At 40.0% G+C, this 57671-nt stretch carries 54 protein-coding genes (2 of these 54 only partly in view); 33 read left to right on the top strand and 21 right to left on the bottom strand.

All coding sequences use genetic code 11. The annotated features are described in order from the left end of the window. The 4 genes from R2S10_RS12360 to R2S10_RS12345 form a co-directional block, all read right to left on the bottom strand. Nucleotides 1-739, bottom strand: the 5' portion of a protein-coding gene (locus R2S10_RS12360; protein WP_316840749.1) for a glutamine amidotransferase-related protein. 95 nt of this gene lie to the left of the window's left edge; the window shows 739 of its 834 coding nt (coding positions 1-739); it begins with the start codon at nucleotides 737-739; its stop codon lies off the left edge, out of view. 1 nt (nucleotide 740) lies between these two features. After that, nucleotides 741-1841 carry a carboxylate-amine ligase gene (locus tag R2S10_RS12355; protein WP_316840748.1) on the bottom strand — a complete coding sequence of 367 codons (1101 nt, stop codon included), beginning with the start codon at nucleotides 1839-1841 and terminating at the stop codon, nucleotides 741-743. A 113-nt stretch (nucleotides 1842-1954) separates the two neighbouring features. Continuing rightward, the gene (locus R2S10_RS12350) at nucleotides 1955-2926 is read right to left on the bottom strand and encodes a hypothetical protein (protein ID WP_316840747.1); all 972 of its coding nucleotides are present in this window, start codon (nucleotides 2924-2926) and stop codon (nucleotides 1955-1957) included. 299 nt (nucleotides 2927-3225) lie between these two features. Next, nucleotides 3226-3930 carry an esterase family protein gene (locus R2S10_RS12345; RefSeq protein WP_316840746.1) on the bottom strand — a complete coding sequence of 235 codons (705 nt, stop codon included), beginning with the start codon at nucleotides 3928-3930 and terminating at the stop codon, nucleotides 3226-3228. A gap of 155 nt (nucleotides 3931-4085) precedes the next feature. Here R2S10_RS12345 and R2S10_RS12340 point away from each other — a divergent pair, with 155 nt between their 5' ends. Beyond that, nucleotides 4086-4895, top strand: coding sequence for an alpha/beta hydrolase (locus tag R2S10_RS12340; RefSeq protein WP_316840745.1), 810 nt, complete (start codon nucleotides 4086-4088; stop codon nucleotides 4893-4895). 32 nt (nucleotides 4896-4927) lie between these two features. On the opposite strand, the gene R2S10_RS12335 is transcribed toward R2S10_RS12340, so the two are convergent. Next, a complete protein-coding gene (locus R2S10_RS12335) occupies nucleotides 4928-5602 on the bottom strand; it encodes an oxidoreductase (RefSeq protein ID WP_316840744.1) in 675 nt (224 codons plus the stop codon). 254 nt (nucleotides 5603-5856) lie between these two features. On the opposite strand from R2S10_RS12335, the gene typA reads away from it, so the two are divergent. After that, nucleotides 5857-7656 carry a translational GTPase TypA gene (typA, locus tag R2S10_RS12330; protein ID WP_316840743.1) on the top strand — a complete coding sequence of 600 codons (1800 nt, stop codon included), beginning with the start codon at nucleotides 5857-5859 and terminating at the stop codon, nucleotides 7654-7656. Nucleotides 7657-7808: 152 nt separating this feature from the next. Then, nucleotides 7809-8525: a 3-ketoacyl-ACP reductase gene (locus tag R2S10_RS12325; protein WP_316840742.1), complete on the top strand. Its 717-nt coding sequence runs from the start codon at nucleotides 7809-7811 to the stop codon at nucleotides 8523-8525. A gap of 96 nt (nucleotides 8526-8621) precedes the next feature. Here the strand turns inward: R2S10_RS12325 and R2S10_RS12320 are convergent, their stop codons facing one another. Both R2S10_RS12320 and R2S10_RS12315 read right to left on the bottom strand, forming a co-directional pair. Next, entirely contained in the window at nucleotides 8622-9371 is a 750-nt protein-coding gene (locus R2S10_RS12320; protein WP_316840741.1) for a glycosyltransferase family 2 protein, read from the bottom strand. A 16-nt stretch (nucleotides 9372-9387) separates the two neighbouring features. Continuing rightward, a complete protein-coding gene (locus R2S10_RS12315) occupies nucleotides 9388-10659 on the bottom strand; it encodes a glycosyltransferase (protein ID WP_316840740.1) in 1272 nt (423 codons plus the stop codon). Nucleotides 10660-10880: 221 nt separating this feature from the next. Between R2S10_RS12315 and R2S10_RS12310 the strand changes: the two genes are divergently transcribed. After that, nucleotides 10881-11630 (top strand): class I SAM-dependent methyltransferase, encoded by a 750-nt coding sequence (locus R2S10_RS12310; RefSeq protein WP_316840739.1) that lies wholly within the window; start codon nucleotides 10881-10883, stop codon nucleotides 11628-11630. 7 nt (nucleotides 11631-11637) lie between these two features. Next, nucleotides 11638-13176 (top strand): rhomboid family intramembrane serine protease, encoded by a 1539-nt coding sequence (locus R2S10_RS12305; RefSeq protein ID WP_316840738.1) that lies wholly within the window; start codon nucleotides 11638-11640, stop codon nucleotides 13174-13176. A 376-nt stretch (nucleotides 13177-13552) separates the two neighbouring features. Here the strand turns inward: R2S10_RS12305 and R2S10_RS12300 are convergent, their stop codons facing one another. The 11 genes from R2S10_RS12300 to R2S10_RS12250 form a co-directional block, all read right to left on the bottom strand. Further along, complete coding sequence (locus R2S10_RS12300) at nucleotides 13553-14452, bottom strand: glycosyltransferase (protein ID WP_316840737.1); 900 nt, start codon at nucleotides 14450-14452, stop codon at nucleotides 13553-13555. 1 nt (nucleotide 14453) lies between these two features. Further along, the gene (locus tag R2S10_RS12295) at nucleotides 14454-15221 is read right to left on the bottom strand and encodes a class I SAM-dependent methyltransferase (RefSeq protein ID WP_316840736.1); all 768 of its coding nucleotides are present in this window, start codon (nucleotides 15219-15221) and stop codon (nucleotides 14454-14456) included. Between the two features lie 4 nt (nucleotides 15222-15225). Then, entirely contained in the window at nucleotides 15226-15852 is a 627-nt protein-coding gene (locus R2S10_RS12290; RefSeq protein ID WP_316840735.1) for a hypothetical protein, read from the bottom strand. A gap of 196 nt (nucleotides 15853-16048) precedes the next feature. Continuing rightward, a complete protein-coding gene (locus R2S10_RS12285) occupies nucleotides 16049-17392 on the bottom strand; it encodes a flippase (protein ID WP_316840734.1) in 1344 nt (447 codons plus the stop codon). Nucleotides 17393-17414: 22 nt separating this feature from the next. Beyond that, entirely contained in the window at nucleotides 17415-17801 is a 387-nt protein-coding gene (locus R2S10_RS12280) for a hypothetical protein (RefSeq protein WP_316840733.1), read from the bottom strand. A 65-nt stretch (nucleotides 17802-17866) separates the two neighbouring features. Further along, nucleotides 17867-18385, bottom strand: coding sequence for a DinB family protein (locus R2S10_RS12275; protein WP_316840732.1), 519 nt, complete (start codon nucleotides 18383-18385; stop codon nucleotides 17867-17869). A gap of 5 nt (nucleotides 18386-18390) precedes the next feature. Further along, a complete protein-coding gene (locus R2S10_RS12270) occupies nucleotides 18391-19095 on the bottom strand; it encodes a DUF4476 domain-containing protein (protein WP_316840731.1) in 705 nt (234 codons plus the stop codon). Nucleotides 19096-19146: 51 nt separating this feature from the next. Continuing rightward, a complete protein-coding gene (locus tag R2S10_RS12265) occupies nucleotides 19147-19836 on the bottom strand; it encodes a YjjG family noncanonical pyrimidine nucleotidase (protein ID WP_316840730.1) in 690 nt (229 codons plus the stop codon). Nucleotides 19837-19859: 23 nt separating this feature from the next. Then, entirely contained in the window at nucleotides 19860-20258 is a 399-nt protein-coding gene (locus R2S10_RS12260) for a DUF1648 domain-containing protein (RefSeq protein WP_316840729.1), read from the bottom strand. A gap of 2 nt (nucleotides 20259-20260) precedes the next feature. Continuing rightward, nucleotides 20261-20905 carry a uracil phosphoribosyltransferase gene (gene upp, locus R2S10_RS12255; protein WP_316840728.1) on the bottom strand — a complete coding sequence of 215 codons (645 nt, stop codon included), beginning with the start codon at nucleotides 20903-20905 and terminating at the stop codon, nucleotides 20261-20263. Between the two features lie 108 nt (nucleotides 20906-21013). After that, nucleotides 21014-22057, bottom strand: a complete 1044-nt coding sequence (locus R2S10_RS12250) for a DUF7033 domain-containing protein (RefSeq protein WP_316840727.1) — start codon at nucleotides 22055-22057, stop codon at nucleotides 21014-21016. A gap of 286 nt (nucleotides 22058-22343) precedes the next feature. On the opposite strand from R2S10_RS12250, the gene uvrB reads away from it, so the two are divergent. The 23 genes from uvrB (at nucleotide 22344) to R2S10_RS12135 (ending at nucleotide 47740) form a co-directional block, all read left to right on the top strand. Further along, a complete protein-coding gene (uvrB, locus tag R2S10_RS12245; protein WP_316840726.1) occupies nucleotides 22344-24404 on the top strand; it encodes an excinuclease ABC subunit UvrB in 2061 nt (686 codons plus the stop codon). Between the two features lie 2 nt (nucleotides 24405-24406). Further along, on the top strand, nucleotides 24407-24604 hold the full coding sequence (locus R2S10_RS12240) for a YwbE family protein (protein ID WP_222535497.1): 198 nt from the start codon (nucleotides 24407-24409) through the stop codon (nucleotides 24602-24604). Between the two features lie 93 nt (nucleotides 24605-24697). Beyond that, nucleotides 24698-24967 (top strand): DUF4834 family protein, encoded by a 270-nt coding sequence (locus tag R2S10_RS12235; RefSeq protein WP_182958264.1) that lies wholly within the window; start codon nucleotides 24698-24700, stop codon nucleotides 24965-24967. Between the two features lie 87 nt (nucleotides 24968-25054). Beyond that, nucleotides 25055-27535, top strand: coding sequence for a hypothetical protein (locus R2S10_RS12230; protein WP_316840725.1), 2481 nt, complete (start codon nucleotides 25055-25057; stop codon nucleotides 27533-27535). A 222-nt stretch (nucleotides 27536-27757) separates the two neighbouring features. Beyond that, nucleotides 27758-28609, top strand: a complete 852-nt coding sequence (locus tag R2S10_RS12225) for a UDP-2,3-diacylglucosamine diphosphatase (RefSeq protein ID WP_316841099.1) — start codon at nucleotides 27758-27760, stop codon at nucleotides 28607-28609. A gap of 29 nt (nucleotides 28610-28638) precedes the next feature. Next, a complete protein-coding gene (locus R2S10_RS12220) occupies nucleotides 28639-29625 on the top strand; it encodes a glycosyltransferase family protein (RefSeq protein WP_316840724.1) in 987 nt (328 codons plus the stop codon). Nucleotides 29626-29654: 29 nt separating this feature from the next. Beyond that, a complete protein-coding gene (locus R2S10_RS12215; protein WP_316840723.1) occupies nucleotides 29655-30635 on the top strand; it encodes a DUF6427 family protein in 981 nt (326 codons plus the stop codon). 68 nt (nucleotides 30636-30703) lie between these two features. After that, nucleotides 30704-31459 (top strand): type III pantothenate kinase, encoded by a 756-nt coding sequence (locus R2S10_RS12210; RefSeq protein ID WP_316840722.1) that lies wholly within the window; start codon nucleotides 30704-30706, stop codon nucleotides 31457-31459. Then, nucleotides 31422-32732 (top strand): hypothetical protein, encoded by a 1311-nt coding sequence (locus R2S10_RS12205; RefSeq protein WP_316840721.1) that lies wholly within the window; start codon nucleotides 31422-31424, stop codon nucleotides 32730-32732. The genes R2S10_RS12210 and R2S10_RS12205 overlap by 38 nt, the downstream gene beginning before the upstream one ends. Nucleotides 32733-32739: 7 nt before the next feature. Further along, the gene (locus R2S10_RS12200; RefSeq protein ID WP_316840720.1) at nucleotides 32740-33312 is read left to right on the top strand and encodes a hypothetical protein; all 573 of its coding nucleotides are present in this window, start codon (nucleotides 32740-32742) and stop codon (nucleotides 33310-33312) included. Between the two features lie 128 nt (nucleotides 33313-33440). After that, nucleotides 33441-35537 carry a peptidylprolyl isomerase gene (locus R2S10_RS12195; protein WP_316840719.1) on the top strand — a complete coding sequence of 699 codons (2097 nt, stop codon included), beginning with the start codon at nucleotides 33441-33443 and terminating at the stop codon, nucleotides 35535-35537. A gap of 62 nt (nucleotides 35538-35599) precedes the next feature. Next, nucleotides 35600-36115 carry a DUF2480 family protein gene (locus R2S10_RS12190; RefSeq protein WP_316840718.1) on the top strand — a complete coding sequence of 172 codons (516 nt, stop codon included), beginning with the start codon at nucleotides 35600-35602 and terminating at the stop codon, nucleotides 36113-36115. Between the two features lie 30 nt (nucleotides 36116-36145). Then, on the top strand, nucleotides 36146-36922 hold the full coding sequence (locus R2S10_RS12185) for a DUF3108 domain-containing protein (RefSeq protein ID WP_316840717.1): 777 nt from the start codon (nucleotides 36146-36148) through the stop codon (nucleotides 36920-36922). A gap of 5 nt (nucleotides 36923-36927) precedes the next feature. Beyond that, nucleotides 36928-37500, top strand: coding sequence for a DUF3109 family protein (locus R2S10_RS12180; protein WP_316840716.1), 573 nt, complete (start codon nucleotides 36928-36930; stop codon nucleotides 37498-37500). A 75-nt stretch (nucleotides 37501-37575) separates the two neighbouring features. After that, on the top strand, nucleotides 37576-38436 hold the full coding sequence (gene rfbA / locus R2S10_RS12175) for a glucose-1-phosphate thymidylyltransferase RfbA (RefSeq protein WP_316840715.1): 861 nt from the start codon (nucleotides 37576-37578) through the stop codon (nucleotides 38434-38436). Between the two features lie 267 nt (nucleotides 38437-38703). Next, nucleotides 38704-40875 (top strand): alpha-L-fucosidase, encoded by a 2172-nt coding sequence (locus R2S10_RS12170; RefSeq protein WP_316840714.1) that lies wholly within the window; start codon nucleotides 38704-38706, stop codon nucleotides 40873-40875. 85 nt (nucleotides 40876-40960) lie between these two features. Next, nucleotides 40961-42223: an L-fucose:H+ symporter permease gene (gene fucP / locus R2S10_RS12165; protein ID WP_316840713.1), complete on the top strand. Its 1263-nt coding sequence runs from the start codon at nucleotides 40961-40963 to the stop codon at nucleotides 42221-42223. Between the two features lie 4 nt (nucleotides 42224-42227). Further along, complete coding sequence (locus tag R2S10_RS12160) at nucleotides 42228-42560, top strand: L-rhamnose mutarotase (protein WP_316840712.1); 333 nt, start codon at nucleotides 42228-42230, stop codon at nucleotides 42558-42560. Nucleotides 42561-42566: 6 nt separating this feature from the next. Then, nucleotides 42567-44225: an altronate dehydratase family protein gene (locus tag R2S10_RS12155; RefSeq protein ID WP_316840711.1), complete on the top strand. Its 1659-nt coding sequence runs from the start codon at nucleotides 42567-42569 to the stop codon at nucleotides 44223-44225. 71 nt (nucleotides 44226-44296) lie between these two features. After that, the gene (locus R2S10_RS12150) at nucleotides 44297-45061 is read left to right on the top strand and encodes an SDR family oxidoreductase (protein ID WP_316840709.1); all 765 of its coding nucleotides are present in this window, start codon (nucleotides 44297-44299) and stop codon (nucleotides 45059-45061) included. A gap of 205 nt (nucleotides 45062-45266) precedes the next feature. Beyond that, nucleotides 45267-46124 (top strand): fumarylacetoacetate hydrolase family protein, encoded by an 858-nt coding sequence (locus tag R2S10_RS12145; RefSeq protein WP_316840708.1) that lies wholly within the window; start codon nucleotides 45267-45269, stop codon nucleotides 46122-46124. Then, nucleotides 46111-46944: an amidohydrolase family protein gene (locus R2S10_RS12140; protein WP_316840707.1), complete on the top strand. Its 834-nt coding sequence runs from the start codon at nucleotides 46111-46113 to the stop codon at nucleotides 46942-46944. Before R2S10_RS12145 ends, R2S10_RS12140 begins: the two co-directional genes overlap by 14 nt. A gap of 7 nt (nucleotides 46945-46951) precedes the next feature. Beyond that, nucleotides 46952-47740 (top strand): SDR family oxidoreductase, encoded by a 789-nt coding sequence (locus R2S10_RS12135; RefSeq protein ID WP_316840706.1) that lies wholly within the window; start codon nucleotides 46952-46954, stop codon nucleotides 47738-47740. A gap of 172 nt (nucleotides 47741-47912) precedes the next feature. Here R2S10_RS12135 and R2S10_RS12130 read toward each other — a convergent pair whose 3' ends face one another. Then, a complete protein-coding gene (locus tag R2S10_RS12130) occupies nucleotides 47913-49694 on the bottom strand; it encodes an aminopeptidase P family protein (protein ID WP_316840705.1) in 1782 nt (593 codons plus the stop codon). A gap of 249 nt (nucleotides 49695-49943) precedes the next feature. On the opposite strand from R2S10_RS12130, the gene R2S10_RS12125 reads away from it, so the two are divergent. From R2S10_RS12125 to R2S10_RS12105, 5 genes are all read left to right on the top strand, one after another. After that, the gene (locus R2S10_RS12125; RefSeq protein WP_316840704.1) at nucleotides 49944-50822 is read left to right on the top strand and encodes a helix-turn-helix transcriptional regulator; all 879 of its coding nucleotides are present in this window, start codon (nucleotides 49944-49946) and stop codon (nucleotides 50820-50822) included. 260 nt (nucleotides 50823-51082) lie between these two features. Then, nucleotides 51083-52384 carry a TolC family protein gene (locus tag R2S10_RS12120; RefSeq protein ID WP_316840703.1) on the top strand — a complete coding sequence of 434 codons (1302 nt, stop codon included), beginning with the start codon at nucleotides 51083-51085 and terminating at the stop codon, nucleotides 52382-52384. A 17-nt stretch (nucleotides 52385-52401) separates the two neighbouring features. Then, entirely contained in the window at nucleotides 52402-53451 is a 1050-nt protein-coding gene (locus R2S10_RS12115) for an HlyD family secretion protein (protein ID WP_316840702.1), read from the top strand. Nucleotide 53452: 1 nt separating this feature from the next. After that, on the top strand, nucleotides 53453-55099 hold the full coding sequence (locus tag R2S10_RS12110; protein WP_316840701.1) for a hypothetical protein: 1647 nt from the start codon (nucleotides 53453-53455) through the stop codon (nucleotides 55097-55099). Between the two features lie 422 nt (nucleotides 55100-55521). Next, on the top strand, nucleotides 55522-55953 hold the full coding sequence (locus R2S10_RS12105) for a nuclear transport factor 2 family protein (protein WP_316840700.1): 432 nt from the start codon (nucleotides 55522-55524) through the stop codon (nucleotides 55951-55953). 100 nt (nucleotides 55954-56053) lie between these two features. Here the strand turns inward: R2S10_RS12105 and R2S10_RS12100 are convergent, their stop codons facing one another. Together R2S10_RS12100 and R2S10_RS12095 are read right to left on the bottom strand one after the other, a co-directional pair. Further along, a complete protein-coding gene (locus R2S10_RS12100) occupies nucleotides 56054-56992 on the bottom strand; it encodes a methionyl-tRNA formyltransferase (protein ID WP_316840699.1) in 939 nt (312 codons plus the stop codon). A gap of 638 nt (nucleotides 56993-57630) precedes the next feature. Then, nucleotides 57631-57671: the 3' end of an adenylyl-sulfate kinase gene (locus R2S10_RS12095; protein WP_316840698.1), read on the bottom strand. 523 nt of this gene lie beyond the right edge of the window; the window shows 41 of its 564 coding nt (coding positions 524-564); the start codon falls outside the window, past its right edge — the gene reads right to left on this strand; its stop codon occupies nucleotides 57631-57633.

The following is a 57671-nucleotide window of genomic DNA, read 5'->3' as shown; positions in this document are numbered from 1 at the left end:
TTAGCATATCCAGATATTTTTCTTCTCCATGATTTTCAATAATCGCTTGCTTTTTGTCCTCTTGTAGTAGATATAATTTCATTCCAACAGGGTCTGCTTCCGGGTGAAACTGTGTGCCTACAATTTCCGGGGTAAAGCGTATAGCCATCACACAACGTTCCAGGTCTACATGAGGGCGGTCTTTTTCCAGAGCTAATACCTCGGCTTCATTATTTGAAAAGAAGATGTCTTCCGGATTGATGACCTGCCAGTCTCTGCTGTCTACCGTATAAAAAGGATTTGGCAATCCGTTAAATATGGGGTCATTCTCCCCCTCTTCGGTCAGGTAAATTGGAAAGATACCAAATGCGGTAGAGCGTCTTTTGATTACTTTGCCTACACCAAATTTCCGACAAGCCATTTGAAAAGAATGACAAATTAGGAAAACATGTTTCTTTTGATGTTCATTTTGCAGGTTAAAAGCTTCGAGTTCGTCCATCAAGGCAAAAAAATCATTTTCCCATTGTTCTCCAATCCCATCAAACGGACTTCCTGGACCGCCACTGGAAATATAAATGTCGTATGTTACATCAGGAATTTCTCCTTTCAACCTCAAATCAAAAATATCAAAAGAAAGGTTGGTCGCGGTTTCTTTTTGGTAACGGATCAATACTTCCTGTATGCCGCGCATCCCTTGATTTGCAACGCCATTATTCATATCAATTACGGCAACCCTTATGTTGTTTTTATCCTTATTCATTTTATCTGGCACCTATTAATGTTTGGGTGGTAATATAATCAACCACTGACTCAAAGTTACCATTTTGTTCGTAAACAGCCAATTGGCGGTCTGCACCTGTGCCATTTGCTAGAATCGTATGTACATAATTCAGGTCTTCCCTGCATCCCAGATCGTCTACTACATCGTCTACAAAGTCTAGTAATTCTAATACCAGATTCCTGCAGTTGACCTCCATTTCTTTTCCAAAGTCAATCAAATTCCCATCGATGCCATATCGTGCTGCTCTCCATTTGTTTTCATTAATTAAAGCTCTGGAGTAGCTGATGAATTTCATGTTTTGCAGGCGAAGCTTATATAACTTGGCACATAATGCTTGAAATAAGGCTACAAATGCCATTGTTTCATCAATTAACATTGGACAATCACAAATTCTAAACTCTATTGTCTCAAAAAATGGATGTACCCGAATGTCCCACCATATCTTTTTAGCGTTATCAATGCTATTGGTTTTGATCAATAACTTTACATAGTTATCATAATCTTCAATGCTATTGAAAATGTCCGGAATACCTGTTCTCGGAAACTTATCAAATATTTTCGTTCGAAAAGATTTATAGCCAGTGTTCCTACTTTCCCAGAAAGGGGAATTGGTGGATAAGGCAAATACATGCGGTAAAAAATAGCGCACCTGATTGGCAATATGAATAGCGAGTTCTCTGGATTGGAAGCCGACATGTACATGCAGTCCAAAGATCAGATTGGACCTTGCGGCCTCCTGGAGTTCATTTACAATTTCGCTGTACCTTGGGTGTTCGGTGATCAATTGTTTTTCCCAATGTGAAAAAGGATGTGTTCCGGCGGCGCCAATCCTTAGGCCTTGTTCTCCGGCCAATTGTGAGACCGTATACCGTAACTGAGAGATTTCCGCACGGGCTTCTGCCGTGTTTTTACAGATGCCGGTGCCAACCTCCACTACCGCCTGGTGCATTTCTGCCTTGACCTGGTCTTTGTGTATTTTTTGTGCTGCCTCTACAATCTTTTGATCGTGGGAAGTTAATTCGCGGGTTACAGGATCGATTACCATGTATTCTTCCTCTACACCAAGTGTAAAAATGTTCATCTTTTAGTTTTTAGCTTTTGAGACCTGGTTATTTAAGGCTAAATATTATGGAGGCTGTTATTTAGCATTTTCAATTCATGCAATAATGTTTTCTATTGATACTATCTTTCTTTTTAAACCGCTATGTGCTTAATTAAGGGCTTTCCGGTAGCTGAAGTTCTGATATATTCTCCCCAGGTTAGGTTATCCTGACCTTCTATATGCGCTTTTGCGCGTTCGATGGCATATCTGGCCGATGTTTCGACCACCCATTCAAAGTTTTCCAGGCCTACGCTTAATACATCTGCATCTGGGGCAGGGTTACAAAAGTCTATCGCATAAGGAATCCCATCTCTAACGGCGAATTCTACGGTATTGAAGTCATAACCTAAGTATTGATTCAGCTGAATCACGTAATTATGAATGGTTTTCAGGAGCTGATCACTTGAGGGCGCTTTATCGACCGCGTATCGTAAATGAGCGGGGTTTCTCGGCTCATATTGCATAATTTTCACATACTTCCCCCCTATACAATAACACCTGAAATATTCTTCGAAGACGATTTCTTCCTGGAGCATCATGACAGTTTGTTTGGTTTTACTGTGTTTGTCGAAGAAATCTTCCTTATCCGTTAGCTTGTACACTTCCTTCCATCCACCACCGTCGAAGGGCTTCATATAGGCGGGAAATCCCGTATATTCAAAAATTCCTTCCCAATCCATTGGAAAGGTGAGGTTGCTAAAAGACGCATCAGAAGTGTCCTCAGGTTGATCGTAAGATGGGATTAAAGCAGTTTTTGGGACTGGGATCCCCAGTTTTACAGCCAATGCGTTATTGAAAAACTTCTCATCGGCACTCCACCAAAATGGGTTATTGATCACGGCGGTTCCGGTTATAGCCGCATTTTTCATGGCTGCGCGATAGAAAGGAACGTCCTGAGAGATCCGATCAACGATAACCGCATAATCCAAAGGAGTTGCTTGAAAAATCTTGTCAATACTTACAGATTCTGCGATGATATCTGTTCCTTCTATTTCATTAATACGTTTCACAAAGGCCGCTGGAAAGGATCTTTCCTGCCCGTATAAGATTCCGATTTTTTTCATTCGTTAGAGGTTTTTATAGGTTTTCGCTGGATTCCTAGACGATAATGGTCCTTAATTCATCTTTTTTACTTTGCTAATGTTGAAATGTTACTTGAATTATATGTTAAAAATCCGTTGTCTTTTAAACAATAAAACAAGGTCAATGTTCTGTTTTATAGTGATTTGATAGGTGTTTTTGCTTTTTTAATCATTCCATATTGTTTATTAAGATGGTTAATGCGTTTTCAGGTATTTACTGATGTGATCAGGCTTGATATTGTACAGGACTATTTCATTGGGCTTTATCGCTGAGCTAATCCTTAGAGTTGAGCAATGTAATCTGGAAACATTTCCCGCCAGATGGGCCAGTCATGATCTGCGTTTTCGCGGATATCCAGCCAATGGTCAATTCCTTTTTCAGTTAATATTTTTGATAGTCTTTCATTGTCCGCTTTACAAGGATCCCGATCTGTTGTTCCGAGTACAATTTTCATATTCCATAATTCCCGGTTTTGATCATGAGGTAAGAAGTCGACTGGATTATTGAAATAAACATCATCATTATAGAATCCGTCCAGCTGACCACGAATGTCAAATATGCCGCTCATACTGAACACATGGCTCACCAGCCATGGATGGCGGAAAGCAAAATTGGCCGCATGGTAACCTCCGAAACTACAGCCTGCCGTAATGATTTTCTCGAGTCCGGTTTCTTGTCTGGCAATGGGTGCCAGTTCTTTTAGCAACAGCTGGTCATACCAGATGTGGTTCCGGATTCGATCAGCAGGGCTGATACCTTTATTGTACCAACTTAATTTATCGATACTATCTACGCAATAAATCTTAATTTTTCCTGCTTCTATGAACTGTTGCACCGATTCTACTAGTTTGAAGTCTTTAGGCTCAAAATAGCGACCCATACTTGTTGGAAAAAGGACAATGGGAATGCCTTTTTCTCCGAAGGTTAACAGCTCAAAATCTCCGCTCAGATGTGGACTATGCCACTTTTTATAGGTTTCGACCATAACAAGGAAATTAGCTGCTTTAAGGTATAAAAAACTATTTTCAAACACAAGATAATATTTGCATTTCTTTCTATAAATCTGTCAGTTAAGTAAAAATATGAGCTGTTTTGTCGATGTGTTATAAGGATTGGTACCTTTGCAGATATACTATTGCTATGTTACTTTCCAAAGTTACCCGAAGTCAGAATGCCATTACGTCTACGCTATTAAAAAGAACCGTTGTTATTGAGCTTTTTATCCCTGGAAATTTACTGGGAAATGAAACCTTAAATCTGCTACTTTTCAATGATGGGCAAGATGCGATTGCTTTGGGGATTGAGGATACGTTGAATGCACTTAATGAAAAGAATAAGCTGGAACCTTTAGTGGTGGTGGCGATTCATGCCTCAGAAAACCGTGTTCAGGAGTATGGGATAGCAGGTATCCCGGATTTTTTGGGTAGGGGTTCAATGGCAAGTTTGTATCAGGATTTTGTAATGACTGAGTTGTTACCTTACCTTCAGGAGCAAATTGGAATGCCATTTAATGGTAAAAAGGGTTTCGCAGGATGCTCGCTAGGAGGGATTTCAGCATTCGATATTGCCTGGAACAATTCCAGTTATTTTGATTTGACAGGGGTGTTTTCAGGTGCATTCTGGTGGCGGGACAAAGACCTTAAGGATGGATACACGGATAACGACCGTATTTTACATCGCATGATTCGGGAAAGCGAGGGAAAGCCGGAGCTTAAGTTCTGGCTCATGACCGGTACGGAGGATGAGACTGCTGATAGAAACCACAATAGGATCATCGATTCTATTGATGACACGATTGATGTCATTAAAGAATTGCTAAAAAAAGGATATGAGCGCCCTGAAGACATTACTTATTATGAAATGGTAGGAGGGAAGCACGACGTATTGACCTGGTCTAAAGTTCTACCTGCCTTTTTATGTTGGGCTTTTGGCCGCAAAAGTTATTTGTAATGCAAAGGAAAGAATATTTATAAGCGTTTTTTTTATTCGGAAGGACTAGGGCCAGCAATGGCAAAAATCTCATCTGAAGGATAAATAAACACCCCTTCCTTGTTTTCTAATGAGACTTTCAACATCGCTAAAGCCACATTTTCAATCTTTATGCTTCTATATTTACGGAGGCCTCCAATCAAAAGGGGGTTTAAAACACGCATTACAGCAATCATAAATCCTTCTGCACTACGGTGTTCTTTACGCTCACCATCCAATAAAGAAGGCCTGTAGATGTGAATACTTTGGAATGGAATACTTTGAAGGTCACGTTCAGTTTCTCCTTTTGTACGGGAATAAAAGATTCTGGAATCCGGATTAGCACCCATAGAAGAGACCAAATGATACTGTTTAGCTCCATTTGCCTGCGCAATTGCGGCAGCATCTAAAGGGTACAAGTAATCGATTTTACGGTATTGTTCCAGATTCGGGGTTTTACTCTTGGTGGTCCCCAGACAACAAAATACCACATCCCCCTTTATTTCCTTGGCATAATCATTTAGCCGATCAAAATCCACCAGCAGTTGTTCCAGTTTCGGGTGTTCCTGATTTAGTTTTTTTCTAACCAGGATCAGTACACGTCCATAATCCGGACTATTGAGTAATTGCGTTAATAAACTCGATCCGATCAGGCCGCTGGCACCAAGTATCACTGCTGTTTTCATCATTTTATTTTTTAAGGAATAATTTATTTTTCGGAAAGGGGGAAAGGCTTCAATATTTTTTACAGCAAAATAGCGGCCTTTTATGTAAGCCTTTACAAAGTACGAATTCCCAGTTGTAGGCACAATAAAGCTTTATAATAAAACGGTCATTACGATGGGATTATAAACCAAGGTAATTTTTCATTATTTGGTCTTAACTAATTGATTGATATGTCGATAATAAACTGTATCTTTGCGCAAAAATTTACACGCATTTTATGCAAAAAATAAGAAATATAGCTATCATAGCACACGTTGACCACGGCAAAACTACACTGGTTGATAAGATCTTACACTCTTGTTCAATCTTCCGTGATAACGAACAATCGGGAGATTTAATACTTGACAATAACGATTTGGAGCGTGAACGTGGTATTACCATCGTTTCCAAAAACGTATCTGTTATGTATAAAGATGTAAAAATCAACATTATTGATACCCCTGGTCACGCCGATTTTGGTGGTGAAGTAGAACGTGTATTGAAAATGGCTGATGGAGTATTGTTATTGTGTGATGCGTTTGAAGGTGCAATGCCTCAAACTCGTTTCGTTACACAAAAAGCTTTGGCTCTTGGTCTAAAACCAATCGTTGTTGTAAACAAGGTAGATAAAGAAAACTGTCGTCCTGAAGAGGTTTATGAGCAAATCTTTGAATTGTTCTTCAACCTTGAGGCTACAGAAGATCAATTAGATTTCCCTGTAATCTACGGTTCATCTAAACAAGGATGGATGAGTACAGACTGGCAAAAACCTACTACAGATATCTTCGCTTTATTAGATGCTGTTGTAGCTAACATTCCACCTGCACCAACAAATGAAGGTACATTACAAATGCAAATCACCTCTTTAGATTATTCATCTTTCGTAGGTCGTATTGCAGTTGGACGTGTTCACCGCGGTTCAATCAAAGAAAACCAACCGGTTACTTTGATCAAACGTGATGGTAAAACTGTAAAATCAAGAGTAAAAGAATTATATACTTTCGAAGGTCTTGGAAAAATCCGTGCTACTGAAGTAAAATCTGGTGATATCTGCGCTGTAGTAGGTATTGAAGGATTTGATATCGGTGATACTATCGCTGATTTTGATGCACCAGAGCAATTGCCTGTTATCAAAATTGATGAGCCAACGATGAACATGTTGTTCACTATCAATAACTCACCATTCTTCGGTAAAGAAGGTAAATTTGTAACGTCTCAACGTATCAAAGAACGTCTTTACAAAGAGATGGAGAAAAACTTAGCCCTTAAAGTGGTTGAAACAGAATCTCCAGATGCTTATTTAGTATATGGTAGAGGTATTCTCCATTTATCAGTATTGATCGAGACTATGCGTCGCGAAGGTTATGAGCTTCAGGTAGGTCAGCCACAGGTTATCATTAAAGAAATTGATGGTAAGAAATGTGAGCCTATTGAAACTTTAATCGTTGACGTTCCTGGTGAAGTTGCTGGTAAAGTAATTGAATTGGTAACACAACGTAAAGGTGAATTGTTGATCATGGAGCCTAAAGGAGATTTACAACATTTAGAGTTTGAAATCCCTGCACGTGGTATCATTGGATTGAGAAATAACGTATTAACTGCTACAGGTGGTGAAGCGATTATGGCTCACCGTTTCAAAGCTTATGAGCCTTGGAAAGGTACAATCCCTGGAAGATTAAACGGTGTATTAGTTTCAATGGAAAAAGGTAGTACTACTGCTTATTCAATTGATAAACTACAAGATCGTGGACGTTTCTTCGTTGATCCAGGTGTTGATGTTTACGAAGGTCAGATTATGGGTGAGCACATCCGTGACAATGACTTAGTAGTTAACATTGTTAAAGGTAAAGCTTTAACCAACATGCGTGCTTCAGGTACTGACGATAGCAACCGTATTGCTCCGGCAATTAAGTTCTCTCTTGAAGAAGCTATGGAATACATCCAGGCTGATGAGTACATTGAAGTTACTCCATTGAGCATGCGTTTACGTAAGATTCATTTAACTGAAGCAGCACGTAAAAACAACAAAAACGTATAATTCTTTAGAATTAGCGATATTCAGAAAAAGCCTTTAAGCATATTGCTTAGAGGCTTTTTCTATTTAGAAGTCATAAGTCAGGAGCAAATCTGCCCAGGCAGTTCTTTTTTCTTAATTTTGGGCCATATAAAACATAATAAATACAAGATCACATGGAATCATTGAAAGGAAAAAATGCAATCATTACCGGTGCCGGAAAAGGACTTGGACGTGCTATTGCCATCGCATTAGCACAAGAAGGTGTGAACGTAGGTTTAGCTGCAAGAACGGTTGCTGATTTAGAGAAAGTTGCTGCAGAAATCGCGCAATACGGTGTTAAAACCGCAATTTCGACTATGGATGTTTCCGATATCAATGCAGTAAATACCGCCATTGAATCCTTAAAATCAGACCTGGGCCCTATTGATATTCTGATCAATAATGCCGGTATCGGTGCCTTTGGATCTTTCATGGAATTGGAACCAACGAAATGGGAAGAAATCATTAAAGTGAACCTATTGGGTCCTTATTATGTAACCCGTGCCGTGCTTCCAGAAATGATAGAAAGAAAAACTGGTGATATTATCAACGTATCTTCTACTGCAGGAAAAAATGGTGCAGCAGTAACCAGTGCCTACAGTGCTTCTAAATTCGGATTGATTGGAATGTCTGAATCGCTAATGCAGGAAGGCCGCAAACACAACATTCGTGTAACGACTTTGGTGCCTAGTACAGTGGCTACAGATATGGCAATCGACCTGAAATTAACGGACGGTAACCCTGATCGCGTGATGCAGGCAGAAGATTTTGCAGAACTGGTAGTTTCTCAATTGAAATTAAACCGCAGAGTTTTTGTGAAAGAAGCCGCTTTGTGGTCTACAAATCCTTAGTTTTCTAAGCGGTTAAAATCAAAAGAGGTTCTTTAACAGATCAAAATAAATATATCAAAGGGAAGAGTGTAAAAGCTTTTCCCTTTTTTTATATCCTTAGTCGTTTGTACGACGGTGGCGGATATAATATTGCCCTAAGTTAATCGCAATAAACAGGTGGTTGATAACATTCGGGACGAAACCGTAGTATTTGGTAAAGATCTTGAAACGCTCTTTCAAGCTTGCCATGTGTTTCTTTTTTGAAATTCCGCCAACCAGATATTTGGCCACATAACTGTGTGTATTGACAATGCTGGAAGCATTTTTTGCTGCCCTGATGATCCAGTCGATATCTGCGCTATATTTATATTGCAAATCGAAAGGTCCCGCTAGGCTGCGTTTCACATAAATTGCCTGGTGACTAATACACATGCCATACCTAAAGCTTCTCCAGCTAAACGTTTCCGGCGCCCGATGTCTTCTTTGTCCGAGGCTATGCCAGTTTTCATCATACATCTCCGTTTCGCCATAGTAAATATCGGCCGCAGAAGCACTTTCAAATACTTCGGCCACTGTTACCGGCGCATAAATCTCATCTCCAGAATTCATGAACAGCACATAATCACCGGTAGCCAGTGCAAGACCTTTGTTCATGGCATCATAAATTCCCTTATCAGGCTCGGAAATAAACTGTGCCAGGCGGGATTTATAATTGTAAATCGTGTCTTTGGTACCATCAGTAGAGGCTCCATCGATCAAAATATATTCAATATTCGGATAAGTCTGATTCAACACAGAAAGCATCGTGCGCTCAATATCTTTTACATTATTATAAACGATGGTGATGACACTGAGCTTTGGTTGCATAGAGTAAGGGCTAAAATTAATGGGGCTGTGAATTAATCAGGGATTGATACAATAATAAGTGTTTTTCTGCAATAACTGCTTCCGAGAATTCAGTTAATATCGTTCTTCTGGCTTCTTTTTGAATATCAGGGGCGTTTTCATCGTGGTACAACCACTCAATCCCGGTGGCAAGGTCTTCCGAAGACTTATATTCCGCCAAATATCCATTTTCAAGGTGTTTCACCATGTCGGGGATGCCACCTGTTTTAAAGGCCACCACAGGCGTTGCGCAAGCCAGACTCTCCATTACCGTGTTGGGCAGATTGTCTTCCAGAGAAGCCGTAATAAACACATCTGCGGCAGAGTAACATTTGGCCAGGTGATTGTCGTTGTTGATGGTTCCCAGAAATGTCGTTTTAAATGGGAATTCCGGCATATCGACATTGTCTTTATTACCGAAAATGACCAACTCAATGTTTTCTTTTATAATCCCAGGTCTGCCGGCCAGGTCGTTTAATGCGTCAATCAGGTAGGAAGTTCCTTTATGCTTGTCATTTTTTGAAGGCATAAAGCCACTCATCATGACAAACTTATTCGGGTTAATCTTTAATATTTTCTTTGCTTCTGCTTTCACATAAGGTTTAAAGACCTTCGTTTCAATCGTGTTTGGGATCACGGTAACCGCTCTTGTTCCCAGTAAACTGCTCAATTTCACAGAATCGGCCATCCAATGACTTGGTGCTATAATGTGACAATTTAGCTCAGAATAGGCTTTTTTCTTTTGTAACCAGTTCCTATGGGAGAAATCATCTTTGCCGCTAAATTTTAACAGCGGACAATTTCCACATTCTTTATGGTAATTTTCGCAGGAGTAACGCACATGACAACCACCCGTAAAGGCATTGCTATCATGAAAAGTCCAAACCACTGGTTTGTCCAGTTCATCAAGTTGTGCCAGAAACTTTGGGGATAAAAAGCCATGATTGATCCAATGTAAATGAATCACATCTGCGGCTTTTACTTTTGGGTGATGAATAACAGATCTGCCAAACCATTGCAAGGAAAAAGGAGTTTTTAAAGCTTTAGAAAAAGCTTTCGACAAGTACCGTTCTGCCAGAATCTTAAAAATAGCCACTGCTTTTTGAAAAGGGCTCCTGTTGAAAGCGGTAGTTAGTTTACTCTCTTTAAATTGAAAATAAACCATCACTTCAGAATCTACGTCATGCGCTTTTAGTGCATCACTTAGCCTCAGGCAAGCCCTTCCGGCGCCGCCATTTCCTTCGTATGTATTTAGGTGAACTACTTTCAATCTATCAAAATTAGCGGTTATTGTTAAATTCTTCTGTATTTTCGTTCCAAACTAGAAGAGCCGGTTTGTATGCCGCTAAAATTAATTTAAAAATTGAAACAATCCTAAGCTGTAAGCTTACAAATGGTTTATGATCCTAATATGACAATAAATCAGGTATTTAAAAATAATTAATTCAGCAACAACAGCTCCTAAAATACTATAATAGCTAAAAATATCATATGGAAAACCTGTTAACCGACAGACAGTTTTGGGTAAATTATTGGGAAAGTAAAGCCGGTTTGACGGTTAATATTCCATCGAATTACTTGTTTCATCAGGAACTTGGCGAGATCATCACCAAACGAGGGGTAAGAACAGCAATTGAACTCGGCGGTTTTCCAGGATACTATGCTGTATTTCTGAAAAAATATTTTAAGCTGGATGTCACCCTACTAGATTATTTCGTGCATCAGCCGGTTACCAATGCCTTATTGGAAGCCAATCAATTGAAACCAAGTGATATCAATATCATTGAGACAGACCTGTTCAGCTACCAGCCTACCCAACAGTTTGACCTGGTGTTATCCTGCGGACTAATCGAGCATTTTAATGATACCGCCGATATCATCAACCGCCATATTGCTTTTGTAAAACCTGGTGGAACCTTATTCATCACTCTGCCGAATTTTAAAGCTCTGAATGGCTGGTTCCAAAAGTCTTTTGACCGCGAGAATTATGATAAACATAACATCGATTGTATGGATCCAAAGTTGCTGGCTAACATTTGCAAGCAGGCGGGGTTGGAATTGGTGCAATCCAGATATTTTGGTAATTTCAGCTTATGGCTTGAAAATGAACAGCAAAAACCATTAAGTGTTCGTCTTTTAAAGAAAACTATGTGGTTTGTAGGAAAAGTTTTTACTAAAATAATTCCTTTTAATTCGAAAATGCTCTCTCCTTACATTATCTTAGAAGCAAGAAAATTGTAAACACCATATGGGATTAAGTTGGGGCTATTCACCTAAAGTTGAAAAATACATACCGCTAGGAGAATACCCTGCAGACCGATACCTGATTATTGCACATCAAGCCATCGAAAACCTCGGTTGGAAGTTGAGCCATGTCTCCGAATCGGGCTTAATTGCCTATACCGGTATTTCCTTACAATCCTATAGTGAGGAGATCTCCATACGTGTCATATTAAATTTTGCCATTGTCAAAAGCGAATGTGTAGGTGTTCAACTCCTGTTTACTGATTACGGAAAAAACGATCAGAACCTTCAAAAGTTCTTTGATGAGTTTGAGTATGTTCAGTTTCATTTGAAAGAAGTCTGGGAGGATCGACTCACACAATTCCATGCCCATATCGCTACTCAGGACGACCAGTATTTTGAAAAAGCACCATTAGCGATAAAAAATAAGATCAAAAATGTACTCTACCTCTTCATCCCAAGGAAGGGATATCTGGTAACACCTATTCTTTTGATCTTAAATATTCTATACTACCTGGCGATTTTAGGGCTGTTTATGCAACGCGCTTATCTCATTAAGGAAATGGGGCTAATCGATTTTGACCTAAGAGAGGTAGCAGATAGGGTTCTTGTGGACATGGGTGCGAATTCAAGAAAACTAGTGTTGGGAGGTGGAATCTGGCGCTTAATCAGCCACCAATTCATTCATCTTTCTTTCTGGCATTTGTTTTTTAACATGTACGCCCTCATTTATATCGGATTGATGGTCGAGAATAAGCTGGGCAGCTGGAAAACACTGGCCGTTTACCTGTTAAGTGGTATCTGTGGTGGATTGATTAGTGTAATTAATCATCAAATCGGTTTTATGGCTGGAGCATCAGGTGCGATCATGGGCATGTTTGGTGCTTTTCTAGCCCTGCTCATCAGTAATGCTTTTGAAAAAAATGCGAATAGAGCGCTCCTAATCAGTACCCTGATTGTAACCGCTGTTATGCTGATAAATGGCCTGACTGGTGAAAAAATAGATAATTCTGCACATTTCGGAGGATTAATATCCGGATTTGTATTGGGCTATTTATTGTATAACCCGGCATATTTTAAACATGAAATTTCTATTTATTACAGGTCTGCTTTCGCCTTTGTATTGGTATTAGGCCTGGGTTTCGGCGTCATGCGTTTTTCGCCAATCTATCAGGAACAGGAATATAGTGTGCTAAGGGAAGAATTTATCAAGAATGAAAACCTGTTTACGGAGGTCTACAATATAAATTGGGAGATGAGCAGGGAGGAGAAAGTCCAACTGATCAAACGATGCGCGATTGATTCCTGGAAAAAGAACCAACAGATTTTAGCTAAAATGGAAAACCTGGTTTTGATGGATAGAGATAAGGCGGATTTGGCGTATAGAACCAAATTAGTTAAGAAAGGATCTCAAATCGGACTGATGTTGTATCAAGACTATCAATCGGAGGATAGGCCTTTGAAATACAAGATTCAGCAGAAACTTAATGAGTATACCAGAATAAAAACGGCGCAAAGAGATCAGCTGGTCATCTGGGATTAAACTGTTCTGAGGTACCGAACCCATATCATTTAACACTTCTGCCTAACTAACCAATTGCTGCATGGTATTGCTGTGTCCTAACTATTAGGGGGCATAATGTTACTCTGTAGCTCCGATATTGAGGTTAAATTCAGGAGGCAACTAAAGGAGGGGTATGGCGTGTTTGCTAGGGGTTTCCTAGGTTTAGAAGTCTGGATAAACCATTCTAAGGGCCTATCAGCTCTCAAATGATACTCGTTTTCATTAGGATTCATTTCTGCGTGTCCTGCATTACTTTTCAGGGTATTCCTGGAGGTGTTTAAACCTTAGATCTAGAAGTTTCTGGGGCTAGTATAGGATTTTGCCTTGAAATACAGGCCTGGCGTTTGAGTATAAACTATCCCAAACGTTGTTTAACGTATCTTTTGATTCTTTCCCATAAACTGCCTTTACGGGTAGATAAGAAGCTTTTAATGGTCTCGTAGGCCATTTTGTTTTCTTTAATTTCTGTAGGGAATTCCTGGATTTGTTTAGGATTGATGATCACATTGTAAATGTCGTTGATGCCGGAATGAATTCCCGTACCATCATGTCCGATGTTATTGACCAGTGATTGTGAGGGATTTAGGGTCAATCCTCCTTTTAAGAAGATGGAAGCATACCAGCGGATCGCCCAGGAATTGTTCTTTCCACTTTTAAAATCCTGCATCTGCTTCCAGAAATTCATTTTATGCTCAATTGAAAAGTCAGACTTTTTCCGCGCATCAAACTGATTCATTAAAGTATCAATATTCGGTTCAAAATGTTGCCATGCACGTTCCCATGTTGCCCAGCCCCAGCTGGTTGCTGCGCGGTAAAAAAAGGTTTCAGGAAGATTGTTATCTTTCAGGGGATACATGTAAGCACCGATGTGCATCACTTTGTCTTCTGTGCGATAGCGACTTAGCGCATCATTGAAATAGGTTAGGGTAAAGGGAGAGGTGATGAGGTCATCTTCCATGACAATCACCTGCTGGTAATCTTTTACCAGTCGGCTTACACCTGCAATTACCGAATTGGCCAATCCCATATTTTCTGGACGTTCGATCACCTCTACCGATTTAAAACCTTCTATGTTTTTTAGTAAGTCACGCACCTCTAATACTTTCGCCTGATCTTCCTCGGATTTAAAGCCATCCGAAAACACAAATAACCGACTCTCGGACGCCAATTGATTCTGTTGAAGGAATTTTATGGTACGTTCGGTATGTTGCGGACGGTTATAAACAAATAAAGCAATGGGTGCAAAAAGCTGCATATTAGAAGATCTCCAGATTTTGATTTGATTTTTTAACGAGAACGGTATAAGCGTTCCCAAATTGTTCCTTTTTGTTTTTTCCAAGAAGGGCACCTAGCAGATTTTTAATCCGATGTTCCAGCTCAATTCTTAACACACTAAGTAACGTTTTTGGTGTTTTCTTAACTTTAAATTCGCAGAATTTAATGGTGTCGATAGGGGTAAGAGAGGTTTTATCCGCTTCAATTACAAAACCTTCGCTTTGCAATAGAAACCTGATTAAAGTAGGCGTGTACATATTGATATGGCCGTAATCCAGGAAATGTTTCATCCTACGATCTACGCCAAAACGATAGTCTAAGGGTACCTCAATCACCAGATATTTGGCTACTCTCTTTAACTCTCTTAGTAATACGCGTTCATGCTCTACATGTTCTAAAACATGGGCCAGAATCACGAGGTCAAAGCTGTCGTCTGCATAAGGAATGCTATAACCATCAAAACGGCTAACCTCCTTTAATCTGCTCAGATTTCGCTTCTTGATCAGTTCAACACCGCTATCCGCAATTTCCAGCGCATAGAGTTCTGAGCCGAAGTTCCACTCATTTAAATAATGTAAAATACTGCCATCTCCCGCGCCTACTTCTAATACCTTATTTGGCTGAATTCCCTGACACACCTCTATCAGGTTTTTTGCTTTGGATTTTGCACCAAGCATACGCCATTCTACATCGCTATCGGTGTAGAAGTCGTTGTAAGAGGCTACGATATCTTCTGTGATGATGGCCATTTGATTAATCTTTTATACCATCAATGATCAAAGAAGAATATCCCAGTGGCTCATTAAAGCGTTTATCGAACCTTCTGGACCTTAGAATATGCCCGTCTTCACTTTTCCAGTCCACAAAATGAAACTGTTTATTTTCATCGTAATATTCTAATAGGTTGACGCGGAAACCAGCATCCTGCAATACTTTGCTCAGTTTCTGGTAGTCGTACAATAGCTTATGGTCATGAGAACCTTCTCCATGTCCGCCTGGTTTTACCTGCTCAATATAGTCCGGGTTAGGATGGAAACCGTCTGGTACCGCGATTCTGATGCTGCCACCTTTCTCCATAAATGCGAAACAGTTTTTCAACGCTATTAAGGCATCAGCATAGCTGATGTGTTCAAATACGTGTTCTGCAAGGAATTTTGAGGCCTTTTTGTCGCCAAACAAGTTTTCAAAAGATCTTGTTTCCAATAAGTTTAAGCTTTCTATATTGGTAGGTAGCCAATTTTCATAGGCGGTATTCTCTGATCCAATGATGATGTTCAGTGGTCCTGTTGAGTTTTTGATTTTGGACTTCAACTGCATGAGATCCAGGATGTTTTTTGGCTTTAATACGATTGATCTTACTACCTTTCTTAAGGAATTCATCTGTAAATATGTGTTTTTTTGTAAGATGGAACGGACATGGTTGCATGCTTCGGTTCACCTGTATTGTTTGTTTCTTACCTTATCGGTCATGAACCATGAACTGCTATACGGGATAGGGCCAGGTCATTTGAGTGTCAAAGTTAAAATGTTAAACGCAAAAAGCTAATATATCCGTATAATTATTGAATCAGATAAATTATTTAGCTGCCTGGCCTCTGTTTTTGATCTTTTCAAATAGGGTAATGAACAATAAAGATTTGAGCATCATGATGCCTTGCTGACGTGTCTTTGGGACCAACAGAATCATGAAATTGGAGCTGAAATAAGCGATAAGTGTCGCTACTGCTGCACCTGTAATCCCGTATTTAGGAATCCACCAGATATTTAAAAGAATGTTGATTATTGCTCCGGCACCTGTGCGGAGCATAGAAAGCTTGGTATAACCTTCTGCAATCAGAAACTGTCCGCTGGCAGTGCCCAGGAAGGTAAAGATTCCTGCCCAGATGTGTATCGTTAATACATGTGCTGCCGGCCAGTATTCCGGCGTATAAAATATTTTGTAGATAATAGGGGAGGCAACCGTCATAAAAAGCGCGATGCTGACGCTGATCCAAACCATCAGGTCGTACATGTTTTGCATTCTTCGCTGATACCGCTCCGGATCGTCTCTTTTTGCATTCATAATGGCTGGAAAAACAGCGGTTACCAATGCTACAGGAATGAAATACCAGGCTTCGGAGAGCTGCACTACACTGGAATATATCCCTTGCTGTGCGGAGCCTAAATACCCCTGGATCATCAGCGCATCGATTTTCATATAGATAGAAATCAGGATTGCTGAAAAAGCCATTGGCCAGGAATTCTTTAGTAAAAATTTTGCTAAAGGGCTTTCAAATTTCCATTCAAAGATGGATCCTCCTTCTTTTTGGTAGACATAAATATAGCCGATTGCCAATGCAATTACATCCATCAGCAAAGCAGCAATGAACCAATTCAGGCTCATGCCCATTACAATTAAGAACAATTTGAAAGCTGCAGATAAGAGATTGCCCATCACCTGGACTTTCATGATAAATTTTCCCAGGGCTTTGGACTGAAAATAACTATCGATGATGTTGAATGCCTGGATGATTCCGGTAAAACTGACCACCAGGATATAGGAGAAGGGGGCATCGAGCTTGGTCATGCCCATTGCAATATGGTAAGCGAGATACACGAGTGGCAGCACAACGATACCGCCCATCAGTTTCAAGACAAAGGCAGTACCTAGTAATTCGTTTTTCTTTTCCGGGAAACGTAAGAGTTCCCGGGTTACAAAACCGTCTAATCCCAAGGCTGCTGCGGCAATGAAAAACGTAGCAAATACAAGTGGGTAGTTGTAGACTCCAAATTCTTTGGGCCCTAAATAGTTGCTGACGGCTATGCCGACCACTATTTTTATCCCCAGACTGCCCACACGGGCAATCATCAGCCAACCTGCATTTTTTGCGTATTTCTCTATCGCTCCCTGGTCAAAACCAGGAATACTTGGGATTTTCATGCTCGCCTGTTCTTTGCTTAAATTAACTTAAGGGCGCGCCAACAGGGATTGCACAGTCATGACCTGGAAGACCATGTGCAGGGTTTAATTTTGCTTCTTTCTGATTTGCAGGAGCGCTTGGTGCTGTTGTAACCGGTGCAGATTGAGCAGCAGGAGTTGCATTTGTTGCTGCGCCATTTGCAGGTGCTGCAGTTTGTGCATTTAATGGTGCCCCAACAGGCAATGCGCAATCATGAAAAGGTTGTCCATGTGCTGGATTGTTTGCTGGTCTTTCCCCGCTTGCCGTTGCTGAACTTGCAGCAGGTAAACCACCTGGAGTAGGCGTAATCACATTCTGACTTTGTTTAGGTTCACTGTTACAGGCCGCAAGTGCCATTACAAAACAACTGATATAAAGAATCCTTTTCATATGCTATACATTTATTAATCTTTTAATAGAGATAAAAGATAGGCAAAGATGAGAAATTTGTTGGGTTATCGATTAAAGCTTTGATCAATCCTATGTAATTGTTGCAAATGATGATTCAGGTGAATTCTAATGAAACGCAGCCACTGAAACGCATTCAGGTAGCCAAAGCGAGGATGGGGTGTTTTTAAGCGTTTATCCGCATTTGGGAGTAATAGCGCTTCTTCTTCCAGCTGTTTAAGGAATTCATCGATCAAGGATAAAGCCTCGGTCTTGCTGATTTTTTTAAGCCTTTCTGCCAGCCTTTTCGGTGCTTTATATTTTCTTCCCGGAGGAAGACTTCCCATAAACAGGATCAGCCTGACTATAAAATTAGTAGGTTCCTGCTGCCCCTTGCCTGTGATTGCGCCCGACAGTTGCTTTAAGGAAAGGATACTGGAATCAAAAATATGAAAATACACTTCACTGTAAGACCAGCCACCAATAGGAGGGGTTTCGAGAAAACGATCCTCTTCCAGCTCACTTAGCTTCTTTTGATAAGCGAGAACCAGATCTTTAATCTTTTGATAGTTTTTGCCAGCACTCATTTGTGTTAACTTTTTTGTTTAGCAATAAATTCAATGAATGTTGGTTTGTCTAGTGGGAAGCGAAATACGTTGCCTATTTTCATGGCATTCTTTTTATCCGCAATGAAAGGGTAAATTAATTTTGCCAATTCCAACTGATCTCCGCCAAATTTTAATACTCTTACTAATTCATAAGCCTGATCCGTAGTCATCAGCGAGCTTTTTAAAGCTATTTTTATTAATTTCACTTGATCGTCAGCCCAGGTTTCCCTGTTCACCATGGATAATAATTGCTTAAACTCATCAGGGGTCATTACTTCAATAAAGTTTTCACCTGGACCTTGGCCTGGACCAGGACGGTCAGTAAAAACTGCGCGGTCCCAATTGTCCAACGCGTATTGTCCACGATCATATAAATTTAAGGTGACCATGTTTTTCCAGCCAGAACGGCTAGAGTAACTGGCCAGCAAGCGGGCATTCATCGGTAAATTAATGCGCCTGCGGAACACCTCGGCATTGTCTCTCATCACAACAACTGTAGGAGCGCTATTGCGGACATCATAAAAACGGAAACGCCCTTTTGAAGATCCGGCAAATTCGTCATCTACATAAACCACGTAATTCCCTCTTTCCGGAATTTCTATGAATAGCTCAGCAGTACTGCGCGCATTTTGTGCGAAAATAAAGTTACTCCCCAAGAGCAACACAAGAAGGAATAGTAGTTTTTTCATCTGTTTCGAGGGCTATGTTTTAAGGCTTGTTTTTCTTATAAGGATAAGCAATTAAAATTGATTCATCAATTCTTCCAGGTGATTAATTTGCCAGGTCACATCATGTGGTTTTTCTTTGTGCAATGGATTAAAATAAATCGCTTGAATCCCAAAATCCTGTGCGCCGCGGATATCCGCTTCTAAACTATCTCCAATCATGATACTCTCTGGTTTTGTGGCTTTCGCTTTGTCGAGTGCGTATTCAAAAATGGCTTTGTCGGGCTTATTCACACCTACATCTTCAGAAATGATCACATTTGAAAAGAAAGGATTCAAACCGGATTTGTCCATTTTAGTCAAAGTACTCTCTTTAAAGCCATTCGAAATGATATGTAGCGTGTACTTCTCTTGCAGGTAGGTCAATACTTTTTTCGAACCTTCAAATAAATTGGTTCTTATAGGGGTAAGGCGTACGTAGTCGTCCTCAAATTGTGCAGGAATAAGTTCTGCTGAGATGCCCAGCTGTATAAAAGTTTTGCTGAAGCGCTCGGAGCGTAAGGTTTCTTTACTGATTTTTCCCAAATGATATTCAGCCCAGAGTAAATGGTTGTTTTCAGTATAAGTTTCAATAAATGCGCTTGCCGACGTTAAACCTAATGAAGCCAGGTCGTAATGATGATACAATTCCATCAGTGTCTCTTCCGCATTTTTGTCAAAATCCCAAATCGTATGGTCTAAATCGAAGAAAATATGTTTAATCATGGTGTTACTTTATTTACGGTTCATCAGTAATTAATGGTAATACTGATGAGTGTTGCAAAGATAACAACAACCAGAACTTTTAAGTACCGAAGTAACCTGGTCGCTATAACATATTGGCGATGGGCATTTTCTGGGGTAATAGGGGTTAAATAATTGAAGTAATGGGGGTAATTATTGACTACAGTGAGTAAAATATACAGTGCTGTAGCCAACATTGGCAAGCTATAAATATCAGATTTGTGACCAAAACTATCGGCTTCTCCGGAAAAATTGAAGTGAATGGGGATGGATTCCGATAATCCCGCGTATTGCACATATACACATAGCCATAAAGTCATCAGCAATAAAAACCCGATCCCTTCAATTATTTTATCGAATAAAGATAGTTGTAGCTTGATTACGGGTCTTTTTATGATGGCCATGGTTATTGTTTGACGCCATAAGCGAGGTCTCCTGCATCGCCTAATCCTGGTACAATATAAGACTTACTTGTCATTTCTTCATCAATAGCACCAAACCATAGTTTTGCTTTAGGGAGGTTGGCTTTCAGGTGGTTAATGCCTTCTGTGCTGGCAATTGCACATACGATATGCAATTCCTTGATGCGATAGCGGTTTAATAATTCTTTACAGCAAAGCACCATACTCATGCCAGTGGCTAACATTGGATCTGCAACGATGACTACCTTGTCGTTCAGATCCGGCGCATATACATTCTCTACCTCCACAATGAAATTCCCATTCTTGTGTAATTTTCGATAAGCAGTAATAAAAGCCGATTCCGCTTGGTCAAACACGTTCAATAAACCCTGATGTAAAGGGATTCCTGCCCTTAAGATCGTTGCTAGTACAGGCTGCTCTGGAAGGTAGGCAGTTTTGGCCATTCCTAATGGTGTTTGCGTCTCTTTTCTTTCGAACTCCAGGGTTTTACTGATCTCATAAGCGAAAAATTCACCCAGGCGCTCCATGTTTCTACGGAAACGCATGGTGTCTTTTTGGATGTTTTCATCACGAAGTTCGGCAAGGAACACATTGGCAATGGAGTTGGTTTTATCTAAGTTGAAAATCATCGTTCTAAGAATAAAGTGAGGAAATGAGATATTTAAGGAGCAGGTAAGGTATAAGAATTAAGGTGGAAAATGTAGGTTTAAAATAAAAAAGATGTCCGGATATTACAATTATCCCAGGGCAATTATTTTGTGTTGCCACAGGCTAAAAAAACTGCCATCAACAAGTTTTACATGATCCATTAGCTCGTTTAATAACAACAAAGGATCTTTATTAGTTTTCTTTCCCCCGGCAATTCCTGCATAGCTGACTGCAAAAGGAAAGATTCTCAATTGAGATTGTTTTTCCATTTGTAGGTCATACCAATGAAAAGGGTTGCAGGTGCCAGCTCTGAATCCTGGAGTATCGGGATAGTACATGCTATAGTCCCTGCTGATGTTTTTTGCTGACAACTTGATGTAGCTTTTTGGTAGCGTCAATTTTTCTTCCCAATTGCTATGGTGATGGGTATTTGGCAGTAGGAACTCTGGTGGTGCAACATGGCCGTTTTTTTCCATCTCTGTTATCAACTGACGAATAGTGGTCATTTGTTCCTCTTTTCTTTTTCCAGCAAAGTGTTCTTTTACCAGTCGATTCATAAATCCAAATGCCCTTTTTACCGGATGAGTTATTGGTTGATGCTCCGGATTCAGGGAATAAGCAACTTTGAAGCTAAAGTTTCTTCTTGGGAATTTCAGGTTTGGAAAATGGAGGTGTAAAATGTTTTTTAAAATGATCGTCCATTCATCTATGACGGGGATTTGGAGCAAGCCCAATTTATACTGCAAGCTTAAGCGCGCCCGAAAACCAGGCCCCTTCCGATTGTCGAAAGGCAGATATTCTTCATATCTGCTCAGAAAGTAAAAGGAAGCCGCAAAAGGGTCGAAAGGTAAGGTGCTTCCTTCCACTGCAAAAGGTACCTGATGGCTGCCAAAGGTGGTGGTTTTGATTTTTTGGCGCTTGATGGAATGGTCGGTTAGCAATCCGGCACTCTTAAAAAACAAGGTTTTTTGAATGGGATGTTTTGCATAGCAAAGTTTTGGGGCATCTGCGCTGAGGAACTCTGCCAGATTTTTAGGGTATTCCAATTCCAGGCCTAAAATCTCTTTAAACATGAAATTGAAAATGTATTTGATGCGAGGGCTGATTAATGGAGCATAAACTAAAAGCTTCATAGGTGTAATTTTTAAATATTTCCTCCTTTTATTCTAAGTTATACATTTGAAATTTAAAATTGTTTTATTTGCTTATGTTATTGTTTGTTAGTGCTTTAATAGTTGCTGTTGCAGGTTGGTAGAGCTGCCGATGGCCGACTGATGTATGAGGTTATTTTAAAAACAACATTGCAATTTTCTTGTTTCACCTAGGTGATGATGGTCAGTAGCAGTGCCCTCATCCACAGCAAATAATTCCTTATCTTTGCTTTTGTACTCAACATCAAGATAAATAGAGAATCTACCCATGAAGTTTCAGCTTGTATCAGACTATAAACCAACCGGAGACCAACCCAATGCCATTAAGCAATTGGTGGATGGCGTAAACAGCGAAGAAAATTATCAGACACTTTTGGGCGTAACAGGATCAGGTAAAACTTTTACCATTGCGAATGTGATCGAGCAAACTCAAAAGCCAACCTTGATTTTAAGTCATAATAAAACGCTGGCGGCACAGCTTTACGGAGAATTTAAACAGTTCTTTCCTGAAAACGCCGTCAATTACTTCGTCTCTTATTACGATTATTACCAGCCTGAGGCTTTTATGCCCAGCACCAATACCTATATAGAAAAAGACCTGAGCATCAACGAAGAAATCGAAAAACTTAGGTTACGTACTACCTCCGCTTTAATGTCAGGGCGTAGGGATGTGATTGTGGTTTCCTCTATTTCCTGTATTTATGGTATGGGAAATCCAGAAGATTTTTCCAGATCTGTATTTCGTTTTTCAGTAGGGACTAAAATTTCAAGAAATAGCTTTTTACATAGCCTGGTGGAAATCTTATATGCCAGAACTACTACTGAATTTAAACGGGGAACTTTCCGCGTAAAAGGGGATACGGTAGATATTTTCCCTGCTTACCTGGATGAAGCTTATCGCGTTTCATTTTTTGGTGATGATATTGAAGAACTGAGTCTGATTGATCCGGTAACCGGAAAAACATTGGATAAAATGGAGGATATGGCGGTTTATCCTGCTAATCTTTTCGTAACGCCAAAAGATCGTTTTACTTCCTCCATCTGGGGGATCCAGGAAGAATTGGAGATCCGTAAAACACAATTGATCTCTGATGGTCATATGTTGGAAGCGAAAAGGCTGGAAGAAAGAGTAACTTTTGATATTGAAATGATGAAGGAACTCGGTTACTGTTCAGGAATTGAGAACTATTCGAGGTTCTTTGACGGCCGTTCGCCGGGAATGAGACCCTTCTGTTTACTGGATTATTTTGCAGATGATTACCTGATGGTGATTGATGAGAGCCATGTGACTGTACCACAGATCCGTGCGATGTATGGAGGTGACAGATCGCGTAAAATGTCGCTGGTAGAATATGGTTTCCGCTTGCCATCTGCATTGGACAACAGGCCATTGAACTTTGATGAATTTGAAAGGCTTGCGCCTCAAACGATATATGTAAGTGCCACCCCTGCAGATTATGAATTGCAGAAAACAGATGGTGTGGTTATTGAACAGGTGATCCGTCCTACGGGACTATTGGATCCATTGATTCAGGTGAAACCAGCCGTAAATCAGGTGGATGATTTACTCGATGAGATTGATAAAACCATTAAAATGGGCGACCGGATTCTGGTGACCACGCTGACCAAGAGAATGGCAGAAGAACTTACCAAATATATGGATCGCTTAAATATCAAATGTCGTTACATTCACTCCGAAGTGAAAACTTTGGAAAGGGTAGAGATCCTTCGTGGATTGCGCCTAGGTGAATTTGATGTACTGATCGGGATCAACTTACTTAGAGAAGGACTGGATTTACCGGAAGTTTCTTTAGTAGCAATCCTTGATGCCGATAAAGAAGGGTTTTTACGTTCCGATCGTGCCTTAATCCAGACCATCGGAAGGGCTGCACGTAACGATAGGGGTAGGGTGATCATGTATGCCGATAGGATCACGGATTCTATGGAAAGAACGATCAGCGAAACCAATAGACGTCGCGAAAGACAAATTGCCTATAACCTGGAACATGGCATCACGCCGAAAACTGTAGGAAAAAGCAGAGAAGCGATTCTGGAGCAAACCTCCGTACTGGACTTCTCTGGAAATGCTGCAAGGGCAAAAGCCTATGTGGAAGTTGATGAAATCAGTATGGCAGCAGATCCGATTGTTCAGTTTATGACCAAGGCGGAAATGCAGAAATCCATCGATAAAACGCGTAAAGATATGGCCAAAGCGGCCAAAGAAATGGACTTCCTTATGGCAGCAAGACTTCGTGATGAGATGTTTGCTATGGAAAAAGTATTTGAAGAAAGATTTAGTAAATCAGCAACAGCTGAACCTATAAAATAACAATGGACGGAAAGAATAGAAAAGACGTATATCCAGGATTGGAAGTAGAGATTATCCTTAAAAAGGATCAGAGAACAGGAAAATTAACCAGAGGGATTGTAGCCAATCTGCTCACTTCATCGGCCTTCCATTCCAGAGGAATCAAGGTGCGTTTGGAAGATGGACAGGTAGGTCGTGTGGCCGAAATAGTAGAAGATTAAGCCGCTTATTGTAATGAAAAAGCAATAATCTACGGAATTTTGTAATAATGAAATTCTAATTCCGTCTATATTTGTAAATATTAATTTAACACAATGGCATTTTTAAAATTTATTGTAGTCACTTTTTTAGTACTGTATCTTCTTCGCTTAATTTTGCGTTTGATATTTCCTATGGTATTGAAAAGTATGTTTAGCAAGGTGCAGCGTCAAGCTGAAAACCAGGCCAGACAAGCTCAAGGCCAGGCCAGGCAGCAAGACAGCAAGCCTGAAGGCGCAATTACTATCGATTATATGCCACCTCAAACTAAAGGTGGTAAAACAGATAAACTCGGTGATTTCGTAGATTACGAAGAGGTTAAATAAAGTATTTTATTCTAATCGATAAATTTCCTTCCTAATCTGTATCAATTTTATATTTTTGGGGTTAGTTTAAATCTTAAACAAACCTTAATGAATAATTGGTTAAAAGCGAATGGCATCCACCTGGCCATCATTGGATTTTTTGTGATCATCTGTTTTGTCTATTTCAGTCCTGTAATGCAAGGAAAAGCCCCTGCACAAAGTGACGTCATCCAGGCAAAAGCTACTGCTAAAGAAATTATGGATTATAAGGCTAAAGATGGCAAAGGCCCTCTTTGGACGAATCAAATGTTTGGCGGTATGCCTGCCTATCAGATTTGGGTGCAACACCCAATGAATGTAGGAACTTACGTGATCTCGACAATTAAAGCCGTTTTCCCGGATCCGGTAGATGCAGTTTTATTGTACCTGGTAGGTGCATATCTGCTGTTTTGCGTCCTTAGGGTAAATCCATGGCTCGCCGCAGTAGGCGCAATCGCTTTTGCCTTTACTTCCTATAATTTTATTATTATCGCCGCCGGCCATAGCAACAAGGCATTAGCCATTGCTTTTATTGCGCCGATTATTGCTGGTGTAATCCTCACGCTAAGAGGTAAATATTGGTTGGGAGGAAGTTTAACCGCTTTATTCCTGGCATTGGAAATCAGAGCCAACCACATCCAGATGACCTATTATCTGATGATTGCGCTATTGATCTTCATCGGTATCGAAGTTTATCATGCCGTAAAAGAGAAAAAACTGGCTGCTTTTGGTAAGTCAATGACCTTCTTAGGTCTGGCCCTGCTGGTATCTTTAATGGTAAATGCAGGTAAACTGTGGACTACTTATGAGTATGGTTTGGAGTCTAACCGTGGAAAATCTAACATCACTACCGATAAAGCTGAAGAGAAAAACGGCCTATCAAAAGAATATGCTTACGGATGGAGCCAGGGTGTAGGCGAAAGTTTCACCTTCCTGATTCCTAACCTTTATGGTGGTGCAACGAGCATCGACCAGATCGCGAAACCGGAAAGTCATACTTATAAAGCATTACAAAGTGTAACTGGCGGAGATCCTACCCAGGCAATTCAACAATTGGCCGGCCAGATTGGTCTGCAACAATATTGGGGCGAAAAACCAGGTACTTCAGGCCCTTATTACTTCGGAGCCATCGTATGTTTCTTATTTGTATTCGGTTTATTGATCGTTAAGAACAGATTGAAATGGTGGATCGTAGGTACTACAATACTGTTTATGTTGCTTTCTTTCGGAAAAAATGCACCATTCGTATCTGACCTGTTCTTCGAATACTTCCCAATGTACAACAAGTTCAGAGCCGTAGAATCTATTCTGGCCCTGGTTGGATTATTGGTGCCGATCTTAGCTGTGCTTGCAATTAAAGAAGCGCAGGAAGATGCTTATGATCAAAAAACATTGATCAAAAGATTAACCATTGCAGGAGCAATTACCGGTGGTTTTGCATTGATCGTAGCAGTTATGCCTACTGCTTTCTTCAGCTTCACTTCTTCTACTCATCCTCAAATGCTACAGGCTTTGACTCAGATGTTGGAAAATAACAGCGGAGTAGCACAAAGCATTACCAATGCTTTAATTCAGGATCGTGCAGATATCGCTCGTACGGATGCTTTACGCTCTTTATTCTTAATTGCGATTGGTTACGTACTGATTTGGGCTTTCATCAATAAGAAACTAAACGCGCAAACGACCATCATCATCCTTGGATTGGTGATTTTAACAGACCTTTGGCAGGTAGATCGCCGTTATTTAAATAACAGCAACTTTGCAAACAAAAGCGATTTGACCAACCATTTCCAACCGCGTGATGTGGATACGTTTATTATGGCAGATAAAGATCCTAACTTTAGGGTATTAGATTTGACCATTTCTACGTTCTCCGATGCAAGTACTTCACAGTTCCATAAAACGATTGGTGGTTACCATGCTGCTAAGTTGAAACGTTACCAGGAATTGATCGATAGTCAGCTGTCGAAAAGCGTAAATCAGGACGTATTGGATATGTTGAATACGAAATATATCATTACGCAGGATCAACAAAATGGTTCTTATAAAATGCAACGTAATCCAACGGCTGCAGGTAATGCCTGGATCGTTCAAAATGTGCAGTTTGCACAAGATGCGGATGAAGAAATGAAAGCGATCAGCAGCTTTGATCCTAAGAAAGAGGCGATTGTAGACATTAAATACAAACATTTAATCGATACTAAACGCCTGGGTGCAGATCCATCGGCATTCATTAAACTGGATAGTTACCACCCGGATCACCTGGTGTATTCTTACAGCGCGCCAAGAGATGTAATCGCGGTATTCTCTGAAATTTATTACGATAAAGGGTGGAATATGTATGTGGATGGGGTTAAAAAACCTTATTTCAGAGCAGATTACGTGTTGCGTGCAGCGCAGTTAGAAGCTGGAAATCATAAAGTAGAGTTTAAATTTGAGCCGGTTTCTTACTATATGGGTGAAAACATCTCTTTAGCAGGTTCGATATTGCTGATTGCAGGTTTAGGTTTTGCCTTCTACTCAGACAATAAAAAGAAAAAAGCAGCATAACGCTTTAAAAATAGTTTAGCAGGCCCGATGTTGAAAAGCATCGGGCCTTTTTTGTAAACCAGGTTTTTATAAATAATGATTCCTTAACAGTCTCTTCATCTTAGTGTTGCATTTTTGTATCATAAACTGTTAAACCTATGCAGGAATTGTTATTGATCATTTGTTTAGTCGTCGGGATTGCTTTCTTTTTCAGTCCTTACGAACTCTGGTTGGAGGAAGATGATGTCTAAAAGAGCCGTGGATATCGTGGTCATCTCCGACGTTCACCTTGGGACGTATGGCTGCCACGCCAAAGAACTCTTAAAATACCTGAAAAGTATCAAGCCAAAGCAGATCGTCCTCAATGGCGATATCATAGATATCTGGCAATTTAGCAAGCGCTACTGGCCGGAAACACATATGAAAGTGCTGCGGAAACTCATGAAATTTGTGGTAGAAGGTGTACCTGTCTATTACCTGACCGGTAACCATGATGAGCTGTTGCGCAAGTTTGCTGATATGCATTTGGGTGCTTTTCACCTGCAAAATAAACTGGTTTTAGAGCTGGACGGGAAGAAAGCATGGTTCTTCCATGGTGATATCTTTGATGTAACAATGCAGCATTCCAAATGGCTGGCTAAATTAGGAGCCGTAGGTTACGATTCTCTCATTCTCATCAATAGCCTCGCCAATTGGTTCCTCGGACTTTTCGGTAAGGAGAAAATGAGCTTCTCTAAAAAAATTAAAGCAGCCTTTAAAGATGCAGTGAAATTTATCAATAGCTTTGAAAATACTGCGGCTGAACTGGCCATTCAAAACGGATATCAATATGTGGTTTGCGGACATATTCACCAACCTGAAATGAGAACCATCAGCACTGAAGAAGGAGGAGTATTGTACTTAAACAGTGGGGATTGGGTGGAAAACCTGACCGCATTGGAGTACGCTGACAAATCCTGGAAGATCTTTAAATATGACCCCAAAGATTTTGAACAAGAAGAACTGGAAGAGGGCGAATTGTCCGACAGCGAGGATCTTCACAGCAAACTGGATATCAATGTACTGCTCCAAAAGATTAAATTAGAAATTGTCTAAAGCGTAAAAATTGTAGATATTCGGTGCGGATGAAAATACTATACGCTATTCAGGGTACAGGAAACGGACATATTAGCAGAGCAAGGGAAATCGTTCCTTTATTGCAGCAATATGGAGAGGTAGATTTACTGATCAGCGGTACCCAGGCAGATGTTCAATTGGTGCAAAAAGTGAAGTACCAACTTCATGGATTCAGTTTTGTTTTCGGTAAAAAAGGCGGTGTAAATCACTATGAAACCTGGAAAACAATGAACCTTCCTCGTTTTGTAAAAGACATGAAGACGATCCCCCTAAAAGAATACAACCTGATTCTGAATGATTTTGAGCCGGTAACGGCATGGGCTTGTCGCATGCAAGGTGTGGAAAGCGTTGGATTAAGTCACCAGGCCTCTTTTCAATCCAGAAAAGTACCAAAGCCTAAAAGTATCGACTGGGCACAATTAGTAATGAAATATTATGCGCCAGCAAGCCATTATGTAGGTTTTCACTTCGAACGTTATGACGATTTTATCTATACCCCAGTAATTCGTGCGGAAATCCGAAATATGAAGGTCAGTAACCTTGGCCATTATACAGTTTATCTCCCCGCAATCGATGATAAATACCTGGTGCCCATCCTTAAGCAGATTCCTTTGGTGAAATGGCAGGTGTTTTCAAAACATACCAAATTGAGCTATATAGATGGCAATGTGGAGGTCTGCCCGATTAACAATGAACTATTCAATAAAAGCCTGGCTTCTTGCGCAGGGTTATTTACTGGTGGTGGTTTTGAAGGTCCTGCAGAAGCATTGTTTCTTGGGAAAAAGCTGCTGGTTGCCCCAATGAAATTTCAATACGAACAGCAGTGCAATGCCTTCGCGCTAAAGAAATTCGGACTGCCAGTGATCTGGGCCAGTAACAGGAATTGGCTACCCATCATCAAAAATTGGGTTGAACAACCTCAGGAACATCAGTTCCATTTCCCCGATGAAACCGCTGCGGTAATTGATAAAGTAGTAAAGGATTTTGCCAGATAATTTGCTTTACTTTGCCTTAATATACAGGCATGATCAATCAATTTAGAAATTTAAACCCTATAAACCTGCTCCTGTTATTCGCATATACTTTTTTTATGCGCATGGCGATTTTTGCAGACCCGCCAGAACACCTGAATTTTGAATTCCTGGAACCCTATACCAAGTTTTTTATTCAGATTCCGGTTCAGAACACTTTTTCACCAATAGGTAATGCATTTTTTGCAGCGATTATCATCTATATCCAGGCGATCTTGTTCAATCGGGTAGTGAATAATCATGGTTTGCTGAATAAACCGAATTTTTTACCAGCATTGCTTTATGTGACTGCCGCGGGCTTATTTATGCCCTTTCTGGTACTGAGTCCAACGCTGATCTGTAATTTCCTGCTGATCTGGATCATGGATAAACTGCTGAAAGTAGGTAAATCTCCAAATGCCCTGATGATCATGTTTGACATTGGGATGCTCATCGCTATCGGTACCCTGATTTATTTCCCTTTTATTGTAATGCTGGCCATGATCTGGTTTACGCTGCTGCTCTATCGTTCCTTTAACGGTAAAGAGTGGATTGCTGGTCTGGTAGGCTTTTTAACCATATTTTTCTTTGTCTGGGTGTTCTATTACTGGAACGATAGCCTCTCCATGTTCTATAAAATCTGGCTGCCACTAGGCAATAAATTCCCTTCTGTATTCAAAATCAATTACAACGATTACCTGGTACTGGTTCCGGTATTAGTAATGATGGTTTTGGCGATTATTCAGCTGCGAGAGAATTTCTTCAGGAGCTTTATCAGCACCAGAAAAGCCTTTCAGATGCTGTTCATCATGTTTGTAGTAGCCATCCTCAGCTTTTATATGAAGCCAGATTTCAGGCTTTACCATTTCCTGCTTTGTGTGCCCCCAGGCTCGGTTTTGCTCGCTTATTATTTTTCTAACGCAAAAAAACGCTGGTTTTATGAGAGCTTATTCCTGATTTTGGTTTTTGCAATCCAGTACTTTTTGTTTGTTTAACTTTTTTTAACAATTTGCATCCTTGAAACTTGCTAAAGATTAATAGCTTTGTGCCATGAGGGCTGGAGATGCATAATCTTGTTATAGATATCGGTAATACTAACAGTAAGGTTGCTGTTTTTGATGACAGAACGATTGTTCATACTCAAGCATTTAAACAACTTGCTCCGGAGATATTGCTCGATTTGATTCAACAATACCAGATCACCTGCTCCACGATATCGAGTGTAGGACCCGAATTAGAAGAGGTCATAAATGTATTGAAAAACAATACGGTTTATATCCCCTTCTCTACTGGTGTCAACACAGGGATAAAAAATTATTATCAAACATTAGCCACCCTGGGACTGGATCGATGGGCAAAAATCATTGCCGCGAATCACTACCATCAAGGGAAAAGCTGTTTCATAATAGACGCAGGAACCTGTATTACCTACGACCTGCTGAACGCCCAGAGTGAGTATTTTGGAGGAAGCATAAGTTTAGGAATAGAGATGCGTTTTAAAGCATTAAACCATTACACCGGGCGATTGCCACTGGTAGATTGGGATCGGGAAGAAGGAACAATACCGGATGGTACCAACACAACTACCGCCATTCAGAATGGTGTTTTACAAGGCGTAATTAATGAAGTGGAGGGCTTTATCGCTCAACAAAATAATAAAAATATAGACCTTACGGTACTGATAACAGGAGGTAATGCTGCATTTTTGCTGAAACAATTAAAAAACAGCATCTTTGCGCCTCAAATTATTCATGATCCGTATCTGGTTATAAAAGGATTAAATGAAGTCATTGCTTTCGAATATGTACAAAAAAGTTAATTATATAGCAGCGGTATTGGTATTGTTTACCGGCATAACTGCCCAGGCACAGATTACATCTCAATCTCCATATTCAAGATATGGCCTTGGAAATGTGAAACAATTGGTGCTTCCTCAATTAAGGGCAATGGGTGGAATTTCTGCCGGTGTTTATAAACCGAATGGTTATAGCAACATCAATATGCAAAATCCTGCTTCGTACCCTGGAATTAGCATGACCACTGCTGATATTGGTATTTCAGGCACATTCAATACTTTGAGCCAGGGAAGTCTTTCAGAGAAAAGTTTTAACGGATCTTTAAGCCACATCGCATTTGCATTCCCTATTAAACAAGGAAAGACAGGATTAAGCTTTGGTTTGATGCCTTTTACTCAGGTAGGTTACGATTATCAAACTCAGGGTAGAGTGGATACCAGTAATGCAATTACCAGATTTACAGGTCAGGGAGGTTTATCTAAAGCTTACTTAGGAATCGGCCAGGCAATCGGTGATAACTTTAGAATAGGTGCTAACGTAGAGTATATCTTTGGTGAAATAGAAAATACCAGCTCTTTCGAATTACAAAGACTGAATGCAATCTATAGCAGAATACAAGATAAAAATAGTGTAGGCGGTGTAAGTTTCTCTTACGGTGCGCAATATGAAATTAAATTGGGTAGTAAAAAGAGAATTACTCTAGGGTATTCAGGATCTGCATCCTCTAATATTAACTCCACCAAAACTTATCTGGCCTCACAATTTATCAGAACTTCTGAAGGGGATGATAGTGGTATTGCAGATACAACCACCATTATTGATGGCGCAAAAACCAGCATGAAACTTCCCTTAACGCATAACTTCGGTTTTACGATCCAAAAGGATAATAAATGGATGTTTGGTGCGGATTATAGAATGGGTGGATGGAAAAAATTAACAATTTCTGGTGTAAACCAAGGTTTACAGGATAGCTGGGGTGTTTCTGCAGGTGGTCAATATACACCTGATATCACTTCTATCAATAACTACTTTAAACGTGTAGATTACCGTATAGGTTATACCTACGATAAGACATATATTCAGAAAGCTGGCCAGGATATCAAACAACAAGCCGTTACTTTCGGTTTAGGACTGCCTTTAGCTTCCAGCAGATATTCTATTTATAAAATGAACTTCACGACTGAAATCGGTCAAAGAGGATCATTGTCGAATGGATTGGTCAAAGAAAATTACATCAACTTCCATATTGGATTTACACTTAATGATACCTGGTTTATTAAAAACAAGCTTTATTAAGCAGACGATGAAGTCCTTAAGCATTCCCTCTGGTTTAGCTGTACTTTGCTTATTCCAGCTTTGCTTGAGTTCTTGCGGGGAAGACGACTTGAAAAAAGCCGCCCCCCTTTCTAAAACGGACCTGGTACTCAACCGGGACCGTACCATTGGTGTAGAAATTATTTACAGTGACTCTTCCGTTGTGAAAGCAAAAGGAACAGCCCCCATCATGGATAAAATTACCCCTAAGAATGGCGCGACTTATCAGGAGATGCCAAAAGGGGTAAAGATCAATTTTCTTAATGATAGCCTGAAGGTCAAAGGCTCGATTACTTCCGATTATGCCATCTCCAAAGACGTAGAGAAAATCATCATCTTTAAACGTAATGTCATCGTTGTAGACGAACAACTGACTTTTAATACCGAAGAACTGACTTGGGATCAAAACAAACATATGTTTTTCTCACCATCCGGTGTCATCACCAAACCTGACGGTACAGTGATCCATGCTGTAAATTTTAGCGCTACGCAGGATTTTAGCGTTTTTAACTTCGAACAAGGCTTCGGTGAGACTTATGTAGACAAAAAATTCGGCGAATAATCAGCCCTTTTAAAAGCCCATATTTCCTTAATTTTTAAATACTTAATCAAAAACAATTTTATATTTTCTTTTTTTAGCAAAAGTTGTATCTTGCGACCTCTTAAAAAAGATTTATAAATAAGGATATTATGGGTTTAATGACATTTTTGCGGAATCGCGCAGGGTACATTTTGATCGGTGCCATCGGTTTTGCAATTGTTGCATTTTTAGTTGGTGATGCAGTTAACGTAGGTAAGCCTTTCTGGGCAGAATCTCAAAAGGTTGTCGGATCGATTGACGGTGAAGATATTAGCATTGATACTTTTGGTCCTAAAGTAGACCAGAGTTTAGCGCAGTTTAAACAACAATATGGTGGCTCAGGCAATGCCCAAATGCAGGCAATGGCAGTAGACAACGTTTGGAACGGTGAAATTGCAACGGTTCTTTTAGGAAAAGAATACAGTCGTCTTGGTTTGACAATCTCTGGTGATGAATTATATGATTTATTGCAAGGTAAAAACCCAAGCCCACTAATTGTTCAGTATTTCGGTAACCCACAAACAGGTCAGGTAAACCGTGCTGAAGTAATTAGCTCCCTAAAGCAACAAGCAAAAAATCCTCAGTTGAAACAACAATGGGATATGTTGCAAGCAGAGATCGAAAAACAAGCTTTACAACAAAAATATTCGAACTTGGTTCGTAATTCAGTATATGTAACCACTCTGGAAGCAAATGATGAATACATCAACCGTAATAAATTGGCTAACTTTAAATATGTAGCCCTTGATTATGCTGGTATTCCTGATGCAAGTGTGAAATTGACAGAATCAGATTACTCTGATTATTACAATGCCAATAAAGCACGCTTTGAAAGCCCTGTAGAAACACGTTCATTCGAATATGTTACTTTCAGCGTTAACCCAACAAAAGATGATTCTGTTGCGGTAAGAACTCAAGTAGAGAAATTGGCGGCAGGCTTCAAAACTGCTGTAAATGATTCTTTATTCGCAGCTTTAAATTCAGATGTGAAAGTTCCATATACTTACATGACTAAAGGTAAATTGGATCCTGCAGTTGACTCTGTAGTTTTTAACCTTCCTGCAGGTAGCTATTATGGCCCTATATTCTCTGGAAATTCTTACAAATTGGTGAAAGTTGTTGATACTCGTTTCTCTCCAGATTCAGTAAAAGCAAGCCATATCTTAATCGACCCAGCTAAATTAGGTGGTGTGGATAAAGCCATCAAATTAGCAGACTCATTAAAAGGATTGGTTCAAGGTGGTGCGAACTTCGCAACATTGGCAAAACAATACAGTGTAGATGGTTCGAAAGATAAAGGTGGTGACCTTGGTACTTTCAGCCGCGGACAAATGGTTCCTGAATTTGAGAACGCTGCCTTCAATGGTAAACCAGGCGATCTTAAAGTAGTAACTTCTCAGTTCGGCGTTCACTTGATTAAAGTAGAGAAACAAGTAGGGAATTCGAAAGTAGCTAAATTGGCTTATATCGAGAAAAACCTAGCTCCAAGTAATAAAACTAAAGATGCAGCTTACAAAAAAGCAAGCAGCTTCCTTGCTGAAGTGAAAGACAATAACTTTAGCGAACTGGCACAGAAAAAAGGTTACACTGTTGGTGTAGCTGATAAAGTGACTGCTTCTCAAGGTTTCGCTCCAGGTTTAGATAACCCTCGTCAGTTGATCCGCGATGCGTATGCTGCTGATAAAGGTGATATCCTGAAAGAAATCTACCAAATGGATAATGCTTTTGTAATTGCCCGTGTAACTGGTGTGAATCCAAAAGGTACTTTACCATTAGAAGCGGTTAAAAAAGAAATCGAACCATTGGTAATGAATGCTGTAAAAGCAAAACAACTGCTTGAAAAAGCAACTGCAGCGCTACAAGGTGCAGGAAATATTGATCAGGTAGCACAGAAATTAGGAAAAGCGGTTAACCCGGTTCAGAATATCGTGTTCGCTAACCCAATCATTCCAGGTGCTGCTCAGGAAAATAAATTGGTAGGTTCCGTATTCGGTTCTCAACCAGGTAAAGTTTCTAAGCCAGTAGATGGCGAGCGTGGCGTTTATGTATTCTCAGTAGATAATTTCATCAATCCAGCGCCTCTGGCGAATACCTACAAACAAAAAGAAGCAATGATGCAGGCAATGGCTCAACGTTCTCTAGGTTCAGCTTTCCAGGCATTACAGGATAAAGCCAAGATAAAAGACAATAGAGTGAAATTCTATTAATCTTATTTTACGTAATTTTGTAACCGGAAGTATTTTGCTTCCGGTTTTTTTATTTTATAAGCATGGATATTCAAGAAAACTTCGTTAACAAAGTAGCTGCAAGTGGCTTGATCACCTTCAACCTGGAAGAATATTACCATTCTGGCGAAAGGGTGGTTTATGATATCAAAGACAATCTTTTTCATGGTCTCATGTTGAGGGAGAAAGACTTTAGAGAGTTTATTAAAACCCACGACTGGGCCAGTTATACCGGGAAAAATATCGCAGTGATCTGCAGTGCTGATGCTATAGTACCTACCTGGGCTTATATGTTGCTGGCCAATAAATTAAAACCTTATGCCAATGAAGTGGTATTTGGAAGCCTGGAAACCTTGGAGTCTGTATTGTTTACCAAAGCCCTGGCCAAAATAGACTTGAATGCCTTCGCAGGAGAACGCGTGGTGATCAAAGGTTGCGCAGATATCGATGTGCCTATTTCTGCTTATGTGGAGATTACCAGCCTGCTAACACCAGTGGTAAAGAGTATTATGTATGGGGAACCTTGTTCTACTGTGCCGATTTACAAGCGAAAGGATTAAGTTTGGAGTGTTTTTTGTTTAAACCCTGATATGAAGAAATCATTATTGATCATCACTATTGCATTATTAAGTTTCAGGGGCATGGCTCAAGAGCTTCCTTTTGTTAAAGAACCTGTTTTTCAGGTTGGGGAAGTGTTGAAATATAGATTAAGGTATGGTTTTATTACCGCTGCTGAAGGCACCATAAAAGTGTTAGATTCTGACCTTAAATTTGATGGTAAACCAACTTACCGCTTGTCGGTAGATGGAGAAACCTCTGGTTCCTTCGATATTTTTTATAAAGTAAGAGACCATTATGATTCCTATATCGATAGGGTAAACTTAAAGCCTTATTTCTATCAGGAGAAAATCCGCGAAGGTGGCTACCGAAGAGAGGATAAAGCCAGATTTTATCAAGGTGAACAGAAGGTTGTGGCCACAAAAGGAACTTTTAAAACACCCGATAAACAGACGTTCGACCTGGTATCTGCCTATTATTTTGCGCGGAGCCTGGACATCAGCAAGTTGAATATAGGAGATGAAGTGAAGTTGAACTACTTTTTAGGCGATGAAATTAATCAGCTTCAAATTGAATTTATCGGTCGAGAAGTCGTTAAAACGAAAATGGGCAAGATCAGATGTTTGAAATTTAGCCCTTCTATTAAGCCTGGGCGGGTTTTTAGAAAAGATAGTAGATTATACCTGTGGATCACAGATGATGGAAACAGGGTGCCTGTAAAGGCTCAGGTGGAGATTATAGTGGGCGCAGTGACAATGGAAATTAAATCAGTGGAAGGATTAAAGTATCCTTTGGCGATCGTAAAATAAATAAAATGATAGAAGTACAAAATACACTCGTTCACGAGGACCTGATCAGCGAAAGCTTTGTCTGCAACTTAAACAAGTGTAAAGGCATTTGCTGTGTGGAAGGTGATGCAGGTGCCCCTTTAGATGTCGCGGAAACCGCAATTCTGAAGGATATTTATCCGAAGATTAAACATCTGCTGGAAGAAAAAGGGATTAAAGCCATCGAAGAACAAGGAACCTCAGTAGTAGATGCTGATGGTGACCTTACCACTCCTTGCGTGGATGGGAATAAAGAATGTGCCTATGTTACTTTCGAAAACGGAATCACCAAATGCGGTATAGAAAAAGGGTATGAGCTGGGTATCGTAGAATGGCAAAAGCCAATTTCCTGCCATTTATATCCAATCCGCGTGACACAATACCCGGAATTTGAAGTGTTGAATTATGATAGATGGCACATTTGCCACGATGCTTGTTCTTTTGGACGAGAATTAAAAGTACCGGTATACCAGTTCCTGAAAGGACCACTCATTAGAAAGTATGGCGCAGAATGGTATACTGAACTTGAAAATAGTGTCGCTTTAAATCGCGAAGGCTAATTTTAGGGTAGTCCCAGAAAGGTAAATTTGTGCTGAATAAGTAACCTAAACCTATAAAATAAAACAAAAACTGAAGTGAAAGGAATAATTTTAGCAGGAGGAAGCGGAACAAGACTGCACCCTCTAACTCTGGTAATGAGTAAGCAAATGATGCCGGTTTATGATAAACCGATGATCTATTATCCATTGTCGACTTTAATGCTCGCAGGGATCAAAGAGATTCTGATCATTTCAACCCCACATGATTTGCCAAACTTTAAAAAGTTATTGGGTGATGGAAAAGAGCTGGGCTGTGAGTTTTCATATGCAGAACAGGCTGTTCCTAATGGTTTGGCACAGGCTTTTGTTATCGGCGCTGATTTTATTGGAAATGATAAAGTAGCATTGGTATTGGGCGATAATATCTTCTACGGAGATGGAATGTCAAATCTGTTGCAGGCAAGTGCAGATCCTGATGGTGGCGTGGTGTTTGCTTACCGTGTTTCTGATCCAGAACGCTATGGTGTGGTGGAATTTGATGAGAAAAATCGTGCGATTTCCATAGAAGAGAAACCGGAAATACCTAAATCTGATTACGCTGTTCCTGGTCTTTATTTCTATGACAATAGCGTGGTGGAAATTGCTAAAAATATTAAACCTTCCCCTCGTGGTGAATACGAAATTACTGATGTAAACAAGGTTTACCTTGAGCAAAATAAGCTGAAAGTTGGCGTGTTGAGTAGAGGTACTGCATGGTTAGACACCGGAACTTTTGCCTCATTAATGCAAGCCGGACAGTTTGTTCAGGTGATCGAAGAACGTCAGGGATTGAAAATCGGATGTATTGAAGAAGTAGCCTATCGTATGGGCTTTATCGATAAAGAACAGTTGCGCAAAATCGCTACGCCATTGGTGAAAAGTGGTTATGGTGCTTATTTGCTAAAAATGATCAAATAATCCCGACCTGACATCAAATAGATTTGGATTAAAGATAAAATGTAGGAAACCCGGTGTAAGCACCGGGTTTTTTTATATGAGGTGATTTTGACGGTGTGTTGAACTTTATCTGTCAGTAGGTAACATTTTTGCAGCTGCCAAAATCATTTAATCTTTTGGCAAATACAGCAACTTTTCTCGCCAACAATCTGCTTTCTTTGAACTTAGGCGCTTTTGTTTACCTTATCCAACGAAGCTTTATAAAACCAAATATCAATTCCAACAACAATGAAACAGAAATCCGGTATTTTGCTCCTCCTGCTTTTGTTATGTAATGGCATTAGCTTTTCGCAACAACACGATCCTAAAGCATTAAAAGCCTGGCAAGACCAGAAATATAGCATGTTTATCCATTATGGGATTTACTCAGTATTGGGCGGCGTATGGGAAGGTAAAGAAATCAGTAAAGGTTTAAGCGAGCAGATTCAGGCGCATGCAGGGATTTATAGCGATACTTATGCGGGTGTTGCTAAAAGGTTTAATCCTAAAAATTGGAATGCAGATTCGGTAGTTTCCCTGGCAAAAAAAGCGGGGATGCGCTCCATTGTCATCACCTCCAAACACCATGATGGTTTCTGTATGTTCAAAACAGCAACTACGGACTTTAATGTGCTGGATGCAACTCCGTTCAAACGGGACATTGTGAAAGAACTTTCGGAAGCCTGTAAGCGTGGCGGTCTAAGGTTCGGTCTATACTTTTCTCTGATAGACTGGCACTACCCGCAAGCATCTCCAATTTCTAGTAGTAACTCAGATTATATTACTCCAGAACATGTACAATACAATAAAAGACAAATTACTGAACTGCTGAGCAATTATGGCCCAATCTCAGAATTATGGTTCGATATGGGCTCACAAAATGCTTCAGAAAGTAAAGAGCTGAGAGATTTAGTACATAAATTACAACCGGATTGCATGATTGGCAGCCGTATTGGAAACGATATGGGAGATTTCAATGTGATGGGAGATAACCAGGAACCAGATTACGCGATTGGAGTGCCATGGCAGTCGCCAGCGTCTTTCTTTGACGATACCTGGAGCTATAGATCATGGCAGAATAGAGGCAGCGAAGCCGTTAAAACAAAAGAAAAGTTAAGTAGCCTGATTCGTGTAGTAAGCAGAGGCGGTAACTTCTTGTTGAATATCGGCCCAAAAGGCGATGGATCTGTAGTCGGATTTGAAAAAAATGTTTTACTGAATATTGGAAAATGGTTGGATAAAAACGGAGAAGCTATCTATGGCACAAATGCAGACCCTTTCCATGTTTCATTCAAATGGGGTAGCCTAACCTCAAGACCAAATCAGCTTTATTTACACATCATGAGTCCGCCTGAAAATGGACAGATCATCCTGCCAGGACTCAAAGGAAAGATCAAGAGTATTGGTGTTTTAGGGGAGAAGGGTCAGAAAATCCGCTTTACACAGAGTGACCAAGGGCTTAAAATCAATGTTCCAACGACCATCAACCCAGATAAAGAATTCAAAGTTATCACAATCACATTTGCCAATGGCTTTAGTGTACCACCTGCTAATGTGATCGAAATGTCTGCAAATCCACAGCACAATTCGAATATAGTTGGACCAATCTTAAATTCCCATAACGCTTTTAAAAGTTACAGCAGTTCAGGTGTGGATTACAATACTAGGTTCCAAAGCACAGTAAAAGAATCCTGGACCTTACAGCCGTTACAAAACGGAACTTATACGCCAAGAATCTACTATTCTGCAAAAGAACAAGGAAAGACAATAGACCTGGAGCTAAACGGTAAAATCACACCGCTAACTTTCACAGATGGTAAAGTCGAAATTATAAAACAGACAGGTAGCTTAACCTGGGGACCGTTTTATTTGGCAGAAGACTCCTGGACTGGAATTGAAGGCTTCCCTGGAAGCTTAATAAATATAGAACCGACACAGTCATGGGGCAATAAGAAACCATTATCCTGGACAAAAAAAGCCGATTGGAAAAATAACGAGAAACATACCATGGAAGCAGATAAAAGTAGCGCTATTTACCTGTTACAGGAGATCAATGCAACAGAAGATCAGCCGTTTCTGGCAAGTATCACCAGTACCGATGGGATAGTAGTGGTACTTAATGGCGTAGAACTGGCCAAACACAACAACCCTTTCAAAGAAAACCAGTTGAACGACCTGATTTTACTGCCATTAAAAAAAGGTAAAAACCAGTTGCTCCTGAAACTTTACAATGGTTATCAAAAGAAGATAGACCTTGGAATTGACACGCGTCAACCTCAGGAATTATACTACAAGGACCTTCCTGCTATCTCTCTTGAAAAGGGAAAATATTATCCTTTCAGCTGGCAACTAAATAAACCACTTTCTCCACATAGTACGCTTCAATTGTCAAATGTTACCCTGCAATTCAGTAGAAAGTAGCCAAAATCATTTAATGATATGATAATATCATAAAATAAAATGTAACAGAATTCGCGTCCTTTGGGTAACCAAATAAACTAAACCAATGACTAAAAATAAATACCTGTTTCCGTTTATCATGATTACGTCCCTCTTTTTTATGTGGGGCTTTGTTCATAATCTTGATCCGATTTTGATCCCCCATCTAAAGAAATCCTTCAGCCTTTCTACTTTGCAAGCCTCTTTGGTGGATTCAGCAGTGTTTATTGCCTATTTCCTGATGGCTTTGCCAGCAGGTTTCCTAATGAAAAAATATGGATATAAAGCAGGTATCATTTTCGGCTTGATCTTATTTGCCATCGGCTCATTTCTATTCATTCCGGCAGCAAACATGCAATCCTATGTTTTCTTTTTGATTGCGCTTTTTATCATTGCATGCGGGTTAACGATCCTGGAAACAGCTGCAAATCCCTATGCCTCCTTACTCGGACCAGAGGAGACTTCCACTTTCCGTTTAAATTTTGCACAATCTTTCAACGGTCTGGCAGCCACTTTAGCCCCGATTATCGGTGCTAAAATTATCATGACCAAAGGGAATACAGAAGAAGAATTAAATGCAATGACAGAGTCGGCCAGACAAATTGCCTTGGCTTCTGAAGCATCTAGCGTGAAAATGCCATACTTCATTTTGGGCAGTATCATCCTAGTCATCGCCATCATCTTTGTCTTCCTGAAGCTCCCTGAAATTAAGGAAACAGAGCAAAAGAAAGGGGGAAAAACAGGGATCGTTCATGCACTAGCGCATAAGCACCTGAGCTGGGCGGTAGTCACTCAATTTTTCTATGTAGGCGCACAAGTATGTGTATTCAGTCTTTTCATTTTATATGCCACTAAAGCAGCCGGCATTGACGAGCAGGAGGCCGCAAAATATGCCGGATTTGGTGTCGGAATGGCTTTTATGATCGGCAGGTTCTTTGGAACATTCCTGATGAAGTTTATAGCTCCGCCAAAGTTGCTGTCGATTTATGCGGCAATTTGTATTCTGTTATCCGCTGCAGCCATGACCATGAGTGGGATGATTGCTATTTATGTCGTAATTGGAATTGCATTCTTTATGTCAATTATGTTTCCATCGATTTTCTCGCTGGGCATCAAAGACCTTGGAAAAGACACGAAATTTGGAAGTAGTTTAATCATCATGTCAATCGTTGGTGGTGCCATCCTTCCATTAGGAATGGGTCATATTGCCGACCTGACGCACAACATTCAAATCGGATATATCGTTCCATTAATATGTTTTGTAGTGGTATTACTTTTCGGAATCAAAGGACATAAGGTAGTTCCAATTACATCAGATAGTTCAAATTAATTTTATGAGTAAAAAGTATTATTTAACGCTGGATTTAAAAGCGGATGATCAATTGATCGCAGAATACGAAGCAATGCACAAAGCCGTATGGCCGGAAATCATTGAAAGCATCACTTCATCCGGTATCGAGGATATGGAGATCTATAGGGTAGGAAACCGCCTGTTTATGATCATGGAGGTAAGCGATGAATTTAGTTTTGATAAAAAAGCAGCCATGGATGCCAGCAATGAGAAGGTGCAAGAATGGGAAACGCTGATGTGGAAATATCAACAAGCAGTACCAGGCGCTAAACCAGGAGAGAAATGGATGATGATGGATAAAATATTTCAATTATAAGGGCCGATGTCAGCAAACAATAACAACAGTTTTTTACAAATCCATCCCGATGATAATGTGCTGGTAGCCTTACAGGATTTACCAAAAGGACAGGTCATTGAATGGAATAATTCGCAAATTATCTTACAGGACGATATCCGCGCAAAACATAAATTCTTTATCCAGGACATGAAAGTGGGTGATGAAGTATTAATGTATGGCGTATTGGTAGGTAAAGCAACCACTCCCATTTTAAAAGGTGGGTTGATGACTACAGATAATATTCACCATGCTTCTCAGGACTATAGCTTCAGAGATGTCAACTACCAATGGCAAAAACCGGATGTGTCCAGATTTGCCAATCGTACTTTTAATGGTTATCATCGTAAAGACGGAAGAGTCGGTACCGCTAACTATTGGTTGTTCATTCCCACCGTTTTTTGTGAAAACAGGAATTTGGATGTAATTAAAGAATCATTATATAATACCCTTGGATATGCGGTAACAGATAAATACAGGTCTTTTACAGACCAATTACTTACTGCTTTTAATGAAGGAGCATCACTCGAGTCTTTTCAGTTGGATCACATTTCTACTGCACAACCTGTCAAAAATAGGGTGTTTAAAAATGTAGATGGGATCAAATTCCTGAATCATCAGGGAGGCTGCGGAGGAACAAGACAAGATTCAGCATTATTGAGCAATCTGTTGGCGGCTTATGCAGACCATCCGAATGTAGCTGGAATTACAGTATTGAGCCTTGGTTGCCAGCATTTACAAACACAAGACCTGTTGAATGATGTTAAAAAGAGAAACCCTGCATTCGATAAGAATATCCTGATCTTCGAACAGCAACAGAGTCAGAGTGAGGAGCAATTGATTAAAGAAGCAATTTTGAAAACCTTTGTTGGTTTAACTGAAATTAATAAAATTGAACGCAGTCCTGCCCCTTTAAGTGAGCTGTGTGTAGGGGTGAAATGTGGTGGTAGTGATGGTTTTAGTGGTATTTCCGCAAATCCTTCAGTAGGTTATACTTCCGATTTATTGGTGGCGCTGGGCGCTAAAGTCCTGCTGGCAGAATTCCCGGAATTGTGTGGTGCTGAACAGAATATTATCGACAGATGTGTGGATAAAGCAACAGCGGATAAGTTTATTCGCTTGATGCAAGAGTATGATGCCCAGGCACATGCAGTAGGTTCTGGTTTTCACATGAATCCTTCCCCAGGTAATATTAAAGATGGTCTGATCACCGATGCGATCAAAAGTACAGGAGCAGCTAAAAAAGCGGGTACTTCACCAGTAGTTGATGTGTTAGATTATACAGAACCGGTTACTAAACCCGGATTGAGCCTGGTATGTACGCCGGGAAATGATGTGGAAGCAACGACTGGAAAAGCAGCAAGTGGCGCGACGCTGATTTTGTTTACCACGGGTTTGGGTACGCCAACCGGGAATCCGGTATGTCCTGTGATTAAAATTGCAACGAATACGGCATTAGCTGTTAGAATGGGTGATATCATCGATATCGATACGGGTGCCATCATCCGCGGAGAAAAAACAATCGAAGAAATGGGGGTTGAAATCCTGGAATATTGTATCAAAGCGGCAAGTGGTGAAATCACGCCGAAAGCAGTATTATTGAATCAGGACGACTTTATCCCTTGGAAACGAGGTGTTTCATTATAAAGGAAGTATTTTTATTAAAACAGTAATACAGAAATTCATTAACAAATAGAGTTTCATTATTTTATCATCATATGTTTAGTTTAAAAGGAAAATCAGCAGTTATTACAGGTGGAGGCAGTGGAATAGGAAAAGCAATTTCCATGCTCTTTGCTAAACAAGGAGCAAATGTACACATCATTGAATTAAATGCGGAGGCAGCCGTACAGGCAGTAGCCGAAATCGAGGCAGCGGGTGGTATTGCTGATGCCCATGGTTGTGATGTGAGCAACCAGGAAGCAGTAGTCAATGTTTTTCAAAAGATCGGTGCGATTGATATCTTAGTGAATAACGCCGGTATTGCACACATCGGAAAAGCAGACACGACTTCTGAAGAAGATTTCACTAAAGTATTCAATGTAAATGTAAAAGGGGCTTATAACTGTTTATATGCAGCTATCCCTGCATTAAAGAAAAGCAGCTCAGCTGTAATTCTAAATATGGCATCTATTGCTGCTGTAGTAGGGATTACGGACCGTTTCGCCTATTCTATGAGTAAAGGTGCCATCTTCGCGATGACCCTTTCTGTAGCGCGTGATTACATGGTCGATGGAATACGTTGTAACAGTATTTCCCCGGCTAGGGTGCATACACCTTTCGTAGATGGGTTTATTGCCAAGAACTATGCAGGGCAAGAAGCAGAGATTTTTGAAAAGTTATCGAAAAGTCAGCCGGTAGGTAGGATGGGTAAACCGGAAGAGGTAGCCTCATTGGCCCTTTATTTATGCTCAGAAGAAGCAGGATTTATTACAGGGAACGATTATCCACTTGATGGTGGTTTCATTAAATTGAATAATTAAAAAGCACTATGTATTTTAGTCAGGGCTGTAAATTGCCAATTGATAAATACTATAATAAGGTTAAAAATAAGCGAATTAAGCGCGAAAGTATTTGAATAAAGCAGTTTAATATGCTTAATCAAATGGCCAGGTCCCCTATATTTATAAAATAGAGGGAGGAATTAATATTACAATTGAATACACACAAATATATAGATAAACAGCAATGAAATTAATCAGATGGGGAGTTGCCGATCAGGAAAAGACCGGTGTAATTATAAACGATATTTGGTATGATACTTCTGCTTTTGGAGCAGATTATAACGAGCAGTTTTTTCAAAATGACGGCCTGACAAAACTGGCTGATTTTGTAAAAGAAAATGAAGGTAAACTGCCTGTTGTTCCTGCAGATACCCGTCTGGGATCTCCGGTAGCACGTCCTTCGAAAATTGTATGCATTGGTCTAAACTATGCAGATCATGCAAAAGAAACCAATGCACCAATGCCACCTGAGCCAGTGATTTTTATGAAATCTACGACGGCTTTAACAGGTCCTAATGATAACATTACCATTCCTAAAAACTCTGTAAAGACGGATTGGGAAGTGGAATTAGCGGTAGTAATCAGTAAGAAAGCTTCTTATGTAGAAGAGGCTGATGCACTGAATTATGTAGCTGGTTATGTATTACACAATGATGTTTCAGAACGTGAATTCCAAATCGAAAGAAATGGCACTTGGGATAAAGGAAAAGGTTGCGATACTTTCGCGCCATTAGGCCCATTCTTAGCTACTCAGGATGAAATTGCTGATGTGAACAATCTTCGCCTATGGCTTACCGTAAACGGTCAGAAAATGCAAGACGGAAATACGTCTAACTTTATTTTTAATATCCCTTTTGTAATTTCTTATGTGAGTCAGTTTATGACGCTACTACCAGGGGATGTGATTTCTACAGGTACGCCTGCAGGTGTTGGCTTAGGCTTTAACCCTCCGGTATATTTGAAAGCGGGTGATGTTGTGGAGCTTGGTATTGATGGCCTTGGTACTTCAAAACAGCTGCTGGTAGATTATGTTAAAAATTGATTCACACCAACATTTTTGGAATTATGATGAGGTAAAAGATAGCTGGATCACCGACGATATGGACGTGCTTCGCGATGATTTTCTCCCTCAACATCTTAAGTCTATTCTAGAGCATTATGGCTTTGATGGTTGTATAGTGGTACAGTCTGATCAAAGTTTGCAAGAGAACGATTTTCAATTGAGTCATGCTGAAGCTCATCCTTTTATCAAAGGAGTTATTGGTTGGGTAGATCTTCAGGCAGCAAATATCGATGCTCAATTGGAAAAATTGAGTAAGAATGAAAAGTTAAAAGGGTTCAGGCATATCCTCCAGGGAGAACCTGACCCTGCTTTAATGCTGAAACCGGCATTTTTAAATGGGATTAGTAAGCTAAGTCGCTACGGCTTTACCTATGATATTCTCATATATCCCCATCAGCTGAAATATGCAGAAGAATTGGTCTCGAAGTTTCCTGACCAGCAATTTATTCTGGATCACCTTGCCAAACCTAACATTAAAGAAGGCCTGATCGAGGAATGGAAACAAGATGTCATCAACCTTGCAAAGCATGAAAATGTAGCTTGTAAGGTGTCAGGGATGGTTACCGAAGCCGATTGGAAGAAATGGAAAGCGAAGGATTTTACGCCCTACCTGGATGTAATCTTCGAAGCTTTTGGCCCAAAACGATTGATGTATGGCTCAGATTGGCCAGTCTGTCTACTTGCGGCAGATTACGGAAGGGTACTTAATCTGATAGGAAACTATATCGAAAAACTCCCGCAAGAGGCGCAAGAAGACTTTTGGGGAAACAATGCAAAAAACTTTTATAACCTAAAATAAGCAATCAATGGATTTGCAATTAAAAGATAAGGTAGTCATCGTTACCGGTGGAGCCAAAGGTATTGGTGAAGCAATCGTCAGAGTCCTGGCAAAAGAAGGAGCAATACCTGTAATCGTAGGAAGAAATGCAGCCGATAATCAAAGGCTTGCAGATGATATTACTGCTGACGGGGGTAGGGTATTTCAGTTGGTCGCCGAACTAACCAACCCGTCAGACAGTGAAAAGGCTATTCAACTCGTGCTGGAGAAATATGGTAGAATTGATGGTTTAGTCAATAATGCAGGTGTAAATGATGGCGTCGGACTGGAAAGTGGAAACTATGAAAGTTTTGTAGAAAGTTTGCATAAAAACGTCATTCATTATTACTTAATGGCACACCATGCTTTACCAGCATTGAAAAAATCTAAAGGAGCAATTGTTAATATCGGCTCTAAAGTGGCGGATACTGGACAAGGTGGTACTTCTGCTTATGCGGCTTCAAACGGTGGGAGAAACGCGTTAACCAGGGAATGGGCTGTCGAATTATTGCCTTATGGAATCAGGGTGAATGCTGTGATTGTTGCGGAGTGTTATACACCACTTTATCAAACATGGATTAATTCTATTCCAAATTCTGAAGAGAAATTGGCAGATATTAAGGCTAAAATTCCTTTTGAAAATAGAATGACAACTGCAGAGGAGATTGCGAATACGACGGTATTCTTGTTATCTGGGGCTTCAAGCCATACAACGGGTCAACTGGTTTATGTTGATGGCGGTTATGTGCATTTAGATCGGTCTATTAGCCCAATTTAAAAAAAGAAAATCCTTCTCCTCCTCAAATATTTGCTGAAGGGCAAACATTTGAATGTCGTCCAAACATATTTCTTTTTTACTAATTGCCCACATATATTGCGAGTTTAATAGCTTGTGATGGAAAAGGGAAGGAAAAATAAAACGCTTTTCCTTCCCTTTTTTACGCGGGATGTTACTTAAAAATGGCTTTAGTATATGCTTTCAACCATTTCACTTCTTCCTCGTTTAACAGCGGACTTAATCTGTCAAATACCAAGGCATTATAGCTATTTAACCAATCAATCTGTCCTTGTTCCAACAATTCTGTTTTCACAATTTCTGTGCTGATTGGAGCGATTGTTAAGGATTCAAATGCGTAGAATTCATTAAATTCATTGCTCACGTCAGTGATGGTATTAACCAGATTTTCGATTCTTACGCCATGCTTTCCTGGGCGATAAACCCCTGGTTCAATAGAAGTAATCATACCTAGTTCAATCGCTACAGGTGTTGCAGTCGGATTAAATACTTGTGGACCTTCATGAACATTTAGGAAATAACCGACGCCATGGCCAGTACCATGACCATAATTAATGGCATAGTCCCATAATGGTTTGCGGGTAATGGCATCAATCTGGTAACCACAAGTGCCTTTAGGGAAACGGCTCTTACAACCATCAATCATACCTTTTAGTACTAAGGTGTAATCTGTTTTTTCCTCTCCCGTATTGTTGCCCATAGGGATGGTACGGGTAATGTCGGTAGTTCCGTAATTATACTGACCGCCAGAATCTAAAAGGAATAATCCTTGTGCCTTGATTTCCACATCACTTTCTTCAGTAGGACCATAATGAGGTAAGGCACCGTGCGCACTATAAGCGCTAATGGTATTGAAGCTATCGCCAACAAAACCTTCTTGCGCGGCTCTGAATTTACGGAGTTCTGCTGCGGCAGAAAGTTCGGTGATCTTGATTTTTCCAATATTTTCTGATAACCATTTCAGAAACCTTGTGATCGCCACACCGTCTTTATTCATTGCAATCCGCGTATTGGCCAACTCAGTTTCATTTTTTATGGCCTTCAAGCTGGTTGAGGGATTAGTGTCTTTAATCACTTTTACTGAGGAAGGTAATTGCTTAGCAAAAGCAAAACAATTGCGCTTAGGGTCAATAAAAATGCTCGTGTTTTCAGGGATAGTAGCTAAAGCAACTTCAATCTCTTCGTAAGGTTTTACCGTTACTCCACTGCTCAATAATAATGCTTTTTCTGCTTCAGTTAGTTTTTCTGGGTTAATGAAAATAGTCGCCTGATCTTGTCCTATTAATGCAAAGCTCAATACTACAGGGTTATAGCTGACGTCATTTCCTCGGATATTGAACAACCAGGCCATATCATCTAAAGAAGAAACCAAATGATAGTTTGCACCTTTATTACCTAGTTCTGTTCTTACTGCAGCTAGTTTCGACTTTACAGATTGTCCGATGTGCTTTTCATCAATCAGGTAGGCTTTTTCTGAAGGTAATGCAGGCCTGTTTTCCCAGATCGGACTTAAATAATCTTTGTCCGCTAAAACAAGACCTTTGAACGCGAATTGTTGTGTGAGTAAGTCGCCTAGAAGGATAGAAACCAGTTTTTCATTACTGGCCACAATAGCCCCTTTTTCAAGTTTAGTACCGAGCCATTGTATGTATTCCGGAGCGTGTTGTATCTTTTGTTTTACTAATTCAAAACCGCTGTTCTCTAACTCTTCAGCTGCCTGTTCGAAATAGCGGAAGTCGGTCCATAAACCTGCAAAATCATGTGTGATCACTAATGTTCCTGCAGATCCGGTAAATCCGGAAGCAAAAGGAATACATTTATAATGATCGGGTAAATATTCACTGATGTGTGGATCTGCAGATGGAATGATATAGGCCTGTACATTGTCGGCCTTCATTTGAGAACGTATCGCGCTTAATTTTTCCTGATATGTCATGGTTTAGCTTTTTTATGTCTATCGAGTTAACGCAAATCTATGGATTTTAATTCCTCCACAAAATGAGCTTGGAAACAATGATGGTGGTAAGTTAGGAAAGAATAGAGTTTGGGAATAGTAAATCATCCCGAGATTGAGGTCTGGAGATAATTTGGTGTTAAAGCAGCAAACAAATGCAAAGGGTTCTCTTATTGAATGAAGTGAAAAGCTGATGATTAATGTCGGAATAGTTGTTATTTTTACGCTGCAATGAAGAAATTGAGTGTTCATCATCAGGGAATATTGAAAGTGGAGGAAGACGATCCGCTCACACTAAAGGTATTTACTGAGCAGGATTTTACCAGTCGTATTATAGTGGGAGAGGTTTATAAATCCAGTTTTTTCTCCATCTTCATTATCACCGGGGGAAGTATGCTTGTAAAGCATAACCTGAGAGAGTTTCTAGTAAAAGAGAATTCTCTGCTTTTCATTATGCCTTCCACTATCTATGAATTTACTGAAGTAAGTGCTGATTTTACAGTGGTAGGGAGTGTCTTTTCTGTTGATTATATGAGCCAGACCGGGATTATCTTAAACACTTCAAGTGTTGTAGAAGTAATGACCGGCGCATATCAGCCTTATTATGCAATTAATATTGAAGAACGAGATTTGTTGTTAAACCTTCAGGAAGTACTCAAAAAAGCATTAGCTGAAGAACAGACTGTTGCCTTCCTCCCGGAGATAAAAAAACATAGTTTCTTGTCCTTATTTTACCATGCCGCGTCTATTTATGCCCGGTATAATGTTTCTCATAAGGTGAAACTGAATAGAAGGGAAGAGCTAACGATTGGATTTTTAAGACTACTGGCTAAACATTATAAAGAGGAACGAAGCGTGAAATATTATGCAGACCGGTTATTTGTAACACCGAAACACCTCACGCAGATGCTGAAAGAGGGTACGGGACGAACTACGGGGTCTTTTATTGATCGTGCGGTAATTGTAGGTGCCAAGGTATTACTTAGAGATCCGTCTCTAAATATCTCCCAGGTGGCACAAGAATTGAATTTTGCTGACCAGTTTACCTTCGCCAAATATTTTAAGAAACATACCGGAATCACACCTTCACAGTTTCGCGCAGCGCATTAGAGATTACGTTGTTTCCTGCAGCATTGAAGTGATGATTACCCAGTTTTTGTACCGTTTTTCTTCATGGATTCTCATCCAAATTCTAAAAAACCTTTTACACTTTCCAATAGGAATGTTTACTTCAAAACAGCCGTTTTTAATCTGTTACAACCCTTCCGATCCTTAATATACGCCATCCTGACATATTTCCCTGCTATACGGACATAGTCTGAGCTTAGTGCTATGCCGACCTTTGTTCCGTGAAAAATATTATAATTTTTATGAGTACTGTACTCACAGTATGTTGTGGTCAATTTGCCTCAGCACAGGATACGCTTTACAAAAAGCTGAGTATTCCAGAGTTGTTTAAACTTGCAGACACCAATAGTCAACAATTGAAGATTTCCAGGATAGGTATGACTGTAACAGCAAAGCGCCTGGATGTTGTGAAAACACAAAGAAACCCGGTACTAACCGCAGCGGCTACGGCTTCTTATATTGGTGATGTTACAGTTTTTAATAACGATTTCTCTGGCAGAACTACAGTACCTATGCCTCATTTTGGCAATTCTTTCTCCGTACAAGCTAGTCAGACGGTATTTAAAGGAGGCGCAATTAATAACACTATTGCAATTGCTGGATTACAGGAGCAACTTGCCGAACTAGGCCATGAAAAAAATAGTTTGGATCTGAAAATCCTATTGGCTGGAAACTATTTTGACTTGTTCAAGATGTACAATCAGCGAGGAGTATATCAGGAGAATATAAGATTAGCTCAGTTACGCCTTTTCAATATCAACAAGATGTATAAGAGTGGCATGGTGACTAAGAATGATGTTATTAGAAATGAATTACTCATCACCAATCTGGGGACGACAGTGCAGCAACTCAATAACAATATTGAGATATTAAGCCAGCAGTTGAGCATTGCATTAGGCTTGCCCGACAATACTTACATTTTACCTGATAGCACTATTTTAAATAACAAGCCTGTAGCAAATAGTCTTCAGGAATATCTGGACCGTGCTTATCAACAGTACCCGGAATTGCGATCCGCGGAACTGAGTAACCGCATTGCCGAACGTAATGTTGCGCTTGCGAAAGCAGATCGATTGCCAGGTATACAGTTAAATGCAGGAAACGCTATGGTTCGCCCCTTAACGAGTTCTATGCCAGCTCGTGATATGTATAGCAATGGTTGGCAGGCTGGAGTAGGAGTTTCATTCAATATTTCCGCTCTGTATAATGCGCCAAAAAACATCAGTCTTGCTAAAACACAGCAAAGTCAACAATTGGCAGCAGCAGAGCAGTTGAGACAAAATACCGAAATATCTGTAAAAGCTGCATTTATCAAGCATAGAGAAGCGAAGCAACTCCTGCAATCGGCAGAGAAAAGCCTGCAACTTGCTTCAGAAAACTTCAGAATCGTGGAAAAGAAATACCTAAACCAGATGGCCTTATTAACAGATCTGATGGATGCCACGAATGTTAGGTTGGATGCAGAACTTCAACAGAAAAATGCAGAAATCAGCATCATTTACACTTATTATCAATTACAAAAAACAACAGGAAACTTAAATTAATCCTCATCCATCTTCATATGTCACATCAAAAGAAACCATTACATAAAAAACACTTTAGCATCATCAACACTCTACTTATTCTGATGGTTAGCGGCGGATTGATCTGGGCCGGTGTCGTTTATTTCAAGCTCGATAAATCAGAATATACAAACGATGCACAGGTAGAAGAATTCATTACACCAATCAATACCCGCGTTGGTGGCTATATCAAAAAGATATATTTCATAGAACATCAAGCCGTAAAAAAGGGAGATACGCTGGTAGTTATCGACGATAGAGAACTGAATATTGCGCTTGCACAAGCGGAAGCAGCCTATATGAACGCGCAGGCCGCAAGAAACGTGACGTCTTCAGGGGTAAATACGGTGAAAAACAATGTTGCTGTTTCAGAGTCTAATATTGCGGCTACCAAAGCAAGATTATTGAACGCAGAGAAGAACTATAAGCGCTATGCTGCCTTATTGAAAGATGAAGTGGTTACACAACAGCAATACGATCAGGTGCAAACGGAATATGAAGCTTTAAAAGCACAATACGAAGCGCTGAAACATCAAAAAGGAACCACAGAATTATCTGCAGTAGAAGCGGGCTCCAGAATTGGGATCAATGAAGCAGAGCTGAAACGGAGCAAAGCGGCATTGGATATGGCCAAGCTAAATCTTTCCTATACTGTGATTACTGCTCCTTATGATGGGGTCGTAGGGAGGAGAACTTTGCAGGAAGGTCAGCTGATTCAACCTGGACAATCATTGTTTTCATTTGTTAGTGGGGAGCTGAAATGGATTGTTGCCAATTACCGGGAAAAACAGCTGAACAAGATCAGCATCGGACAGGAAGTTTTGGTAAAAGTAGATGCTCTTGGGAGTAAATCTTACAAGGCAAAAATCACTGCAATTTCTCAGGCAACCGGAGCTAAGTTATCAACAGTTCCTGTGGATAACTCTACGGGTAACTTTGTTAAAGTGCAGCAGCGCATACCGATACGAATTGAATTCACTGTTGATAACAAGCCGGAAGATCTAAAGTTATTAAGAGCCGGTATGAATGTAGAAGTAGAATCTATCTAATATGCAGACCTATAAATTAGGATTATTTCATGATTGGGTGCCTAAGCCAGTACAACTGTTATTGATCATCCTACTGACCATTCCTATTCTTGGAATCAGTGGGGTGTACAGCACTAATATCGGTGATATGTTAGGTAGTCAGGGGATGCTTACCGAAGACCTGATGATGGCTAGTTATGCCTCGGCAATTGGAATGGCATTGGTGTTTCCACTGGCATTGCGTACGAAACAGTTTTTTAGAACAAGGCACATCCTGATCGTAACCCTTAGTGTGCTAATTTTACTTAGCTATATCTGCGCAACAACAGATCATGCCTGGGTATTAATTGGGGCCAATACAATTATGGGAATGATCAAAGCCTTTGCTATGATGGAAGTCATATTGCCTATCATGTTTATCATTAGTCCAACAGGAGATCGACCAAAGTTTTATTCTGTGTTTTACCCACTTTCTATTGCATTGGCTCAAGTCGCTAGTTATTATGCTACCAAACTTTCGTTTGAATACAGTTGGCATTATGTCTACTACTATACGATTGCGATATTGCTATTCTGTTTACTCTTGGTTCTGATCTTTGGCCATAATTTTAGAGGCTCCAAAAAAGTACCTTTTTATCAGGTCGACTGGCTAAGTTTTGTATTGATCCTCAGCTCCATGATGTTTTTAAATTATGCGCTTTCCTATGGACGGATTCTCGATTGGTGGAACAATCAAAGTATTAAAGTGGCACTTTTTGCTGCTGTCTTGTTGGGAATTTGGTTTATTCAGCGCCAAATGATGCTTAAAAGACCATTTTTGAGTTTGGATGTATTTAAACGAAAGCATGTATGGATGTCGCTGGTGTTTATTTTTCTGATGGGGATTTTCTTTGCCAGCAGCGGGATACAGAGCGCATTTACGACTGGCGTTTTAAAATATAGTACATTGAGTAATGCTGAAATCAACCTGATGCTGGCTCTTGGTTCAGTTGCTGGTGGAATATTCTGTTTTATTTGGTTTCGTAGAAAATGGAGTTTAAAAGTATTGGTCTGCAGCGGATTTGGCGCCTTTATTCTTTACCATCTGATTCTTTATTTTCTCTTTAGTCCAGTGATTGAGATCCATGATTTGGCTTTTCCTATATTTCTGAAGGGATTGGGATTGACGATTCTGTACATTTCAGTAGGGGTGTATTGTGCTGAGGGTTTAACCCTTTCAGAGCTACTTGCTGCAGTCTCGATACTAATTCTTTTCCGCTCCTTTATAGGTCCCGCTTTTTGGAGTTCTGTATATTCTTATGAGCTATATGCTGGCCAGCTGAAGCATACGGCTTTCCTGGTTCAACATATGGATGCAAACGACCCTTTACTTGCAGGGCGATTAGGTCCGTTGATTCAGGCTGGCGTGGTGCAGGGGAAAAGTATAGAAGCTGCACAATCTATGAGCATTTCCAGTATTTGGGGGACAATACAAATACAGGCTACTATGGCGGCGGCAAAGGAAATTTTTGGTTGGATTGTGATTGTTGGTGGATTGGTTTTAATGTTCGTGATGAGCTATCGCTTTGTCCCGATTAATTTCAGAAAACTGGTCAACATCAGAAGAAAACTTCGCGGTCAGGAAATTCTCAAAAGAGAAGAAGAGATGTTGGCTGCAATCGCACCTTAATTGACAAAATTGATGTTTTTCCATCTGATATTGTTAACAAAGAGGACTTGTTTTGTTAAGTAACTCAGAGTTATTAACAATTTTTGTGGATAAGTGTGCGAATAACACTGTTAATTCTCAGTTATTCAAATGAATATGGTTTTGAATGATTGTTGGTAATAACCTTGAATAGTTACTAACTACCTGTGTGGATAACCCTGTGGATGTATGTGTTAATTAGCAGTATTACAGTTGTTTGATGTGTTTGTTTTTATGTTGATAACGCTGTGGATTCCTGGAAAAGGCTATTTATATAATTAAGGTGGTATTGTTTGGAATCTGGTCATTTCTTGCAGAGCGGCGGGTTTAGTTAGAGGATTTTTAATGCTAGTAATCATACTGTTCAGCACCGAACAGAAAAACGTAATGCTTCAAAATTGAAAATGGATAAACTTAGCGTTAGTCAGGCAAGTTTGTATCAAGAGATTTTTCAGGCAGACAGCCTCATGTTTCATGCGTTTAACAATTGTGATAGCATCAGCTTCAAAAAGTATTTTAAGCCTGACCTGGAGTTCTATCACGACTTGGGAGGCCTCACTATTGGTTCGGATAAGGAATTGAAGTCATTTAAGGAGATGTGCGACCGAGGGAATCACATTCGTAGGGAACTCCTGAAAAGTAGTTTGGAAGTCCAGCCTTTAAAAGGTTATGGGGCGGTTGAAATTGCCACCCATCGCTTTTACCATACCAATAAAGGGCAGCAGGAGAAGCTGAGTGGTACTTACAAATTTATACATGTATGGGAATTTAAGGATGGCCAATGGAAAATCTCCCGCATCATCAGTTATGGTCACGACGAAGTACATAATGATTAAAAGTCCTTTACTTTAAAGGATAGATTTTAACAACAGGGCCTGAAATTTCAGATATCTAAGATTTCAGGCCCTGTATTTTGAGCAATTTATTACTATGCGCTTATCTTAATGTAATAAATTGATCACCAACTTTTAGACCGATTGCACACATTTTCTTCCCACTAAAGATTCCTTCCATACTTCCCACAACATTTAACAACAACAATGATTTGTCGGAGGTTAGCACCATTGGGCCATGTTCTGGATCTACATGGAAAACGGTTCCTGCTGCTACGGTGCCCGGGTCAAACTCTCCGGTTACTGAAGTCACTTCAAATATTCTTATTTGTTGACCACCGATATAGGTAATTGCGCCTTGATATAAGGGATTAGCTGCATTCACTAAATGTTCAATTTCGATCGCAGTATGTGTATCCCAATCAATCGTCAGGTCGTTTATTTCAGGAATAGGGTATGTGCTTTCAATATCTTCATCACCTACATATAGGTATTGTTCTGCTTTGATTCTTTCTAATATCTGGGGCATGCTTTCACCGAGTAAAGCGGTTAATCGAGCTTTAGCCAAGCCGTAATTTTCGCCTGGAAACAACTCTAATTCTTGCCTGAAAACGATAGGACCACCATCCACATTAGCTGTCATTCTATGAATGGTTAAGCCTGTTTCTTTATCCCCATTTTTCAATTGCCAGAACAAGGGTGCTGAGCCCTTATAAGAAGGAAGCTTGCTGAAATGCACATTAAAAAATCCTTTTTCGGTCGATTTTAGTAAATGCTCAGGAATGATCCATGGAAATGTCATCACCAAAACGGTTTCAACTTGTAGTTCCTGTATCAAGGAAGCTACTTTACCGGCCTCATCCAGATCAGATTTAGCAATTTTTAACAAAGGAATTCCTCTGTTTTCAGCATAAGCAATTGTGCCTAAAAGCTCATAATTTAGTTCTTCAGGAACAACAATTCCTGCAACATCGCAATGTTCGTGAATGCTTAAAGCAGTATTTAAGTATAAAGCGCTATTTGTAAAAATTAGGGTTTTCATAAAAAGGATTTTGAAAGAGGTATTTCTGTTTCTGAAAAAAGCAGAAAATCTAAATACCCTTGCTTAGCTATTAAATTATATATGTTCGTGTTAAATGTAGCGCAAATAAATATAATTTTTCCAGAATAAACAGGTTTTATAATATGTTTTGAATCGTTTAAAAAATGCTTGCCTGCTTCTAGTTTCAAAGAATATCCACTGCAAAGATTAGAGGTTTTATGGAACACTGATTTTGAGGAATATACCTAAAAGCAAACACCAATGTTACGAATGCAAATCTAAACGATGAAAGGGGTAATACTCAGGGTTGGAATTAACCTCAGTCTTGTTGCAATTAATAATGCCGAAGGAAAAGCATAAAGAAATCGGAAAAAAAATAGCTGGATTGCAGAATATGGCGGTCGCAAAAAAAAGAGGATAGGCTAGGACAAGGCCTAGGAGGATTTTGATACTCCCCTTAAGGGAGTATTGAAATATTCCAGCCTTGGAGTAGTTCCTGCCTCTTTTTTTATCCCCTACCTTATCCCCTCTTGCCATTTCCTGCCCTTTCCCTATTTCATTCCCGCAGCTCTACCTTCTCTCCGTTTTCAAGCGTTCGATTCATGCCTTCTTCCTTGCTTTTCTGGCTGAGGTCCAAATCATCGCAAAACCCTCTTCCTACTTAATCGTCCAATTCTCT

The organism is Pedobacter gandavensis (genome assembly GCF_032678745.1).
Classification (GTDB): Bacteria; Bacteroidota; Bacteroidia; order Sphingobacteriales; family Sphingobacteriaceae; genus Pedobacter; species Pedobacter gandavensis_C.
The sequence above is the reverse complement of the archived record's forward strand: the minus strand, read 5'-3'. Positions and strand labels throughout refer to the sequence as shown.

What these genes read in the sequence shown, in the direction of transcription:
- R2S10_RS12145 (WP_316840708.1), top strand. Translation starts at nt 45,267, where the DNA reads ATGAAATTAATCAGATGGGGAGTTGCCGATCAGGAAAAGACCGGTGTA.
- R2S10_RS12190 (WP_316840718.1), top strand. Translation starts at nt 35,600, where the DNA reads ATGGATATTCAAGAAAACTTCGTTAACAAAGTAGCTGCAAGTGGCTTG.
- R2S10_RS12250 (WP_316840727.1), bottom strand. Translation starts at nt 22,057, where the DNA reads ATGAAGCTTTTAGTTTATGCTCCATTAATCAGCCCTCGCATCAAATAC.
- R2S10_RS12225 (WP_316841099.1), top strand. Translation starts at nt 27,758, where the DNA reads ATGTCTAAAAGAGCCGTGGATATCGTGGTCATCTCCGACGTTCACCTT.
- R2S10_RS12235 (WP_182958264.1), top strand. Translation starts at nt 24,698, where the DNA reads ATGGCATTTTTAAAATTTATTGTAGTCACTTTTTTAGTACTGTATCTT.
- R2S10_RS12100 (WP_316840699.1), bottom strand. Translation starts at nt 56,992, where the DNA reads ATGAAAACCCTAATTTTTACAAATAGCGCTTTATACTTAAATACTGCT.
- R2S10_RS12160 (WP_316840712.1), top strand. Translation starts at nt 42,228, where the DNA reads ATGAGTAAAAAGTATTATTTAACGCTGGATTTAAAAGCGGATGATCAA.
- R2S10_RS12180 (WP_316840716.1), top strand. Translation starts at nt 36,928, where the DNA reads ATGATAGAAGTACAAAATACACTCGTTCACGAGGACCTGATCAGCGAA.
- R2S10_RS12310 (WP_316840739.1), top strand. Translation starts at nt 10,881, where the DNA reads ATGGAAAACCTGTTAACCGACAGACAGTTTTGGGTAAATTATTGGGAA.
- R2S10_RS12150 (WP_316840709.1), top strand. Translation starts at nt 44,297, where the DNA reads ATGTTTAGTTTAAAAGGAAAATCAGCAGTTATTACAGGTGGAGGCAGT.
- R2S10_RS12340 (WP_316840745.1), top strand. Translation starts at nt 4,086, where the DNA reads ATGTTACTTTCCAAAGTTACCCGAAGTCAGAATGCCATTACGTCTACG.
- R2S10_RS12300 (WP_316840737.1), bottom strand. Translation starts at nt 14,452, where the DNA reads ATGCAGCTTTTTGCACCCATTGCTTTATTTGTTTATAACCGTCCGCAA.
- R2S10_RS12170 (WP_316840714.1), top strand. Translation starts at nt 38,704, where the DNA reads ATGAAACAGAAATCCGGTATTTTGCTCCTCCTGCTTTTGTTATGTAAT.
- R2S10_RS12110 (WP_316840701.1), top strand. Translation starts at nt 53,453, where the DNA reads ATGCAGACCTATAAATTAGGATTATTTCATGATTGGGTGCCTAAGCCA.
- R2S10_RS12275 (WP_316840732.1), bottom strand. Translation starts at nt 18,385, where the DNA reads ATGAGTGCTGGCAAAAACTATCAAAAGATTAAAGATCTGGTTCTCGCT.
- R2S10_RS12200 (WP_316840720.1), top strand. Translation starts at nt 32,740, where the DNA reads ATGAAGTCCTTAAGCATTCCCTCTGGTTTAGCTGTACTTTGCTTATTC.
- R2S10_RS12130 (WP_316840705.1), bottom strand. Translation starts at nt 49,694, where the DNA reads ATGACATATCAGGAAAAATTAAGCGCGATACGTTCTCAAATGAAGGCC.
- R2S10_RS12290 (WP_316840735.1), bottom strand. Translation starts at nt 15,852, where the DNA reads ATGAATTCCTTAAGAAAGGTAGTAAGATCAATCGTATTAAAGCCAAAA.
- R2S10_RS12210 (WP_316840722.1), top strand. Translation starts at nt 30,704, where the DNA reads ATGCATAATCTTGTTATAGATATCGGTAATACTAACAGTAAGGTTGCT.
- R2S10_RS12135 (WP_316840706.1), top strand. Translation starts at nt 46,952, where the DNA reads ATGGATTTGCAATTAAAAGATAAGGTAGTCATCGTTACCGGTGGAGCC.
- R2S10_RS12295 (WP_316840736.1), bottom strand. Translation starts at nt 15,221, where the DNA reads ATGGCCATCATCACAGAAGATATCGTAGCCTCTTACAACGACTTCTAC.
- R2S10_RS12230 (WP_316840725.1), top strand. Translation starts at nt 25,055, where the DNA reads ATGAATAATTGGTTAAAAGCGAATGGCATCCACCTGGCCATCATTGGA.
- R2S10_RS12185 (WP_316840717.1), top strand. Translation starts at nt 36,146, where the DNA reads ATGAAGAAATCATTATTGATCATCACTATTGCATTATTAAGTTTCAGG.
- R2S10_RS12195 (WP_316840719.1), top strand. Translation starts at nt 33,441, where the DNA reads ATGGGTTTAATGACATTTTTGCGGAATCGCGCAGGGTACATTTTGATC.
- R2S10_RS12325 (WP_316840742.1), top strand. Translation starts at nt 7,809, where the DNA reads ATGGAATCATTGAAAGGAAAAAATGCAATCATTACCGGTGCCGGAAAA.
- R2S10_RS12220 (WP_316840724.1), top strand. Translation starts at nt 28,639, where the DNA reads ATGAAAATACTATACGCTATTCAGGGTACAGGAAACGGACATATTAGC.
- R2S10_RS12285 (WP_316840734.1), bottom strand. Translation starts at nt 17,392, where the DNA reads ATGAAAATCCCAAGTATTCCTGGTTTTGACCAGGGAGCGATAGAGAAA.
- R2S10_RS12155 (WP_316840711.1), top strand. Translation starts at nt 42,567, where the DNA reads ATGTCAGCAAACAATAACAACAGTTTTTTACAAATCCATCCCGATGAT.
- R2S10_RS12120 (WP_316840703.1), top strand. Translation starts at nt 51,083, where the DNA reads ATGAGTACTGTACTCACAGTATGTTGTGGTCAATTTGCCTCAGCACAG.
- R2S10_RS12240 (WP_222535497.1), top strand. Translation starts at nt 24,407, where the DNA reads ATGGACGGAAAGAATAGAAAAGACGTATATCCAGGATTGGAAGTAGAG.
- typA (WP_316840743.1), top strand. Translation starts at nt 5,857, where the DNA reads ATGCAAAAAATAAGAAATATAGCTATCATAGCACACGTTGACCACGGC.
- R2S10_RS12345 (WP_316840746.1), bottom strand. Translation starts at nt 3,930, where the DNA reads ATGGTCGAAACCTATAAAAAGTGGCATAGTCCACATCTGAGCGGAGAT.
- R2S10_RS12105 (WP_316840700.1), top strand. Translation starts at nt 55,522, where the DNA reads ATGGATAAACTTAGCGTTAGTCAGGCAAGTTTGTATCAAGAGATTTTT.
- R2S10_RS12115 (WP_316840702.1), top strand. Translation starts at nt 52,402, where the DNA reads ATGTCACATCAAAAGAAACCATTACATAAAAAACACTTTAGCATCATC.
- R2S10_RS12270 (WP_316840731.1), bottom strand. Translation starts at nt 19,095, where the DNA reads ATGAAAAAACTACTATTCCTTCTTGTGTTGCTCTTGGGGAGTAACTTT.
- R2S10_RS12355 (WP_316840748.1), bottom strand. Translation starts at nt 1,841, where the DNA reads ATGAACATTTTTACACTTGGTGTAGAGGAAGAATACATGGTAATCGAT.
- uvrB (WP_316840726.1), top strand. Translation starts at nt 22,344, where the DNA reads ATGAAGTTTCAGCTTGTATCAGACTATAAACCAACCGGAGACCAACCC.
- R2S10_RS12205 (WP_316840721.1), top strand. Translation starts at nt 31,422, where the DNA reads ATGAAGTCATTGCTTTCGAATATGTACAAAAAAGTTAATTATATAGCA.
- R2S10_RS12260 (WP_316840729.1), bottom strand. Translation starts at nt 20,258, where the DNA reads ATGGCCATCATAAAAAGACCCGTAATCAAGCTACAACTATCTTTATTC.
- R2S10_RS12215 (WP_316840723.1), top strand. Translation starts at nt 29,655, where the DNA reads ATGATCAATCAATTTAGAAATTTAAACCCTATAAACCTGCTCCTGTTA.
- fucP (WP_316840713.1), top strand. Translation starts at nt 40,961, where the DNA reads ATGACTAAAAATAAATACCTGTTTCCGTTTATCATGATTACGTCCCTC.
- R2S10_RS12140 (WP_316840707.1), top strand. Translation starts at nt 46,111, where the DNA reads ATGTTAAAAATTGATTCACACCAACATTTTTGGAATTATGATGAGGTA.
- R2S10_RS12320 (WP_316840741.1), bottom strand. Translation starts at nt 9,371, where the DNA reads ATGCAACCAAAGCTCAGTGTCATCACCATCGTTTATAATAATGTAAAA.
- R2S10_RS12125 (WP_316840704.1), top strand. Translation starts at nt 49,944, where the DNA reads ATGAAGAAATTGAGTGTTCATCATCAGGGAATATTGAAAGTGGAGGAA.
- R2S10_RS12305 (WP_316840738.1), top strand. Translation starts at nt 11,638, where the DNA reads ATGGGATTAAGTTGGGGCTATTCACCTAAAGTTGAAAAATACATACCG.
- upp (WP_316840728.1), bottom strand. Translation starts at nt 20,905, where the DNA reads ATGATTTTCAACTTAGATAAAACCAACTCCATTGCCAATGTGTTCCTT.
- R2S10_RS12265 (WP_316840730.1), bottom strand. Translation starts at nt 19,836, where the DNA reads ATGATTAAACATATTTTCTTCGATTTAGACCATACGATTTGGGATTTT.
- R2S10_RS12280 (WP_316840733.1), bottom strand. Translation starts at nt 17,801, where the DNA reads ATGAAAAGGATTCTTTATATCAGTTGTTTTGTAATGGCACTTGCGGCC.
- R2S10_RS12350 (WP_316840747.1), bottom strand. Translation starts at nt 2,926, where the DNA reads ATGAAAAAAATCGGAATCTTATACGGGCAGGAAAGATCCTTTCCAGCG.
- R2S10_RS12335 (WP_316840744.1), bottom strand. Translation starts at nt 5,602, where the DNA reads ATGATGAAAACAGCAGTGATACTTGGTGCCAGCGGCCTGATCGGATCG.